This is a genomic window from Alteromonas sp. 5NW40-0090, assembly GCF_057552975.1.
Genome location: NZ_BAAJLT010000007.1, coordinates 230,686 through 279,500, shown reverse-complemented (window position 1 = coordinate 279,500; position 48,815 = coordinate 230,686). Strand labels below are relative to the sequence as shown.

The window sequence follows — 48,815 nt, the reverse complement described above, 5'->3', positions numbered from 1 at the left end:
AATCATCTCTTATAAACAGCGTTTCCAATAAATTGCTTCAAATTACTGTATCTTAAATTTTAATACTAACCATCAATTTTTATAATGTGAGACATTTGTAATCGATTACAATTTTACTTTATTCAAACCTAAGGACTATAATAGCTGCTCAGATAATGGAGAAGTGAAAGCAAGAATGCCCACCATCAAAGATGTCGCCAACATTGCAGGAGTATCCGTTGCAACAGTCTCAAGGTATTTCAGTTCACCTGAAAAAGTGTCTCAGAAAAACACGCAAAAAGTGATGAAAGCGGTTGAGCAACTCAACTACAAGCCAAACCTTCTAGCTCGCAATTTTACTCAATCTCGTTCTTACTCCATATTGGTGTTGGCACCGTTAAGTAATCCTTTTCTCATGGACGTTATTAAAGGTATTCAAGAAGTTGCACGGGTCAAAGGCTACACCGTGTTATTGGTTGATAAACTTGAAGTACCGAGCGACGATGACAAGTATTACAGTATGCTGGAAACCCGCCTGGTTGAAGGTATTATTGATTTTAAAGCGCAAAAGCGCGACAAGAAAAAACAAGGTCAACGTTTAGAAAACATAGTGACGCTTTGTGATTATGTTGAAGATAGTGCCGCACCTGTAATTGCAGTGGATGATGTGGCGTCATCTGAAAAAATAGTAAGCTATTTGACTTCATTAGGTCACCGCCGCATAGCCTGTTTAAGCGGTTTAGACTTCATACAAGCTACAAGTTACCGTAAACAGGGCTATCAACAAGCACTGGAAAAGGCCGGCATTTCATATTGTGACAAGTTAGTTTTAAAGGGCGACTTCTCTTTCACTAGTGGTCAAAACGCGGCAAAGGAGTTGATCGCTATGCAGCCGCGTCCTACCGCTATTTTTTGCATGAGCGACAAGATGGCCATTGGCGTGATACAGGGGCTAAAAGTACAAGGTTTGAACGTGCCAGGCGATATATCGGTGGTAGGTTTTGACGATATTGAATTTGCACAGTATTCCGATCCCCCTCTCACAACTGTGAGACAACCGGCGAAGGAATTAGGCTCTAGTGCAATGCATAAACTATGCGATTTGATAGACAATAAATATGACCCTGACACAGCTTTACGCCCCTACTTTTTGCCCACCGATCTCATCGTAAGAGGCAGTACTGCACCGCTATTAGTCAAAGCAGATAAAGACCTCTAGATTACCTTGCTCTTACGTGTTTTGTGTCACTCCGTAACGCGGTCAGATACTCTCCTAATTACTAGAGTGAGACTTTCTATATTTTCCTGCGCTCATACCGACCATCTGTTTGAAGAAACGGCTAAAATAGCCAGGGTCTTTAAACCCTAGCGTATAGGCAATATCCACCACATTTTGCTTGGTGTATATCAACCGGCGTTTGGCCTCGCTTATCATACGTTCATGAATGATTGTTTTGGGCGAATGATTTAGCCTTGATTGACAAAGGCGGCTCAGTGTCGACACCGAAACATGGAGCATTTGGGCATACTGACTCACCGTTAAATGCTCTATGTAGTGCTGCTCTATCAAATGCTTAAAGCCTAGTAACACTTTTGCCTCTCTTCCTTGCTCAGTATCGTTCAACGCATCTAACTGCTGTTGACGTTTGACAGTAACGAGCAATAGCTGAACGAGCTGCCGCACTACCCAACTTTGTTTGGGTTCTGCGTAACTCAACTCTTCTCGCAGTAGGTCAATATAATTAATGAATCGCTTAATTTGTTGGTGATCTCGAAACGACAGCACTTTTGGTTGCTGCATCACGCCTAACACATCAATGCTATCACCCGAACTTGCCATCGCGTTCAGCAACTCTTCATTTACTGACACAACGTACCCGTTGATATTGGGCTCAAACACAAAACTGTGTACCACGCCTGTAGGAATAATAACCAGATAATCGCCACTAAGCTCGTATTTAGCATCATCTAGTTGAACTGTCACAGAGTCATTAAAAGTACAAATAATTTGAAAAAGCTTATCGTGTCTATGTGATTTTATCTTCCAGCCAAGCCCTTTACTTCTACTGGCAATATCCTCCACATGAACATTGCTATCATGCTTCTCTGAATAACTTTCACCATATAAATGGTAGAACGGGATAATATTAATATTGCACGTACCTGAAACAAGCTTATTCATTCAACATTAAATTAACATGATGAAAAAGTACAATAATTTGACAGATTGCTGCATTACTAGTTTCACTGTTCTAGCTGACTATTGAGCTTAACGTATTTCACATAGATGCAGACGCAATGAACATTAATACACAAGTAGCAATCATCGGCGCTGGTCCCTCAGGGCTTTTATTAGGTCAGCTTTTGGCTAAACACGGTATCGACAATGTGATCGTAGAGCGCGCAGCTCCTGAGTATATTCAAAAACGGATTAGGGCGGGCATACTTGAACAAGGCCTGGTGGATCTTCTGAAAGAAGCAGGCGTTAGTGACAGAATGCAAAAAGAAGGTCATGTGCACAATGGTTTCTGCGTTAGCTTTTACGGCACACGCTATCGACTCGATTTAAGCGCGTTGACGAACGGTAAAACAGTCATGTGCTACGGACAAACAGAGGTTACAAGAGACTTGATGGCTGCGCGTAAGGAAAAGGAGTTAGTGACGTATTACAGTGCTTCGAATGTTTGTTTACACGATATTGAAAGCGATTCCCCATCAGTGACATTTGAGCACGAAGGCAAAAAAGTGACAATTGTAAGTGACTTCATTGCTGGGTGTGATGGATTTCACGGCGTGTCGCGTAAAACGATACCTGAAAACAAACGAGAAGAGTTTGAGCGTATTTATCCCTTTGGTTGGCTCGGAGTATTGAGTAATACGCCACCTGTTAGCGACGAACTCGTTTACTGCAAAACTGAACGAGGGTTCGCGCTAGCCAGTCAGCGTTCAGCCACCCGCTCTCGGTATTATTTGCAAGTCCCTCTTACTGATTCTGTTGAAGAATGGAGCGATGACAAGTTTTGGAACGAGCTTAAAAAACGTTTGCCACAAGATTTAGCTGAACAGCTAGTTACCGGCGACAGCATCGAAAAGAGCATCGCACCACTGCGCAGTTTTGTGTGTGAACCCATGCAGTTGGGTAAATTATTTCTTGTCGGTGACGCAGCGCATATTGTTCCACCTACCGGTGCAAAAGGCCTTAATCTAGCCGCTTCAGACGTATCTATTCTCTCAAAACTACTTTACAAACATTACGTTGAACAAGACGAGAAGGCGACAAGCAGGTATTCAACATTGGCACTTAGTAGAGTGTGGCAAACAGAACGTTTTTCGTGGTGGATGAGCAATATGCTTCACGACTTTAACGATGAAACCAGTAACGGCAATAATTTAGATTCAAAAACATTCGAGCGCTTTATGCAGTCTGAACTAGACTTCTACCTAAATGATCGAGCAGGACAAGAGGTGATTGCGACGCAGTATGTCGGTCTTCCCTACCCTCAAGTATAGCTTTTCTCGTCAAATGATGTGGGGCTGTTATTATAATTAAGCGCTACCCTACCCGCCGGAAGCATATCTCGCACGCTGCCTGCAGCGCAGTACTTTACCGTTGAGCAGTCTGTCGATGTGTATCGGACAAGACTTTGCGACATAAGCTAATTTATGCGCGCCTTAAATGAGTACACCGCCGGTCAGACGAATAAAAGAGACCGGTGCACAGGGCGTTTTGGGAAGGGCGCTTTAAGTCATAGGCGAGCCCGGTTTGCTGCGTCGATAATTTGGCTCACGGTTTAACAGTAAGCAAACTTGAGACGGGGCGGCGGACTGATTAGTAGGTGATAAATAACAAGCGGTGCGCTTTGCCTTATTATTTCTGCAAAAAATTTAGTCCTACTGCAACGTAAAGCCATTTACTGGCTGCGGCGAACCACTTTGGACTGCTCGGGGGAGGCGCTGCGTTTCACGTATTTCAGTGCTGCCTGAGCATGTTCTTTCATCAGATTTTCCGCTCTGGCCCCCTGTCCGGCTAGCATGGCCTCAACAATCGCATGGTGCTGCTGATGCGCATATCCTAAGCGTTGAAATTCTTTGTTGGTATTGGTTGGGTCATAAACCAGAGCGCTTACTGATGCCATAGGTAAATGTGCATTTAATGCCAACGCTGAAGCAATCGAGGTATTGGCACTGATGTGCACAATACATTCGTGAAAGCGGCGGTTCATGTCTACGTACTGTTGAACATCAGACTCACTAAGTGAGCCATCGGCAAAAATTGCGTCACCTTGTGCCAGGCACGCCAGCAATTCAGCTTGATGTTCTTTGCTGATACCGCGCTCTGTAGCCAGCCTGGCAGCCAAACCTTCCAGCACGCCTCGTACTTCTACTGAATCGCTAACAGCATGCTGGGTTACCTTGCGTACCTGATAGCCGCGGCGCGGCAGTCGTTCTAAGAACCCTTCCTGCTCAAGCGCTCGAAACGCGATGCGAATCGGGGTGCGTGATACGCCAAGCGATTCTGCCACCGGAATTTCGGCCAGCCGGGCACCTCCGGCATATTCACCAGAGATAATTTTGTTACGAATAATGCTTGATACCGCGTCTTTGTTTTTCATGTTTTTGATAGCGTTTAAATACTGGTTTTATTCTGGCTGGCAAACAAATGTAATGCAACCCAAATTGCTCGGTTGCTTGCCTGAGCAGATTTAATTATGCACAAAATACTTGCAAAGACATACAAATTGGATCCAATATAATGTTAATAAGCCGTTAAACATCTATTAAAGCCCTTTTTTTGGATTTAATTAAACCAACAGAACATGAGTAATATTTATGTCTACATTTGCTAAAAACCACTGGTATGTGGCGGCGTCCGCCGACGAGATTGGCCCCGCCGCAGTACTGGGCCGGACAATCTGTAACATCGACATCGCATTTTTTCGCGATGACCAGAATGTTGTTCAGGCAGTCGAAGATTTTTGTCCCCATCGCGGTGCGCCCTTATCGCTGGGCTACGTGGAAGATGGCCAACTGGTGTGCGGCTATCATGGGCTGCGCATGGGCGGTGAAGGCAAAACACTGTCGATGCCAAATCAGCGCGTCGGCCATTTTCCGTGCATTCACAGCATTCCTGTTATAGAAAAATATGGCTTTATCTGGATTTGGCCCGGCGATAAGGCACTGGCCGACCCGCAACGATTACCGACCCTGTCATGGGCCGACAACTCGCAGTGGGCATACGGCGGCGGACTGTATGAAATTGAGTGCGATTACCGTCTGATGATTGATAACCTGATGGACCTTACCCACGAGACCTATGTGCATGCCAGCAGCATCGGGCAAAAAGAAATTGACGAAGCCCCGGTTAAAACATCAATGGATGGCGAACAGGTGGTAACCAGCCGGTTTATGGAAGGAATTAAAGCTCCGCCTTTCTGGCAAGCAGCGTTGCAGGCAAACGATTTGGATCCAAACCAGTTAATCGACCGCTGGCAAATTTGCCGTTTCGACCTTCCCAGCCATGTCATGATTGAAGTAGGCGTAGCGGTAGCAGGAAAAGGAGGTTATGAGGCACCACCACAGCAGAGGGCCGGCAGCATTGTAGTTGATTTCATAACGCCACGTACCGATACATCGATTTGGTATTTTTGGGGTATGGCCCGTGATTTTAAAGTTGATGATGAGCAACTTACCGACACTATCCGCCAGGGTCAGGGCGCTATATTTGCAGAAGATCAGGACATTCTGGAACGCCAGCAGCGAAATCTAAGCCACTTTCCTGAGCGAGAGCTGTTGAAACTGGACATTGATTCAGGTGGCGTGCAGGCACGCAGAATGATTGCCCGGGCAATTCAGCGAGAACGCACTCAAAAATTACAACAAGCGGCGGGATAACATTATGATTGACGTGATCATTACAGACAAAAAGCTGCTAACCCCTAAGGTGTGCCAACTTAGGCTGGAGCAACTGACTGGGGACCCGTTGCCCCAGTTTCAGGCCGGTGCACATATCGATATACACCTGCCACAGGGTAAAATTCGACAGTATTCTTTATGCGGTGATAGCAGCGCCAGTTTTTATGAAATAGCTGTGCAAAGAGAATCCTCGGGGCTAGGCGGCTCAACCTATATTCACGATACGCTGGCGGTTGGTCAGGTGCTCAGGATCAGCCAGCCACGCAATTTGTTTGCACTTAATGATGGTCAGGAGCCGTGTTTACTTTTTGCGGCAGGTATCGGGATCACACCAATAGTAAGTATGGCGCAGGCATGTGCTAAGGCAGGACGCCCCTATCAGGTTTTTTATACAAGCGAAAAAGATACCGATTTAATTTTTACCTCTCGGCTCGGCCCGATGAGCAATGTGCATATCCATACCAAAGCAGGGTTTGGAAATCAGCGCCTGGATATTCCTGCTTGCTTCCTAGGCGCTGCGCCTAATGCGCACATCTATGTATGCGGCCCAGCCGGGTTTATGGATGCAGTTACCGCGGCGGCTGACATCGCAGGATTTCCGCCTCAACAACTGCATCAGGAGTATTTTAATGCCGACCACATCAATACAATGTCTGACACCTCGTTTGATATAAAAATCGCCAGCTCAGGACAAATTTTTACCGTGGACGCCCAATCAAGTGCGCTGGCAACCCTGGAAGAAAACGGCGTATTTATACCCGCATCATGCGAAAAAGGTATCTGCGGCACCTGTGTGGTGGGCCTGGTTGAAGGTGAGGCTGAACACCGAGATGTATTTCTAAGCGATACAGAAAAGGCATCAATGACTCTCTTTACGCCTTGTTGCTCCCGCGCCAAAAGCGGCATACTCACGCTGGATATATAAACTTACCTTTTTACCTAGCCAGTACTTGCTCGTTTATATCAGGCAGTGAGTACAGGCCGTGTATCAAAAGGTAAACATTAAAGTTTCCCGTTGGCTAGTTACCTCCTATCCATCAGGTCCTAAGACAAAGAACTCTGAGTTTGTTGCTGTTATCGCGTTAGTCGTACTTGCGAGCAAAGTATCGAGTTGGCTTGAGGTTTCACAACGGCCACCCTAGCCTTTACAGCAGAGTGACCTACAAATTGCGCAGGGTTTGCTAGAAACTCTTCTGGAGTTCTTACCTCATCATTGAAACAACATGCTTTGTCTTCTGGGTTTCTAGTCCGAGAGCCCAACGCTTCGATTCAAACCTGGAGTGGAAAGAGCAGGAAAAGAGATGATTGCGACGCAGTATGTCGGCCTTCCCTACTCTCATGTCTAGCTTTTCTCCTCAAATGATGTGGGGCTGTTGACATAATTAAGCGCTACCCCACCCGCAGGTATCATATGGCCGGTGAATGCGTTAACTAAAACTCTTCGGTATCAATTTCTAGCTGTGTCGCCTGTGGGTATCGAGGCCCGCTGATTTTTTGCGGTGCGAACCTATCGGCTATCACTTGCAGCTGGAAAGCACTTAGTCTTATTTTTTGCGCTGCCACATTATCCTTTAAATGGCTAAGATTTGTCGTGCCGGGAATAGCATGTATGCATTCGTGCTGCTGCAGTACCCATGCAAGCGCCACTTGCGCTTTGGTACATTGAAGCTCATTGGCCATCTCATCTATCACACTCAGTAATTGATAATTAGTCGGCAAATGCTCGGCTTGGAAACGCGGCATCCCCTTTCGAATATCGCCATCGGTAAAGGCACCACTATCAGCAATGTCTCCCGATAGAAAACCGCGCGCAAGGGGTGAAAAGGCAACCAGCGCAATATCAAGCTCACGACACTTGTCTAAAACCGCAATTTCAACATTTCTGCTCCATAACGAGTACTCAGATTGAACAGCCGCTATAGCATGAACCTCGTGGGCTTTTTGAATAGTAGTGGCAGAAACCTCAGACAAACCAATTGCCTTTATTTTACCCTCTTCCACCATACGCGAAAGCGCGCCAACGCTCTCTTCAATAGGCACCGAGCGGTCCCAGCGATGCAGATAATAAAGGTCTAGTACATCGGTCTGTAAATGACGCAGCGACTGCTCAATGGTCGCTCTTAGCGTTTGTGGCCTGCCGTCAATAACGCGTTTACCATCCACGCCTGTCATGCCGCATTTACTGGCTAAAAACACATTCTGACGCTTACCTTTGAGCGCTTTTCCAAGCAACTGCTCATTTTTTCCAAACCCGTATAGCGCTGCGGTATCAAGGTGAGTAACGCCCAAGTCTAATGCACTGTGTAATAGTGCAATAGACTCGGCTTCTGAAGGAGGAGTACCGTAGGCATGGCTTAAGTTCATACAACCTAATCCAATGGCGGGTATCTCACAGCCCGCTAATTTACGGTTTTCCATATTCTCTCCTCTTTTTCAGTGTTTTATTTTTTATGGGTTCTTGTAAGAAAGAACGTGCGAATAAACGTTAGCTTTCCAACTGCTGTTCAAGTTGATGTAAAACCTGATAGCAGTTTAGTACTTGCGCCACACTCGAATTAGGCTCACGGCCATCTTTAATTGCAGAGAAAAACTCGCGATCCTGAAGTTCAATACCATTCATTGATACGTCAACACCCGATACATCAATGGGCTCTTCTTTACCATTAACCAAGTCGTCATAGCGCGCGATATAGGTGCCATTGTCGCATATGTAACGGAAGAATGTGCCTAACGGGCCATCGTTGTTAAAAGACAGAGACAGCGTACAAATAGCACCGTTTTCAGCCTGAAGCTGAATAGACATATCCAGTGCTATACCCAACTCTGGGTGAATAGGCCCTTGGATAGCGTTTGCTTTCACTATCTTGCTACCCGCTTGGTAGGCAAACAGATCTACGGTGTGAGCAGCGTGGTGCCATAGCAGGTGATCGGTCCACGAACGGGCCTCTCCCTTTGCGTTAATGTTCTTGCGGCGAAAGAAATACGTTTGAACGTCCATTTGCTGAATGTTCAATTCACCTTTGTTAATACGTTTATTTATCCACTGATGTGAAGGATTGAAGCGGCGCGTATGGCCTACCATACAAATAAGGCCGGTCTCTTTTTGCACATCAAGCACGGCTTGAGCGTCTTTCCAACTGTCACTTAATGGAATTTCCACCTGCACATGTTTACCCGCTTTCATGCACTGAATCGATTGCTCAGCGTGTTGTTGCGTAGGGGTACACAAAATAACCGCGTCAGCCTCTAGCTTAAGTGCGTCTTCTAAGCTGGTGAACACATTTGGAATGCCGTATTCATTGGCTACCGCTTGGGTGTTTTCAAGTCTACGCCCAACCAGTCCGACAACTTCGACATCATCGATATTTTTAATGCCGTCTAAGTGCTTTATACCAAAGGCACCGGGGCCAGCTACGATAACTTTCATAATTATCCCTCTTCTTCAACATTCTCTAACACAAGATGACCTACTGCCGTATTAGACGCAGGAACGTGATAAAAACGCTTTTTAAGCTCAACGTTTTTATTTAAAGCGCCTCTCATCACTAGCCACATCACCAGTTCAATACCCTCAGAGCCGGCTTGCTCCACATACTTAATATGTTCAAGCTTGGCGAGCTCATCGGCGTCATCAACAATTTTATCTAAAAAGGCATTATCAAATTCTTTATTAATTAAGCCCGCACGCGGCCCTTGCAGCTGATGACTCATGCCGCCCGTGCCCCAAATCTGGACATTTAAGTCTTCATCAAAGCTCTCGACGGCTTTGCGAATCGCTTTTCCTAGCTGGTAACAGCGGTTACCCGATGGCACCGGATAAAGCACCACGTTCACAGCAATAGGAATGACTTTGCAAGGCCAATTCTCTGGCTCACCGAAAACCAATGAAAGCGGCACCGTAAGCCCGTGGTCGACGTCCATGGTGTTTACAACAGTAAGGTCAAAATCATCTTGAATGACAGAGTGCGCAATGTGCGAGGCAAGGGCCGGATGGCCTTTTACGTTCGGCACAGGGCGTGGGCCCCACCCCTCATCCGCGGGCTTAAACTCTTCACCGGTGGCGATAGCAAAGGTGGGCACAAAATTCGCGTCGAATGCACTGGCGTGATCGTTGTATACCAAAACCACCACATCAGGCTTTTGCTCTTTAACCCATTGTTTAACGTATTCATAGCCTTCAAAAACTGGCTGCCAGTAGGCCTCCGTCGTTTTTTTATTATCGATTGCTGCGCCTATCGCGGGTACGTGAGACGTTGCTATTCCTGCACTAATCTTGGCCATTTTCAGCGCCCTCCATATTCAGCGGGCTGTTAACGTTACGCCCACCATCTAGCATCATTTGTGCGTAATCTTGTTGACTCATGCCGGTCATGGTGGCGGCAGCAAACTGAAAACTGAGCCCGTCGCTAGAAAAGATTTTGGCGAGAAAATAAATATTGCCGCCCGTCTTCATCATTGCGTTGTAATCTCTTGCTAGTACCGCTTGCTTTTGCTCTTCCGTCATTGGCCACTCGTCAAGGTAGGCGCTCTCATCGGCCTTAAACTTTTCGCGGTTAGGCGCTTTCATTAACGACATGCAAAATTGATTCAAATGGAAGCCTTTGCTCGCCATATCTGCATCAAAAATGGTGGTGCCGGGTATATTTTTGTAGGGTTTATCTAAAGACATAGTGTTTCCTTAGTCGCTCCAATATAGGCGCATTGGGTTCGCCACCAATAGCTTGTGCTGCAGTTCTTCGGTTACCGCAATATGCGGAATAATATCCACGAGTTGCCCATCATCAGGCATGTGATTCTTCATATTCGGATGCGGCCAGTCAGTACCCCACAACACTCTATCAGGGAAGCTTTCCACAACTTTGCGCGCAAAAGGAACAACATCGCGGTAGTCTTCTGAAGGGCCTAGCAGCGACAGTCGCTCAGGGCAGCTTACCTTAGACCAGAAGTTTTTATTTTCTGAAAGCAACTTTAAAAACAGGCCGAAGTCTTCGCCGTCTACCGGCTTACAGACATCGGGACGCCCCATGTGGTCGACAACGACGGTTGTGGGCAGGCGGGTGAAAAAGTCATACAGTTCAGGCAAATCTTGTGCTTCAAAATAAATAACAATATGCCAACCTAAATCTTTAATACGATTGGCTATGGCTTCCAGAGAATCAAACGGCAATGCATCAACCAGGCGTTTAACGAAGTTGAATCTGACACCGCGCACCCCGGCATTGTGTAATTCACGCAATTCCTCGTCGGTGATATCCTGCGTTATGGTTGCAACGCCTCTTGCCATATCGCCAGAAGCATTGAGTGCATCTACCAAAGCGCGATTATCCGCCCCGTGGCACGTCGCTTGAACAATGACATTGCGACTAAAACCTAAATGGTCTCGCAATGCCCAAAGCTGGTCTTTCGATGCATCACAAGGCGTGTATTTCCGCTGAGGAGCAAAAGGAAATTGGTCGCCCGGCCCAAAAACATGGCAATGAGCATCCACGGCACCGTCGGGTACAGCGAAAGATGGCTTACGTGGCGCAGGATGCCAATCTAGCCAATCGGCGTCTTTTGTAAACTGACTCATAATCCTAAACTCTTTAAGCGTTTGTCTAAACCTGGGTAAACCCGTCGCGCGTTTTCACTGTACACCTTTCTTCTATCAGATTCAGATAAATCAAGGGCATCAACATAGCGCTTGGTATCATCAAAGTAGTTACCTGTTTGTGGGTCGATACCGCGAACGGCGCCGATCATTTCAGAGCCAAACAGAATATTTTTGATATCAATCACATCGAACAACAAATCGATACCGGGCTGGTGATAAACACACGTATCAAAGTAAACATTTTTCATGACATGTTCATTCAGTGGTGGCTGTTTTAACATATCGGCTAAACCGCGATAACGCCCCCAGTGATAAGGCACGGCACCACCGCCATGTGGAATAATAAAACGTAAATCAGGGAAGTCTTTAAATAAGTTGCCCTGCAAAAATTGCATAAACGCAGTGGTGTCGGCATTCATATAGTGCGCGCCCGTTGCGTGAAAATTAGGGTTGCACGAGCCCGACACGTGGATCATTGCCGGCACATCTAGCTCAACCATTTTCTCATAGAAGGGGTACCAGCTTTTGTCAGTCAGTGGCGCAGAATTCCAGTGGCCTCCTGAAGGATCGGGGTTGAGATTACAACCAACGAATCCGAGTTCTTTTACGCAACGCTCAAGTTCCTCAATAGAATTTTCAATAGGAACCCCTACCGATTGAGGTAGCTGGCACACGCCGATGAACTTTTTAGGGTATAACTGTACCACGCGGTGGATTAAGTCGTTACAAGCTCGAGTCCACTGTTTCGACACTGCTTCATCACCAATATGATGGGCCATTGCCGAGGCACGAGGAGAAAAGATGGTCATATCAAGCCCCCTCGCCTCTAACAGCTTTAACTGATTTTTTTCGATGCTCTCTCGAATTTGATCATCGCTTATAAAAGGGACCTCCGGAAGGGTTTTGCCCGCTTTGTAAGCTTCAATCTGCGCTTCCCTAAAAAGTTGAAGCGGCTCAGGAGCTGTAGTGTAGTGGCCGTGACAATCGATAATCATAAAAATTCCTGTTTAACTGAGTAAACGCTTACTCGCAGTCGGCAAATGCTTCACCGCGCATAAGTAAACGAGCGGTTCGCAATAGCGCTGCTCGGTTTACAACAAATTCAGACAAACTCGTGCTATGCGTAATATCCATCTCAACACTGAATTGCCCCGTAGGATGCTCAACGTCAACAACGACAGTTCCGTCGCCAAACGTCTGTTGAAGAAGGGTGTTTGCTACGGTGCCCTGTAACACACACGCCGTTGCTACACTCACCGAGCCTAGCACGCCGATTGCGTCGTGCACTCGATGGGGAATAAAGGTTCGAGTGTTGATTAATCCACCCGCATTGGGGCGAGACACCAGGCTCATTTTAGGAACGGTTTTCTTTGAAACGTCACCTAAATTCATCATTTGCCCAGCGTGTAATCTTATTGACTCTATGCGCTTGCAAAGCGCGGTGTTACTTTCTAGTTCATTGGGTAATTCGTTACCGCTGAGCCCAAAGTCTTGCGCATTGAGCAACACAACGGGCATGCCGTTGTCGATGCAGGTCACTTCCACACCTAATATGGTGTCAACCGCATTGCCCGTTGGGAAGAGCGCACCGCAGCTAGAGCCGGCGATGTCTAAGAAGTTGATAAGCACAGGGGCACTGGCTGAAGGCACGCCGTCAATGGTAGCGTTGCCCTGATAGTTAACTTTTCCTTCGGATAACTGTACTCGCGCAACAGCATCTGAACCGGTGTTAACCATATGGATACGAACATCTGCGTAAGCATCTAATGTCTCAACCTGCACTAGACCTTTTTCTATAGCAAAGGGGCCCACGCCCGCTAGAATGTTGCCGCAATTTTGCGCATCACTAACCTGTGCTTTATCCACCGTGACCTGTAAAAATAAGTAGTCAACATCCGTGTTTTCACGGGAAGAACGACTCACAATTGCCACTTTACTGGTTAATGGATGTGCACCGCCTAAACCATCAATTTGACGCGCATCGGGCGAGCCCATAAGCTTTAGCAATAGTGCATTTCGCGCTTCTACATCGTCAGGCAAGTCATCTTTGAGAAAATATAACCCTTTAGATGTACCGCCTCGCATTAGGTAACAAGGAACTGAGGTCAGCATTTAATTTTGCTCGTCGTATTTTACGTAGCGAAGCCCTTTTGCAGCGAGCCTTTCTCGAAAGTTATAGACATCAAGGCCAAGCTCGCCATTTTCAAAACGAACACGTTTTGCATCTTCATTCGCGATGCGGGCGTTCATTTTTTCTAACACGGTTTCCGTTTCATTTCGTGCAACCACAACAACACCGTCGTCATCAGCAACAATGAGATCGCCTGGGCAGATGTAGGCACCTGCACAGGTTACAGGCACATTGACATTGGCAATCGTTTCTTTCACCGTGCCCTGAGCAAAAACGGCTTTTGACCACACGGGAAACTGCATTTCAGTAAGTGTTGCAATGTCTCTTACACCACCATCAATAATTAGCCCCAATACGCCTCTTGCTTTTAATGAGGTCGCCAACAGATCGCCAAAATAACCATCAATACACGGGCTTGTTGGTTTAACCACTAAAACATCACCTGGCTGACATTGTTCGACAGCAACATGAATCATCCAGTTGTCCCCTGGCGCCACCTCACAGGTAACCGCAGGGCCTGCAATTTTGGCAGGACGATAGATAGGGCGCATATATTCAGCCAACAGCCCTTTCCTTCCCTGTGCCTCGTGGACAGTGGCCACTTCAGCGCCTTGATACTGCTTCACAATGTCTTGTGATGGTCTTGGAATGTCTGTCACACAAATTGGCATAAAAGCTCCTCACGGTTGGTATAAATTCAGTGTGCAACAAATTAGTGAATTAAACCGTTTAGAAAAGTGACATTTGCCATTAGTTTTTTCTATAATGCTAAAAAACAAAGTGCTGGAAAATTTATGCAGCTGAATCTGAGACATCTCCTTAGCGCCATTGAAATTAATGCCCAGGGCACGTTAACAGCCGCTGCTGAGAAAATGCATCTGTCTCAGTCTGCGCTCACGCAGGGCATTAATAAACTCGAAAACGAACTGGGGCAGCAGCTATTCAACCGCTCAAGTACAGGGATGTTTGCCACGCCTGTGGGCACGCGCTTTTTAACACGAGCAAATAGGGCCTTTGACTACTTATTTGAATTTGCATCCACGCTTTATGCAACCGACAAACGCAAGCGTCAATCCTTTGTGAGGTCGATTACCAGTAGACAGTTAAATGCATTTGTTAAAGTAGCAGAGTCCCATAGCTATACCATTGCTGCCGCACGATTAGGGCTGAGCCAGCCTACGCTGCATAAATCGATTAAAAATTTAGAAAACCTGTGTGAACAACCCTTATTCCACCGTTCTCCAGCAGGGGTAGAGCCGACATGGCGAGCTCGCCAGCTAAGACGTTTTGCCAACCTTTTTATTGCCGAAATACATCAAGGGTTAGAAGAGTTGGCAGAAGCCGACGGTCGTATGGATGGGACAATAAAAATAGGCAGCTTGCCACTATCAACCGCCGCTATTGTGCCAAAATCCGTTCTGAAACTTCTTGAAAGATATCCTTTAGCTCGCACGACTATTGTTGATGGGCCTTACGATGAACAACTTAATGCGCTATTAAATGGTCACTTAGATGTCATTGTGGGCGCACTTCGCCATCCTGCCCCTCACGCTGACATCACTCAGCACAAGTTGTTTGACGACCCTTTGAGTCTTGTAGTGAAAGCGGGCCATCCCCTTGCCGATGTAAAACAACTAACCGATAACACCCTTCAACAATTGAAATGGGTGGTGCCGAGCAGAGGGGTCCCATCAAGACAAGTGTTTGACGATATATTCAAAAGCCGAGGACTTAACGCCCCCAAAGACATCATTGAATGCAGCGCTCTTGCTGCTATCAGGGGTATTTTGCTAAACAGTGAACGGGCGTCTTTACTGCCTGCCAAGCAGGTAGAGGTCGAAGTTTCTTGCGGGTTACTCGCCGTTTGCCCAGCAATTATTCACGAAAGCAGACGTGAAATAGGCCTAACGGTTCGCAAAAACTGGCAACCCACTGAGGTTCAAAAAGCGTTTTTGCGAATCATTGAAAAAGACTTCTTGATGTGAAAATACAACGCCATTGTCTTTAACAAAAATTTCGCGCTTTTTGATGACATGTAAAAAATCACATTATTCGGTAATAGTAACCTGTTTAAATCTATAGCCTGCCTCGTATTACCATTTATCAGCTTCACAGATAGCTACCATGAAAATCATCGACTAGTGACACAAGCACAGTTTAGTTATGCTTTTTTTCCCATGTCTTGCATATACAAGATGAAATATGTGTTTAACGGAAAAATATAATGACTGATATCGTTCTCTACATGTCCCCTGGAAGTTGCGCCAAAGTCACCAGTATTGTGCTGGAAGAGTTGGAACTCAGCTTTAAGACTGAAGTGGTTCGCTTTATGAAAGGTGAGCACAAATCTCCAGCATTTAAACAAAAAAATCCAACGGGAAAGGTGCCGGCACTGATTTATGGAGACCAAGCGCTTAGTGAAAATGTAGCTATCATTTCATTCTTAAACCAAGTGCATGGCAAATTACTTCCACAATCACAGAATGCCATGGAACAAGCAAAGCAGCTTGCCGACCTGTGCTTTTGCTCATCAACGCTACACCCACTCGTTACCCGTATCAGAATGCCCAGCTTTTTTGCCGGTGAAGACAATGCTAGAACGGTTCAAGATATTGCCATTAACGCCATGGACGAGTTTTTTGGTCTTATAGATAAACGACTAGATGAAAAGCAGTGGTGGTATGGTGATGAATGGTCGGCTATGGATGCGTATTTATACTGGTGTTTTTGGCGTGTTGAAGGAGCGGGTTATCATGTCGACAAGTTCCCTAATTACTGCGACCACGCCAGACGAATGGAGCAGCGCCCCGCGGTGCAACGAGCAATAGCCAGAGATAACGAAGCCAGCAAAATACTCGAAAGCGAAGGACTGTTATTTAAGCCAAAGAACCTTTCTAAATAAAATAGCGTGTCTCGATAATATAGCCTGTCTAGGTAACATAGCTTGTCTAGATACGATAGCCGTTTTCGACCAGTAGGTGTCGCAGAAAAATAGCTAACGTTGGCTTTTAAGGAATGATGAGACGTTAAAAAAGCCGCCCATATTGTCTTTAATAAGACATGGGCGGCTTTCGCTATGATAAAAAAACCAGCTTATTTACCGATAGGAAATCTGTCTAAGTCTTTAGCCAGTGTTATATCACCGACGTAATGCTCAGCCACTGCACTTGTGTACTTTTGATAATGCTCTGGTTTGAGTAAAGCAGGAGACATATGCGTAACCACCAGCTTTTTAACATTGGCTTGCGTTGCCATTTCGCCCACTTGTAGCGGAGTAACATGATGATTAGATAAGTGTTTACGCATACCCAAGGCTACTTTTTCAGGCATATTGGGGTTAGCTTTAACCACGAGATCAATGGTGTGGTCAATATCCATCATTTCGCTGACCAACAAATCTGCATTTTTTGCCAATGCTATAAGCGCCTTACTTTCACCTGTGTCACCGGTATAAACGACTGAGGTTCCGTCAACATCAAACTTGTAAGAAAGTGCGATGTACTTCTCCCACTCTTCGCTATTTTCTGGCCAGCTATAATGCGTGTTTCGTATGGCAGTGACGGAAAAATCTTCAAGCGTTACTGTGTCGCCATCGCCCAACTCCACCACATTAACATTAGTACTTGCTGGTTTACCCACCTGACCGGGAACACCATAACCACCTTCGGTGCCGATACGCATGAATTGAAAGATACCCTCCACAGTGGCTTTCGTTCCAGGTGGACCGTAAACAGTTAAATCGCTGAACGTATTGGTTTGCCAACGCAGTCCTAATATTGCCGGAAGACCGCCTGTGTGATCAAAATGCAAATGGCTTATGAAAACCGCTTTAACCCCTTTTAGACTTAGACCAGCCTTGGCGAGTTGCCCTGCTGTGCCGTCGCCAGCATCAACAACATAGGTATTACCATTAACAATCATGGCATTAGCGGGTTGTGAATTAACAGCGTTAGGAATAGGGCCAGCCATAGTACCAAGCGTGATCCATTCATTTTTAGGTTCGTTGGCACAACCCTGTGAGGAAATAAAGAGACTTGAAAGAACAACCAAAGCCATGGTTTTGACGCTACGTTTCATCATATGTTACTGCTCCTGTAAATTTACCAAATGTTCATCTTCGACGATAAAAGCAGTAAAGTAATGAGTAGCTGCTTTTTAAGATATAGACCATCTAGTATTCGTTAATTCGTTATGGCGTTTGCTTCTGTAACTTTTTCAACTTAGAAGAGAACGTCTACTAACCGAGAACTCTAGCCTATTATCAGGATAACCATTGAGCAATTCGATTTTTCAGATACATTCCATTAATAATAAAGATACATAAAGTTTACAGGTATTTAGCAAACCACTACCCGCGAGTAGAGAATGGGTGGAGATGAGGTTTGAAGTATGGCGTATTAGAAACCGGTTAATTCATGATTCCATGCCAACCTATCAGTTTGATCGATACATTAAATCAGATAAATCCACTATCGCCTGCATACCAGATGTTAGAATATCTTTAATAAGTATTATTACGGGTGTTAATAGCAAGTAAACGTTAGGCGCTTCGGCATATAAGGTCAATACTTCACTCTGACGTTTCCTAACTTCGCTATTAACACCACCAAATGGAAATCTGCAGAATGAATAGCAACGTAATTCACTCCCCTGTTAATGAGGCACACGCCAGTTTGGCGTCGACCAAACACGGTATCATCCTAATACTAGCGTCAATTATGCCGGCGATGGCTATCATCTCTTTAGTACCAGTATTGCCTCTGTTATTAGAAGAGTTTGGTGAGGTACAGGGTTCACAATTCCTCGTGCCTATCGCTATGACCATCCCCGCGCTTTGTGTGGCTATATTTTCACCTTTTGCAGGATGGATTTCGGATAAATTCGGTAGAAAGCCCGTATTGATATCATCACTTGTGATTTATGCCATTATCGGAGTAGTGCCGTTTTTCTTGCAAAACCTGTTTCAAATCATTGCCGCGAGAGTGGTACTTGGCATTGCTGAAGCAGCCATTATGACTGTCGCAACAGCGCTGATCGCAGATTACTTTACCGGCAAACAAAGACAGCGTTGGGTGTCTATTCAAATCGCTACCGTGAGTTTAAGTGCCATTGCATTAATTGCCGTTGGTGGTCTACTTGGTGAATTCTTAGGTTCACGCGGCCCATTTTTACTGTATTTAGTCGCCTTACCTATCGCGCTTTTTTCCGCAATTTTATTGTTTGAACCGTCTCAACGGGCGCAAGAAGGAAATTCCGCTTTACCATTACCATGGGCGCGTATCTTACCTCTGCTTTTAATCACGCTCTTTGTCGGCATCGTTTTTTACACCGTTATTGTTAAGCTTGGTGAAATACTGGCTTTGACCAGCGCGGTCTCTCCTGCAATTATTGGTGGTATCGGTGCGGCAGTAAATATTGGCGTAGCGGCGGGTTCAATGTCATTTCGCCGCTTTAAAGGGGCGTCAGCACCTAAGCTCATTTCACTTGGATTAGGCTTGTCTACTGTTGGCTATTTGTTGGCATCGCTATCAATCAGTTTATTGGTCACTAGCGCTGGCGCCATTATTACGTGTTTCGGCTCTGGTTTACTCTTACCCACTATGCTCAATTGGGTGTTGAAAGAACTTCCAGAAAATGTAAGAGGGCGAGGCACAGGTCTATGGACAGGTGCATTCTTTTTAGGTCAGTTTTCTGCGCCCATTGCCATTGCAGCATTGCAAGCGAACTTGGGTGGTCTGGAGACTGTGTTAATGCTTATGGCAGGCTTCTGTGCTGCTGGGGTAGTATTTGCGCTAACTAAAGTAAAAGGCGCAAGTAGCTTAGTAAGTGAATAACTGACTATCAAGTTTCCCTGAGCGAAGGGAGGAATAGGGTGACCTTTCCTCCCTTTTCTTTGGCTACTTTTGCCCTGCTCTATCTTCCTACCACCGCTGAATTCGCACCATCGCTTAACAATAACGTTGAGTCATATAAAGCCGGCCTCTTTAAACGCAATTACCATGAAGTAGCTGTTGTAACTGCTTCGGATAACCGCTTCGTGGCGTACCATAAGTTTGTTGGTGATTGTTTGAGTTTGTGTTTGAGTTTGTGTTTGAAGCACGTAAGCATCACCGGGCTATGGCACCTCGAATGGGCATCTCGAATGGATACCTTGAATGGACATCCATAGAAAACGTCTACGCTGGTGTGTCACTGTATATTTCAACTAGCGCTACATTACGTAATTAACTTCAATTTTGAATGAGAAGTAGTGAACGAGTAACGGTGAATGGTGAACGTATATAGAGACCATAAAAAAACGTTCGTAGTACTTAACTACCACGAACGTTTCAAAAGTAATGTTTAGGGAGGAATGTTGTTTATTTAGCGCTAGTAAATAGCAGTTTTATTAAATAGGTTTCGCCAGCGCCATCATGCTTTCTCGCATGATGTTGGTGTGCTCTTCCTTGTCGCCACCCTCAATTTCAATTTGCGCTAAACGGCCAGAGTTTTCTACAACCAGTTTGCAACGTTCCCATCGACGGTTTTGATAAGCCTCAAGCGCGGCAGTCACATCGTCATGCTGAACCAGCTCTTCAGCAAGCACTATAGCATCTTCAATACCAATACATGCTCCTGATGCTAAATGCGGTGTGGTAGCATGAACGGTGTCACCTATCATGACGACACGGTTCTTGAACCATGGCAAAGGAACCAGTAAGTTATCTAACGCGCGAAAATCAATGAGTGAATCTTCGTTTAGCATACCTGCAAGTTGCTGAACGGCAGGTGCACTAAAATTAAGCATAAGATCTTTTAGTCGGGTGACATACTCACTCTTTTCCTCACGCTGTTTAACTTCTTTGTCCTCTGTTAAAAACAGATACATATCGTCTTTAGACATTGGGTTTACGCCCACTTTTAAGCGAGGACCAACCCACATGTGCGTGTTGTTAATTTCAGGCAAACGGGGTAATACCGCACGCCATACTCCCTGCCCTACATATTTAGGCTCAGCAGCTTCCGGGAATACGGCTTTGCGCACTTTCGAATTCACGCCGTCTGCACCAATAACCAAATCGTAGGTTTTAGTGGTACCGTCTGTAAACGTAACGTCTACTGTGTCTTCTTTGTGAACAATGTTTTCGAATGTACAACCTAAGCGAATGTTTACATTAGATTCACGGGTTTTCTTCGCGAGAATTTTCGCGAGCTCTGGTCGCATTATCGCAGCAGACCCTGGGATTTTATCGCTCATCGGAGGCGTAGGTACATGAGCAAGATGTAAACCGTGAGGGGCATGCACATCCAATCCGTTGTGCGCGTTACCTTTCTCCAAAAACTCGTCAAGAATGCCAATAGTTTCAAAAGCCCTTAACGTGGCACCACCAATACTAATTCCGGCACCGTCTGTACGCCAATTAGGGTCAATTTCGACTAAGTCGATATTGTAGTTGAGCTTACTTAACTGGATGGCTGCTGTCATGCCGGAGAAACCGCCACCGATGATTAGAATATTACTTAGATTTGGGCTCATAAGTTGAACTCCTCAATAGTCGTAAGACGTATCCAAATATCGTTGTCTGCCGACACTTCTATTGGCACTTTTCTTAACGTTTGGCCCAAACAAGGACCTTGCAAACAATAACCATCCTCTATGTCAAATAGCGCACCATGCGCTGCACAGACGATGTGTTGAGATTGATTGTCCAAATACATATGGCGCTTCCACGGCAAAGACGTGTCGTTGTAGTGCGGGCAAATATCGACATAAGCAAACATCTCATTGCCTTTTCGTACTACAAAGAAAGTGTCGGCTCCGGCGTTATTTATATCGAAGCCTTTCGCTTCACCGTCATTAAAGTCGCTAACGGCGCCCAAATGTATCTTGTTCATTCTATGCTTTCGGTGGTGGACCACCTGCCGGCGCCCACTTTTCGCGGTATTGCAGTAAGAACGCCTGAGAGTTATCAGGGCCCATCATTGCTTCGCGACCCGTCCAGCTGTCATCATGCTGGTCCATATCAGCATCGAACTCCATGTTGCAGCCAAAAGGGCTTTTGAAATACCAAAACCAATTCGAACCAAAGAGGTGTCTGCCCGGCCCCCAAAAACTTTGGTAACCCTTATTCACCATATTGGTGCCGGCCTGCATCACATCCGTCGGGCCCGACAAATGGAACGTAAAGTGTTCACAACCTTGCATATGTGGTGGCGTGCCGATGAAGAATAGGGTGTGGTGGTCTTGTGTACCCGCCGGACGCATAAAAGGGCCTACACCGGTAAAACGGTCGGTGGTTACAAAGCCTAAACGCTTCTCGTAAAAGGCCTCTGCTTTCACGGGATCTGGCACAAAGTACACAACGTGCGATAAAGTTTGAATGCTCGGCTTATGATCTTTAGATACACCAACGTGGTTAATACCACGGTTACACTGTGCAACCGAGTTAACACGCTCTGCGACTAAATCGACAGGTTGACGCACGGTAACTTGAAAACCTAGCACAAAACCTAGGTCGTCAAGCAGCTCAATACTGCCATCTTCAAGTACCTTTACGTCGCGATCGGTTTCAAGTTCTGCCTTGATTTGGTCAAGCGCAGCCTGATCAGCAACACCGTAAACCGTTTTTCGTAACATAGAGCCTGACGCCAACGCCGCGGGTAACGACTCGTCGTCTCTACTACGCACTTCAATACCTGTGCCGTCTAATGCAACAAAACTGTGCTCGCCTTGCTCAGCTAAACCGTAATCAAGCGCAAACTGACGACACGCTGCGACATCATCAACACCAAAAATTAACTTATCTGGACCAATTATATTCATCTTATTCTCCGATTAAGCAGTACGAGCGTTAAAGGTTTCGGCTACCCAATCCGCAATGTATTGGCCTGCATTGATACTGTTATCGAAACTCGAATGCTGCACGCCGCCTTCTCGCTCGGTAAACACTTTAAGTTCGCGTTTCGGGCTATTTACAAGCTGTTCATAGGTGCGTTCAGCCCATTTAAGCGGGATCTGAGAGTCTTTCGAACCGTGGGTGACGAGGAAAGGCACCTTAATTTTCTTTACCTGTCCATCAAGATGCACGTTTTCTGCAATTTCCATGAACTCATCCATGTCTTTTGCTCCCCATACCCATTGAACGTGTGCCCAGTAGTGTGGAACAGGGAAGTCGCCTTCTTTTTCTAAGCGGCGTTTTTGTACATCGCGCCAATCATGGTTGGCTCCCCAGCACACGCCAAGTGCAAGACGCGGCTCATTTGCAACGGCCCGTGGACAGAAATATCCACCTAGCGATACGCCTTCCATACCAATGCGTTTGCTATCTACATCGTCGCGGCTCTCTAAATAATCAACAATAGGGCTCGCCCAATGCTCGCTGTCATAGCGCGCATGCAGACCTTGTAAGCGAAGCGCTTCTCCGGTTCCTGGCTGATCGACAACTAAGGACGACACACCGCGTTTGGCAAGCCATGCTGGCAGACCAACGCGGTATTTCATTTCTTTGGTAGAGTCTAGGCCGTTGACTTGGATAAGAATGGGTGCCGGGCCATCGACATTTTCAGCCTTTACATAAAGTGCGCTGAGGTGTTTACCCTCATAAGGGATCTCTACTCTTTCGCAGTTCTCTTTACCTAACGTAATCGACTTTTGAAACAAGTCGAGCTCGCGTTTATAGAGCTCTAAGCGACCCGGAGCGTTATGAGCTTGCAAGCGCTCACACGTTATTAAATATGAGGCAGCACGGTTATACTTTTCACCGGCTGATAACAGACGTCCTGCTGCTTCGTCTTCTTCTGCAAGCACACAAAGCTTGTCTGCCATTTTGGCCCAGGTGTCTCTAAACGCCTGAACGCCCTCTTTATCGGGTTGTTTGGCCGCTTCTTTTAGCGGCGCACACATTTCTTCTATTTCGCCAATTCGCGCACCCATCTCAATGGCTAAATCGACGGATAGATTCCAAACGTAATTAGTTGGAAAGTACTTAAACATATTTTTTACCTCTTAAAATCAGAGTGAGTATTAACAAAAAGCGTTAATACAGTGTTATTTTGGTAGCATCGCCACGGCGCGAACGAAGCCTGCGGAAGCGCGCTTTATTTTGTAAGGGAAACACGAGATTAAAAATCCGTTTGCAGGCAGCGCCTCCAAGTTGCTGAGCTTTTCCATTTGGCCGTAGCCAATGTCTCTTCCCGCTTTGTGACCTTCCCAAATAATGGATGGGTCGCCAGATTCAGCAAATCGTTCACGAGTGTATTTAAAAGGCGCGTCCCAACTCCATGCATCGGTACCCACTACCTTTACGCCTTTCTCTAATAAATAAAGCGTTGCCTCTCTTCCTATACCTACACCTGCCTCCAAGTAGCCAGGTTGACCGAAAAGCGCGCCGGCTCGTGTATTCACCACAACAATGTCTAATGGTTCGAGGGTGTGGTTAATACGGGCGAGCTCTTTTTCAACGTCCTCTGCGGTAATAACGTAGCCGTCTGGAAAGTCTCTGAAATCGAGCTTAACGCCGGGTTGAAAACACCATTCGAGGGGCAGCTCGTCGATGCCATAAGCGGGCTTGCCACCGTCAGTAGTCGACGCATAGTGCCAAGGCGCATCCATGTGTGTTCCGCTATGCGTGGTTATATCCAAGCGCTCTGCTGCCCATGCCTCGTCGCCAGGTAACTGGTCTTTTTGTAAACCTGGGAACATTGCGCCCATTTCTGGCCATCCTTCCTGATGGTCCATGTAGTCTATTTTAGGCAGCAATGGCGGAGGGTCAGTGTAGGGGTTGTTATCTAAGGTGACTGACAAATCGATAATGTTGTACTGTCGTGGATTAAACATTCGCTTTACTCACTTTTACGCGCTGGTTAATGGCACCAAATAAACTCTGCCCTTGTTCATCAAAGACATTCATGGTGACAACCTCGTCTTCTGTCATGAAGGGCGTCTGTGGCGCCCCACTTTTAATCATTTCTTTTGCGCGAAGCTCCGAAATACAGGCTTGTCCCCTGCTTGGGTCTGCATTTGAAACCGTGCCAGAACCAAAAACAGTACCGGCAGCAATGGGCCTTGTTTGCGCAACGTGGGCGATGAGCTCGTGAAATCCAAAGTGCATTTCTTCCCCATGAGGTGTCCCAAAAACGTCACCATTTCTGTTTACCTGTAGCGGTAAACAAACCCGGCCATTGCGCCAGTGTTCACCAAGTTCGTCTGGTGTTAATGCTATCGGTGCAAACGCTGTTGCCCCTTTGGCTAGTACAAAGCCAAAGCCCGTTTTCATTTCTCTGGGGCCTAACGCGCGATAGCTAATGTCGTTAAGCAGCACCACCAATCTGATTTTTGATAAACACTGCTCAGGCGTACTTCCCATTGCAATTGCATCGACGATAACGCCAAATTCACCCTCAAAGTCGATACCGTGTTTAAGGTCGGCAACGGTAATGTCGTCACTGCCGCTCAAAAAATGATTGCCTGCGCCTTGGTATACCAACGGGTATTTGTCTGCATCTTCAATGGGGTCTAGGTGAAAAGCCTTTTGCATAAGATGGCCATGATTGAGGAATAAGGAACCATCCAGCCATTGCCACGCTCTAGGTAAAGGTGCATCTGCTTTTTCGCTGTCAAATGGCTCAGTCGCCGTTGCTTTTCCTTCAGCTAAACGTTGATATTTCTCGGCCAGTTCGCTCTCGACACTACCCCAATTTTCCAGGGCATACTGCATGGTCGGCGCGATGTCGGTAACATCAAGGCATTCGCTATTTGTGCTAGACACAAGAACTAACTTGCCATCAGGATGTGTCGTTTTTAACGTCGCTAACTTCATATTTGAGAAACCATAAACTTGTTAATGGCAGATAAACCAAAATAAAATGTAATATTAATGTTAATGTTTTATTTGCAATCCAAAAAATTGAATGTTTAGATAGCAACCATCAGAAAAACAGATAGTAGACACACAATATTCGTAAAAATGACGTTTGCGATGATGTGTGCGCCATAGCGAGAATTGCCATGAGATTTGAACAACTTGATTTGAATTTGTTAGTTGCCTTAGACATCTTGTTGCAGGAAAAAAACATTACGCGCAGTGCGGAAAGGCTGCATTTGTCTCAGTCGGCTACCAGCGGTGTGCTTTCCAGGCTCCGCGCTTACTTCGAAGATGACTTGTTGGTACAAATTGGAAAGAAAATGCACCCAACCCCGTTCGCATTAGAGCTGCAGGGGCCTGTGGCAGGCGTGTTAGCAACGATAAGAGGCTCAATTATTGGCAGAAAAACCAGTAATCCAGAAGAGAGCGAACGTCACTTCAAGATCATCGCATCCGACTACATCATTCAATCATTGCTTAGGCATATGCTGGCTAAACTTGCGGTTATCGCGCCCAATATTACCTTTGAATTTCTTTCGCCATTTGCTCATGACGTCAGTATTTTGACTAAAGGTGGAGCTGATCTAATGGTAGCGCCGGAGTCGGTAATGGTGGACAACTATCCTAATCAGCCATTGATAAAGGATGAAATGGTGTGTGTAGCGGATATCAACAATGAGCATATACACGGCACGCTTACTGAAGAACAGTATGCTTCTTTTGGTCATGTTTCAGTAGGTATAGCGAAAACAAGTATGCTGAGTATCGAAAAGTGGTTATTTGATAAAATGGAAGCCAATAGAAAGGTAGAGATTATCACCAACGACTTTTCTACCATTTTATACAGTCTTATGAACACCAATCGCATTGCAATTTTGCCAAAGCTATTCGTTGAAGCTCACGCGAAAGAAAAATTAGTAAAAATCGTCAAGCTCCCCTTTGACGTTCCACCGCTAAGGGAAAGCATGATGTGGCCTCCAACCCTCGACAACGATCCGGTTCATCGTTGGTTAAGACAGCACATTGTGGATTGTGCCGCGCCTTTTAACCCAAGCTAGCCGCTGAGATAGAGCCGTTTAATCGCTACGCTTTGTTTGACTTTTAGGTCAAGCGCGCTTACCCGCTTAGAAGTGAAAACGCTTCTGATGGACTTCCCACCAGAAGCGTTTATTTTTTAACAACTATCTGTTTGGAAAAACCGACGCCTACTCACATAGCGTTGATATGATACGTCTGGCGTGGTTGGCACCAGCATCAACGTGTATATCAATCATAGGCTGACCTTTAAAGCGCTTCATCGTTTTAAATTGCGCCTCTATTACCACTTTGTCTTCATCAAACGTTAAACGAGTTTGCTCGACAACCTTTTGCTTTACCTCTTCGATATCAGTCACCGGGTTAGTCGCTATTGTCCAGAAGTAGTGGGAAGTATCATCGGTTTCCGGCGTGATACAATGCAAACCTCGCATGTGGAAACCTTCCCTATTAGGGTCAGTTACCGAGCCACTATTTGCATCAATCCCGCCCGTCCAAATTTTTATATGAGATGGACAAAATTCAATCTCTTGCCAACGATCAATTTTTCCCTTAAACGGATAGGCGGCCACATAAGTTGGCGGTGGCGTCGAATTCGGCATATAGCGCTTTATTGTTACTTGGTCGCCCTCTGATTCTACGTCCATTTGAGCGTTCATGTGCGTTTTCGCATCACCGCCAATAGTCCTCAAGTGAACATAGCCTAGATGGCTTAAATCCAGCAAATTGTCATGTATTAGTTGATAAGGTGCGTTGTAGTGATAGACGTCGCCACCATACACGTATTTAGGATCATTGTGGTATTCATAGCGTGGAGGCGCTACATCTGGCTCTGACCCTTCTTCTGCGCCGAACCAAATCCACACTAATTCATCTTGCTCTTTCACGAAATACGGTGTGACTTTCGCTTTCCGCGGTACTTTTGGCTGCCCAGGTACTTCCAGACACTTTCCCTTACCGTCGAAAAGCAAACCATGATATCCACACCGCAAGCCGCCTTCTTCGATCGTTCCCATAGACAACGGCAATTGACGATGGCAACACCTATCTTGAAGCGCGTTAACATCCCCATTCAAATCACGGTATAACACAACAGGTTGGTTCAGCAGTGTTCGTGCTAACGGCTCGTCTTTGAGCTCTTTACTAAAAGCCGCCAAATACCACATATCTAGAGGAAAAGGACTGCGTTGCTTTGGTGTATCAATTGAATTATCAGTAATCATAAATGCTCCGTTCGTAAACGCCTTTCTTAGAGGTCGATTATTAAGGTGTCGCTTTTTGCTCTAGAACAACAAGGCGTAAATACGTCGTTCTGCGCTTTTTGAGCAGCGGTCAACACACTGTCTCTGTGATCTGGTTGCCCCTCTAGCACGCGTGTAATACATGTTCCACATACGCCCATCTCGCAGGACATGTCGATCTCAATCCCGGCATCGTCAATAGCGTCCAGAGCAGTTTGGTCAACAGCAACGTCGAGTTCGATTCCCGTTCGGGAAAGAATGAGTTTAAAAGGTCTATCCTCTGCGCTATCTGCAATAGGTTCCGCTTTAAAGTTCTCTTTGTGCAGGTGCGCTTCGTTCCAGCCATTGGATCTCGCGCTATCAAAAATGTAGTCCATAAAACCCACTGGTCCACACGTATAAAGGTGAGCGTTTTTATCTGCAGGTCCTATGATTTTATCCGCGGCTTTCTCTTCACCATCGAAATGAAAGAACACATTTGACGCAAATTCACATGAACTGAGTTGCTCATAGAAAGCGGTGTCTTCTTTACTGCGAGTGTAGTAATGCAGCTCGAACGCTTTATTATTTCGATACAATTCAACGGCCATCGACATAATTGGCGTAATACCGATTCCACCCGCAAAAAGTAGTGCCCGTTGACAAGTACTGTCCAAAGAAAACAAGTTTCTAGGTTCACTTATAGAAATAGTCTGACCGACATCAACATCGTCATGCATGGCGACAGAACCGCCACGGGAAGCCGCATCTCTCAATACCGCTATTTTGTAAAATTTATCCGATTGCTCATGACTGATTAAAGAATACTGGCGAATGAGCCCTTCACCGACTTTCACATCGATATGACTACCAGCCTCAAACGGAGGAAGCGCCTGCCCACTCGCGTTTTCAAGCTCAAAACTCATTATTTTGTGTGTTTCTTCAATTTTACGTTTTACGATAACTTCAAACATAAATCGCTCATGTAATCGCCAAAAGATGTCCTCATTCTCCATAATATAGTTGACATGTCAACAATGCTTAACGTCAAATTAACAGCGGCATTTCAAGCTTGATAACTTTTCAACATTTGAATACATGCACACTTGAATGTTTATAATCCGTTTAAGATCGCATAGACTCTCAAGCCTTAATTAGCCGACAGCGCTCTCCTCAGCACGTATTAAAGCCAAATGAAAACTGAAAAAAAACAATTAGATCTTCAACGATACATACCCGCGCTAGTGAATTTTTTATCGAATAAATTATCCAGCGGTGCATCTAAGTGTTATCGAAAAAATTTCGCTATTGGCATCATAGAATGGCGTGTACTCGCTATGCTAAAAGTGGAGTCTGATATAACAGCGAACCGAATTTGTCAGGTTATTGGCCTGGATAAAGCGGCAATAAGCCGAGCTGTAAAGCAGCTTGTTGAAGAGGACTATGTGACCTTAAAGCAAGACCCTGAAGATGCCCGTTCCTCGTTGTTGCAATTAACCGCAGAGGGACATCGTTTGCACGACCAAATCATTCCCATCGCGCTTGAGAGAGAACGATTGTTATTAAGTGGGATCAGTAAAAAAGATCTAGATGTTACGATTGATGTTCTGACCAAACTGAATGAGAACGTAAAGCTAGTTGATGCGTTTAATCCGTTTGCAAAAGTCGGAAAAGACGGAAAAGAATGAATGTAACTATACCAACCTCATCTTTATTAAGCTCAGCAGTGAATGCTCTTTGAATCGCCCCTTTTACATTACTTAAGCGCCACTTAATTAGCGTATTATTCATTTGCTATCTGAAATTAGCGACCTTTAACTACTTCTAGTGGTGACAACCAGCTCTACTGCCAAGGCTGATTTGTACTTCTGCGAGTCTGTGGTTGTTCACATGGGGCATTATCAAAATACGTACTCCCTTCTCTATCTAACGAATTTTTATATATAATCCCCCTGAAGTATCTACAAAAGAGATAGTTCATATCTGTAAATTAAATTTTTTCTCTTCGCTGAAGTGGCCTATGTTAAACAAATGTAAGTTAAGTAATGCTTAATGGTTAAAAATGTTAGCGCTATTAACACCGAACCCGCAGTCTTTACTTAACTCCTTTTTCAAAGGTTTGACACAACACATAGTTACTGGAACTTCATATGAAAATAAAAAAGCTGTCCCTCTATTTTCCGCTTCTGGCATTGTCAGCACTTTCACTTCAAGCTGTAGCACAAGAGACTGCAAATCAAGAAGAAAAAGCTGACGAGACCAATGGCATTGAGTTAATTATGGTTACTGCTCAGCGAAAATCTCAGTCTTTACAAGAAGCTGCAGTACCGATGCTGGCTGTTGACCAGAAATCTCTAACTCGTCAAGGACTCGAATCAGGTCAAGACCTAGGCAGACTCTCGCCCGCTTTAGGGATCAGCGCTGGCGGTGGGCCTTTGACAAGCATCTTTGTTCGAGGCGTTGGTGCATTGACAGTAAATCCGTTAACTGACGCTGCTGTCGCTCAAAACGTCGATGGGGTTTATTTAGGTCGCTCAAGCGGGGCAGCGGGTCAAGCGCTATTCGATTTAGAACGCGTAGAAGTACTTAAAGGCCCTCAAGGCACACTCTACGGTCGCAATGCAACAGGTGGCGTAGTCAATTATATCCCTGTAAAACCGCAGCTTCTTGAGACGTCGGGTTATGCTCAAGTAGAAGTGGGCAACTATTCAAGATTAGGTTTCCAAGGCGCGTACAACGCACCAATCGGCGACTATGCCGCATTAAGACTATCGGTTAACTCGCTGCAACGTGATGGCTACTCAGACGATGGTACGAACGATGCCGACAATCTTTCTCTGCGCGCTCAACTTTTATATGAGCCTACCGAAGACTTTAACATTCGATTCGCATTCGACTACTCTGAAAACACGGCGATTGGACCTGGTGGCGATTTAATTGGATCGTTTAGCAACACCCCAGGCAACTTGACCGATTTTGTTCCTTCAGGTATCGGTGCGTTTACCGGACCTACGACTGACGAAGCAAATGCTATTCGAACGAGCGTACTGCATACGCCATCGTTTGCATTCTATAAACCGCTTAATGCAGATGATTTAGGGCAGGATATTTCATTTACCGGTTTCATGGCCGAATTAAATTATACGACAGAGGCAGGAACGCTAACGGTTGTTCCTTCCTATCGAGAATCAGAGCAAGACTATACTTTTGTTGGCCCAGGCTTTGCTCCAGCCAAAACGAGTGAGCAAAATGAACAAACAAGTATTGAAACGCGTTTCGCCACCGACTTTGACGGATCATTCAACGCTATCTTAGGCGCATTCTATTTCGATGAAGAAATTCAAACCAGTGGGGTATTCGCACAAAACTACGCTTCACCCATTCAGAATTATGAAAATGGCGGCGATTCTTGGGCTATTTTTGGTCAAGGAACCTATGACTTTTCAGAGACCTTTAGATTAAACTTGGGTCTGCGCTATACGGAAGACAAAAAGTATGCCGAGGGTATCAGTGATACCTTTGTTACTTTCTGTGGCGGAGCACCGTTTTCAGGAAACTTCCTGACACCGCCTGACAGCTTCGCCAATGGCTGTGCATCAGGTGCTATGCCAGCGCACCCTATCACTTCTGATCGCGACGAATTCATTGCTTACTTCGTAGAGCAAGGGTTAATAGCGCCAGACTCTGTTGCCACAGTACCAGGCAATGGGCGTCCTCCGTTTTATAACCTAACAATTCCAGGTGGAACTACTCCACAAATTGGCGCCATTGTTAATGTGGGTGAAGGTTTTATACAGTCAGAACTTGATTACAGTGAAACGACGTATCGAATCGGCTTAGAGTATGACGTTGCTGAAGACAACCTACTTTATGCTACGTTCGAGACGGGATACCGCGCTGGAGGTGTAGACTTATCCATTGCCGCACCAACGTACGATCCAGAATATATTGATGCATTTACCTTGGGTTCAAAGAACCGCTTCTTCGACAACACGCTACAACTCAATTTAGAAGCGTTTCATTGGAAATATGATGGTCAACAAGTTACTTACTTCACTACATTGGATGGTGCATCATCGTTCCCGATAGCTAATGGTGACGCGACAATTCAAGGTTTAGATGTAGATATGATTTGGAGAGTGGGTCGTGATACTACAATCAGCGGTAATGCTCAATTCTTAGACGCCACTTATGACTCATTGACCCTTGTGTCAGACCCTGGGCGTGGCCGATTCGGCTGTTCATCAAACGGTGTTGCAGATGGCCTTGAAAGCTACGACTGTTCTGGTCAAAGCTTGTTGTATTCTCCTGATTTTGGTGCAGATTTAACAGTAAATCATAATATTGAGATTAACGAATACAATCTATCTTTAACCGCACAAGCATCACATCGCTCAGAGCAGGCAACAAACTTCATGTTTGTAAAAGCAACAGACACTGATTCTTATGTGACACTAGACTTCGACGCCACGCTTACGCCTAGCGAAGCAGATTGGTCGCTCTCGTTCTTTATTCGCAATGTAACAGATGAGCAATTTGTCGCTAATTCAAACGTTAACAACAGAGGTTTAACTTACGCAATCCACAATCCACCGCGAACATTTGGCCTCCGTCTAAGAGCCGAATTCTACTAATAGATAAGTGTTCATACCAACGGCCCTATCACGGATTTAATTGATAGGGTCGTTTTCATCGTTTATAGAAGCATCGCATAAACGCATACCTATTTATAAATATCCCTCATAGTGACCGACATTTTCGCAACAAAGTAGAATAGCGCACAGATATCACGCGAAGTGTTCTGCAGACTCAATGACAATACATGCTGAAACAATACAGAGAATAAAACCCAATGAAAAATACGGGCTTTTTTTATAACAGGCAAACGGAAATTGGGGCTTTATTACGTATTTGCACCGTGATAATTGCTATCGCCGCGCATTAGATTTGGCGTGGACTCTCCGCTTTATCCGCCACAATATTAAGGTTCCGCGCTGGCATACTTCAAAACCACGGCTGTGCGATCGTTGCAGAAGCTTTCACATTTAATTTTTCAGCTAGACCATTGACTACTCGAGAAGGTCCGTATATTCGACCAAAATCCTTCGTCGTCCACACGCAGGTTAAGATACTCGTCCCTTTGCGCAATTCACACTGCCATTTGGCCGTAGATTCGGCGAGTCGTTCATAGTCATCTTCAATTTCCCAACCATTGTCCACATGTTCGACAATAAGTTGTTCAAATTGGTCGAATGGAACAGGCTGAATGATTACCCATTCGTTTTTCTTGAACTTTTTTTCTAACCGCGATTTTTTAAAATTTGTAAATAAACCCACACTTCATCTCCGTATGATCTAACGGCCTTTGAGATTAATCGTGCCTCTAATACTTCGACACTGTTCCCATGATCTGCCCTGAGGGTGTAGGGCAAGAACACGATGTCCCAACCATTTCCCCATTTGACGTTGGGCAAACACCGTATTCGCCGCCGCCACTATAGCGACATTGATTGCCGAACTCAGGTTTAGCCGTCGTGACTCTCTCAACCTTTGTGATATTACTCTCTTCATCGTCAGGTAGATACACAGTGTATGTACAACTGAAAAGTAATGATGTTGCTATTATCAAAATGAAGCGAGTAAGTGCTCTAGAACGCATACCTATTTATGGTGTGTTGATGGAACAGCTTTAAAACTATGCTAATAATGAAGATAAAACAAGAAAAAATAAGCAAAAAAAAGCCAGTCGTCAGACTGGCTTTTACAATCATAACTCGTTGTAGCTATTAGAATTCAGTTGAGAATCTAACACCAAACTCGCTAGCATCGTTGCTTAGAATTTGCAGGATGTAGTCACCCGTGTTCAGGCGCGCATTGTCGTAACGCTCATCAAAGATGTTACGACCATAAAGCGCGACGGTGTAAGCGTCATCTGCTGGCGTATACGCAATATCAAAGTTCACTAGTTCACGGCTATCAAGCTCGGTCATACGCTCTGGCGCAGACGTTGGCTCACCATACATTTCTGAACGATACGAGTAGTCAGCACGCACGCGAATTGAATCACCGCCATCAAGCTCGAAAGTATATTGCGGTCCAATTGCTAGTGTAAGGTCAGGCGTAAGCGGCGCGACTGGGTTAAAACCAGCTTGCTCTTCAACATCTACGTCCATGTAACCGATGCTGGTCATCATGCTGAAGTTTCCGTAGCTGAACGTTGCATCGGCTTCAATACCGCGAGAGGTTTGTTCAACGACAAGGTTTGCGGTGTCAAAACCACCTTCGCTTACACGGCTTACTTGGTAAGGAAGATCTTCAAACTCGGTGTTAAATACAGCAACACTAATGTCAAAGTAATCGTTCACACGACCTTTAATACCGACTTCGTAGTTAGTTGCAGTGATGTTGTCAGATGCGGTGAAACAGTTGTTTGCACGGACTGCTGCTTGCGCTGCATCGATATCATCAAAACCACCTGCTCCAAAGAACTGGCCGATTAGACAGTAAGGGCGGGCTGGGTATTGTCCAGACTGATAACCCGACTGAATAGTCGCATAACCTGTCATGCCATTTTCAAACGTATAGTTTGTCGCAAGTTCCCAAGTTACTTCGTCCCAGTCGTTTGAATCAAAGATAGTGCCTAATGGACCGAATACGTTTGCAGACGCATCTTTTTCATCTTTCGTGTAACGAAGACCACCAGAAACGCTTAATTCATCATTAATGTCATGACGAACGTTCACATAGGCGGCTTTTGACGTGGTTTCTTGATCGAGTGCTAAAAGGTTCGGACCACCGTCGAAGTTAGAGTCGTCACCTTGGCGGTTGCTACCTTCTTCGTTGAAGTAATAAAGACCTGCTACAAAGTCTGTGTATTCGTTAATGTAACCGTTAAGCTGGAATTCAACAGAGGTTTGATCTGCTTCACCGCGCTCTGGGAATTGGTCAAGAGAGAAAACCGTACCGTCATCATCAAGGCCCGCTTTGTACTTAGATGTACGCTGGCTTGCTACCACTTTTGCTGTGTAATCTTCGTTGATGTCCCACTCAGTAGTCAATGAAAGGCCACGCGCTTCGTTTGATACGCTTGTTACTGCTTCTGTGCCCGTTGCGTTGTCGTAACGGTCAAAACCTTCAGGGATAACGTCAGAGTTACGTAGCTCTACACCTAGACCGTTGCCGCCACCGAAGTAACGTGCAGAACCTACTTCGTCAATTAGCACGGTATACGGACGAAGACCGCCATCACCGTTGTTCGCATCTGCAGTTAATACCATACGGAAGTCGTTAGATGGCTCCCATTTTACAGATACACGACCAGAGATGTCTTCAGTCTCGCCCACATCATATTCAGCATTTGGTACGTTGATGAACTCGCCAAGGCCGTCGCGCTTGTTGAAAGATAAGTTCATGTTGAACGCAAGTTCATCAGATAAACCATGGTTCACAAAAAGGTCGGCTTTAACGCGGCCACGCGTACCAAATTCAGTATTTACTTTAGTGACGTCGCCTTGGTCTGGCTCTTTGGTAATGATGTTAATGGCACCACCAATTGAGTTACGACCGTAAAGCGTACCTTGTGGACCGCGAAGTACTTCGATACGCTCGATGTTATTTAGGCTCCAGTTTTGACCAACTTGGCGGCCTAGGTATACACCATCAACGTAAACGCTTACGCCTGGATCAGTCGTGATAAGGTGATCTTGAAGACCGATACCACGAATAAATGGATTTACAGAAGATGTGTGACCGGCAGAGAAACCAGTAACGTTTAGGTTTGGAACGAATTTACCAACGTCTGTTAAGTCTGTAATACCTTGTTCTGCTAGTTTATCGCCATCAAAAGCACTGATCGCGATTGGCACTTCATAAATGACTTGAGGGCGTTTTGTTGCGGTAACGGTAATGGCTTCAAACTTTTGTTCTTCTGTTGCTTCGGCTTCCTGAGCGACAGCTATGTTTGAAAAAACTGGAACGGTCATCGCTACTGCAAGTGCGACAGGTGAAAGCTTACTGGCGAGTGCCTTAGACACGTCAGTATTAGTTTTCATGGTATAACCCCTTTTGCGTGAGTGTTAGGTGTAAATTTGTTGTTTTAGGCGGCTTCAAGTTCTTCTTCGGAACTTTGAAAGACTAAACTCACTGACCTAAGAGGCGCACATTACCTTGTGCTAATACTGGATTGCAGGCAATAAAAAAGTAAGTCGCAATAAAACATTACAAACTTACTTTCAATAAAACGCTGCTTTAAAAGTCGTAAATACTTTTCCAGCCCTCTGAGATTCGCAAGAAGAATTTAGGCTTGAAGACTGGAACGATATGTTACCGTTAGATTAGGATCTTGCAAAGCAAAATATTGCAATTTTATTAAAATAAAACTTCAAAATCAGACTAATTGGTTAAATGAACATTTAAATAAGATGTGTCGACAAAAACCACAAAATAACTTTAATATCATTGTCATATCTGGCCATACCTCTTTACTCGACGCATACAAGGTAACCAATTAAAATCTAGACCAAACGGACAAACTTTAAACAACACATTGTTCTTCAATCCCATACATCTCCGTACAAACACTGATACCGTTCCGCTAGCGATGAATCATATTTCTGCTTCGATCAGCACCGATAAAAATAACCACACTATTTTGACCTTCAAGACTTAACACAAGTTTATACGGGTGAATATTTAGATATTAAATCCATTCCAATGCCGGCCATCTATGCTTTTACATCTGGCTATACGACTAACATCTCACCCTTTTTGTCGACAATATCTCCACACCAAGGTTGAAAAAACGACGAAATAGCCATATATTGTCGACATTAAATAAGTAAAGACCACATACAGTGTTAGTAAAAAGCGAACATGCCATAACCAACGCCGACCGCACTTTCTTTAAGTTGAGGAAGGACATTGTTGAAGGCGTCATTCCCGCCGGCAGCAAGCTTAGCGAAATGGAATTGTCGACAAAATATGAGGTAAGTCGCGCCGTCATTCGAGAAGCCATTAACCGCCTAGCTACCTGTCACTTGGTAGAGCGCAAGGCCAACGTGGGTGCGCGCGTGGTTGCGCTCTCACCAGAAGGCTTAATCCAACTCTATCAAGTCCGTGAGGCGCTAGAAGGCATGGCTGCGCGACTCGCCGCCCGCTACATGAGCGATGATGAGATTGCCGATATGCAGGCGTTGCTAGACAGCCATTTCGACAAAGTAAAAGACGGCCACAGCTATTACCAAGAAGCAGGCGATGTAGACTTTCACTACCGAATTGTAACTGGCAGTAAAAATGATCATTTAATAAGTGTTTTAATAGATGGACTTTACCATCTTGTGCGCATGTACCGCGTGCAATTAGGTATGGCAGGCCCGCGCGTAAGTACTGCGTTTGACGAACACCGGCACATAGTAAATGCCATTGCTAATCGTGACGAAGAACTGGCGGAAATGCTCATGCGTCGTCATATCCTTTATTCAAAAAATAATATCGAGAAGAAGCTTAACCATGGTTAACCCCTTACAGCCTTCTTCAACCCTAATTCACCTCTACCCTACTTTCAAATAAGCGAGTGATTATCATGAGTGCAGGAAAGAAATTCAGAACCGCGCTAGAGAATAATAAACCTCTACAAGTTGTAGGCACTATTAACGCCTATAGCGCCATGATGGCAAAGGCCATTGGCCACCAAGCCATTTATCTTTCAGGTGGCGGCGTTGCCAACGCATCTTATGGCTTACCTGACTTAGGCATGACATCACTAAATGATGTAATTGCAGATGTGCAGCGAATCACCAGCGCGTGTGATCTACCGCTAATGGTAGACATCGACACAGGTTGGGGCGGTGCGTTCAACATTGCCAAAACCATTCGCGATATGGAAAAAGCCGGTGCTGCAGCGGTGCATATGGAAGACCAGGTTGCGCAAAAGCGCTGTGGTCACCGTCCTAACAAAGAAATCGTAAGCACTGAAGAAATGGTAGACCGTATTAAAGCCGCGGTTGATGCCAGAACTGACCCCGACTTTTTTATTATGGCGCGCACCGACGCGTTCGCACAAGAAGGTTTAGACAAAGCCATTGAACGTGCGAAAGCCTATGTTGCAGCAGGTGCTGACGGCATATTTGCAGAAGCAGTTCAAACTGAAGAGCACTATCGCGCATTCTCAGACGCATTAGACGTGCCTATCCTTGCCAACATTACTGAGTTCGGCAAAACCGAACTGTGGAACAAAGAAGAGCTTGGTGAATGGGGTGCAGACATGGTGCTTTACCCACTAAGTGCATTCCGCGCCATGAATAAAGCAGCAGAAATGGTGTACAAATCTATACTTGAAAACGGTGACCAAAAAGCCGTTGTCGACAGCATGCAAACACGTATGGAATTGTACGATTATCTTGGCTACCACGAATACGAGCAAAAGCTAGATGCCCTATTCGCCCAAGGCAAAAATTAGAATTAATACGACACAGCTGTGAGCGAGTGGGGTGCGAGGCACCATTGGATCGGGAGCGATAAGCAGGGCGTTACCACGCCGTGAACCCATCCATGGGGGCTCCGCCTCGGCATCCATGCCTCGGAGGGGTAACACCCTGCGCACCGCCCCCGTTTTATCGGTGCCTCGAGCCGACTCTAAGCTGTACCTTACACAGTTTATTTTTAAACAGACTTTTAAGTACCTTACAAATTACACAAGACCGGAGACAACAAGATGGCTAAACAGTTAAGTGGCGCGGGTTTACGCGGCCAAGTTGCAGGTAAAACAGCATTATCAACCGTAGGTAAATCAGGTTCTGGTTTAACGTATCGTGGTTACGACGTAAAAGACTTAGCGCAAAACTGTCAATTTGAAGAAGTAGCGTACCTTATCCTTAAGGGCAAGCTACCTAACCAGTCTGAGCTAGACGCTTATAAAACTAAGCTTCGCGGCATGCGCGGCCTTCCAACAGCACTAAAAGAAGTGCTAGAGCGCATTCCAAAAAATGCCCACCCAATGGACGTGCTTCGCACAGGCTGCTCGATGCTAGGTAACCTTGAAATGGAAACCAGCTTCGATGAGCAGCAAGACGTGACAGACCGTATGCTAGCGTGTTTCCCAAGCATCATTTGTTACTGGTATCGCTTCTCGCACGATGGCGTGCGCGTAGATGTTGAAACCGATGACGACTCAATTGGAGGTCACTTCCTTCACATGCTTCACGGCGAAAAGCCACGTGAACTGCACGAACAAGTCATGCATGTATCACTCATTCTTTATGCAGAGCATGAATTTAATGCGTCTACCTTCACTGCCCGTGTTTGTGCATCAACCTTATCTGATATGCATTCTTGCGTAACCGGTGCGATCGGATCACTTCGCGGCCCGCTTCACGGTGGTGCTAACGAAGCTGCTATGGAAATGATTGAAGGCTTCACGTCTGCCGACGACGCGGAAGAGAAAATGATGGGCATGCTTGAGCGTAAAGAGAAAATCATGGGCTTTGGTCACGCTATCTACTCTGAGTCTGACCCGCGCAATGAGATCATTAAGCAATGGTCTGAAAAACTGGCTGCTGATGTAGGCGACGACGTGCTTTACCCTGTGTCTGTTCGCTGTGAAGAAGTCATGTGGCGCGAGAAGAAGCTTTTCTGTAACGCCGATTTCTTCCATGCCTCTGCGTACAACTTTATGGGCATTCCTACACCGCTATTCACGCCAATTTTCGTAATGTCTCGTCTAACAGGTTGGGCGGCACACGTTATGGAACAGCGTGCTGACAACCGTATTATTCGTCCATCAGCAGAATACACAGGCGAAGAATTACGTCCGGTGCCAGCTATTAGCGAACGCGCTTAAGATTAAGGTTGGGGTTTTATGAATATTGATTACCGTAAACCGCTTCCAAACGCGGATATCGATTTTTTCGATACCCGTGAAGCGGTAGATGCTATTGAGCCTGGCGCCTACGCCAAGCTGCCTTATACGTCGCGTGTATTAGCTGAAAACTTGGTGCGCAAATGCGCCCCTGAAATGCTCACCGACTCACTTAAACAGCTTATTTATCGCAAGCGCGACTTGGACTTTCCGTGGTTCCCTGCTCGCGTGGTGTGTCATGATATCTTGGGCCAAACGGCACTGGTAGACTTAGCGGGGCTTCGCGATGCTATTGCAGCAAAAGGCGGCGATCCGGCGAAGGTGAACCCAGTTGTGCCAACGCAGCTGATTGTTGATCACTCCTTAGCTGTTGAACATGCAGGTTTTGAAAAAGACGCATTTGAGAAAAACCGTGCGATTGAAGACAGACGCAACGACGACCGTTTCCACTTCATTAACTGGACAAAAACCGCGTTTAAAAACGTGGATGTTATCCCTCCGGGTAACGGTATTATGCACCAAATTAACCTGGAGCGTATGTCACCGGTTATTCAAGCTCGTGACGGCGTTGCCTTCCCTGATACGCTAGTGGGTACAGACAGCCATACGCCGCATGTTGATGCACTTGGCGTTATTGCCGTAGGTGTGGGCGGTCTTGAAGCGGAAAGCGTAATGCTGGGCCGCGCGTCTTACATGCGTTTGCCCGACATTGTAGGTGTTGAACTTACCGGCAAACCACAGCCAGGTATTACGGCTACCGACATTGTATTAGCGCTTACTGAATTCTTGCGTAAAGAGCGCGTAGTCTCTGCTTACCTTGAATTCTATGGTGAAGGTGCATCGCACCTGACGCTGGGCGACCGTGCTACTATTTCAAACATGACACCGGAGTATGGCGCCACTGCAGCCATGTTCTACATTGACCAGCAAACCATCGATTACTTACGCCTAACAGGGCGTGAGGAAAAGCAAATTGCATTGGTTGAGCAATATGCCAAGCATACTGGCTTATGGGCTGATGACTTAGAAACCGCCGAGTACGAGCGGGTGCTTACATTCGACCTGTCTTCTGTTGGCCGTAACATGGCTGGCCCTTCTAACCCACACGCACGTTTACCTACCAGCGATTTAGAAAGTCGCGGTATAGCAGCGAAGTGGACCGAGGAGGAAGGCAAAATGCCTGATGGCGCGGTTATTATCGCGGCAATTACAAGCTGTACCAATACCTCGAACCCGCGTAACGTCATTGCGGCAGGCTTATTGGCACGCAACGCCAACGCGCGCGGTTTAACTCGTAAACCATGGGTAAAAAGCTCGCTAGCACCAGGCTCTAAGGCCGTTAAGCTGTATCTTGAAGAAGCCAACTTAATGAGCGAGTTGGAAGATTTAGGCTTTGGCGTGGTTGCCTTTGCGTGTACTACCTGTAACGGTATGAGCGGCGCGCTAGACCCTAAAATCCAGCAAGAAATTATCGACCGCGACCTTTATGCGACAGCGGTACTATCTGGTAACCGTAACTTCGACGGCCGTATTCACCCCTACGCGAAGCAAGCCTTTTTGGCATCGCCACCGCTAGTTGTTGCATATGCTATTGCCGGTACCATTCGCTTTGATATTGAAAAGGACGTATTGGGCACCGACAAAGACGGCAACCCGGTAACGCTTAAAGATATTTGGCCAAGCGATGAAGAAATTGACGCTATTGTAGCGAAGTCGGTGAAGCCAGAGCACTTCAGAAAAGTGTACGAGCCAATGTTCGATTTAAGCGTGGACTACGGCAAAGACATTAACCCGCTTTATGACTGGCGTGAAATGAGTACCTATATTCGCCGCCCACCCTATTGGGAAGGCGCAATGGATGCCGAGCGCACCATGAAAGGTATGCGTCCGCTAGCCATTTTGGGAGATAACATCACCACCGATCACCTGTCTCCTTCTAATGCTATTTTGGCAAGCAGTGCAGCAGGTGAATACTTGGCGAAAATGGGTCTACCTGAAGAAGACTTTAACTCGTATGCCACACATCGTGGTGATCACTTAACCGCACAGCGCGCTACCCTAGCGAACCCGAAAGTGTTCAACGAGATGGTGCTTGAAAACGGTGAAGTAAAACAAGGTTCTCTAGCGCGCGTTGAGCCCGAAGGCAAAGTTATGCGCATGTGGGAAGCCATTGAAACTTACATGAACCGCAGACAACCATTGATCATTGTTGCAGGTGCCGACTACGGTCAGGGATCATCGCGCGACTGGGCAGCTAAGGGCGTTCGCCTTGCCGGTGTAGAGGTGATTGTAGCGGAAGGCTTTGAGCGTATTCACCGCACCAACCTTATTGGTATGGGCGTGCTGCCGCTTGAGTTTAAGCCAGGTACAACGCGCAAAACCCTAGAGCTAGATGGCACAGAAACTTACGATGTAAGTGGAGAGCCGTCACCAGGTGCAACGCTTACGCTAGTAGTAAACCGCCAAAACGGTGAGCACTTAGAGGTGCCAGTAACCTGCCGTCTAGACACTGCAGAAGAAGTCTCGATTTACAGCGCTGGCGGCGTATTACAACGCTTCGCCAAAGACTTCTTGGAAGCTGAAGCTAGCTGATTCAGCTGGGAAGAACTGAGCCGGTTGCAGGACACGCCGTGAATACATCCATGTAGGCTCCCAATTCGCATCCATGCGAATTGAGGGTCCCGCACCCAACTCAGTACTTCCTAAATCAGCTAACTTCTGTTAGCAGTGTTTACTATTTTTTGGGAAGGAAAAAACATGACAAAGTATGCGCCACAACTTCGAGTACCGGCTACCTACATGCGTGGCGGTACCAGTAAGGGTGTGTTTTTCAATTTAACCGATTTACCAGAGGCCGCGCAAAAGCCGGGACCGGCGCGTGATGCATTACTGCTGCGTGTGATTGGCAGTCCCGACCCATACGGTAAACAAACCGACGGCATGGGCGGTGCTACATCAAGTACTAGCAAAACCGTTATCTTAAGCAAAAGTGAACGTGAAGGTTACGACGTCGACTATCTGTTTGGGCAAGTTGCCATAGACAAGCCATTTGTCGACTGGAGCGGTAACTGCGGTAACCTAACCGCAGCGGTAGGCGCGTTCGCAATCAGCAACGGCCTTGTCGACAAGGATAAAATACCCGAAAACGGCATTGCCACCGTCAATATTTGGCAAGCCAATATCAACAAAGCCATAATCGCTAAGGTGCCAATGACCAGTGGCGAAGTACAGGAAACAGGCGACTTTGAGCTAGACGGCGTTACCTTTCCTGCAGCGGAAGTAGAAGTGGCATTTGTTGACCCAGCGGACGGTGAAGGGGCTATCTTCCCCACAGGGCGCTTAGTCGACACGCTGGAAGTCCCGAGCGTAGGCTCTCTTCAGGCGACCATGATAAACGCGGGTATTCCAACTATTTTCATCAACGCCGAAGATATTGGTTACACGGGTACTGAGCTGCAAGACGACATTAACAGCGATGCAGAAGCCCTGTCTAAATTCGAAGCCATTCGTGCACACGGCGCTGTTCAAATGGGCCTGATTAAAGATGTGGGCGAAGCCGCAAACAGACAGCACACTCCAAAAGTTGCGTTTGTCGCCCCTCCGAGAGGTTATAAAGCGTCAAGCGGCAAAGACATTTTGGGCTCAGACATTGATGTTTTGGTTCGCGCGCTGTCTATGGGTAAACTTCACCATGCAATGATGGGCACGGCAGCGGTAGCTATCGCAGCCGCTGCGGCTATACCAGGCACACTGGTCAATATTGCAGCTGGTGGAAGTGACAGAGACTCAGTTACCTTCGGGCATCCATCAGGGACGTTAAGGGTAGGTGCAAAAGCGACGTTTGAAGATAACAAATGGCAAATTAAGCAAGCTGTGATGAGCCGCAGTGCACGTATTTTGATGGAAGGTGCAGTGCGCGTTCCCGTCGAGCAAAGTTAGCAGCTCCTGTCTGAACAACACAATATTAGACAATACTTATTTAGACATAAGTATGAAACGCCCTCTCATTGAGGGCTTTTTTATATTTTATTGGTTATTATCAAGAGTCAAATGCCTTGAGTAAATCACATGTATAAAGTTCTTGTAGTAGAAGACAGTTTAACTGTCCGAAAGATAGTAAATAAACTCATTGAGGATAACCCTCACTTTACTTGTGATCTTTGTGAAGACCTCGCTGAAGCCCGAAGTGCACTTGAGAGCGATACCGAATACTTGGCAGCTATCGTCGACTTGAATCTTCCCGATGCTCCGAATGGCGAGAGCGTTGAACTCGCGCTTTCCTACAATGTTCCTACAATCGTACTGACTGGTAATTTTGACGAATTTACTCGGGCACAACTGCTCGACCAAGGTGTACTAGATTATATTACAAAAGAATCTCGTTACTCATACCTTCAAGTATCTAAATTAGTTGATCGCCTACGGAAAAATCTAACTACTAAAGTACTTGTTGTAGAGGATTCAAAAACGAGCCGCAATCACATTTGTTCATTACTCCGCAAATTCCAGTTTCAAGTACATGAAGCCACTGACGGCTTAGAAGCCCTAGATGTGCTTGAAAATCATCGCGATATCAAAATGGTGATTGCGGATCATAGAATGCCCAATATGGATGGCTATGAGCTTGTTAAAACCATTCGCCACGAACGGCGGATGCAAGATTTGGTTTTTATTGGCCTTTCTGCCACTGGCGACAGCGTGCTGACGTCTAAATTTATAAAAAGTGGAGCCAATGATTTCCTATCTAAGCCGTTTTATCACGAAGAATTTTACTGCCGCGTAATGCAGAACCTTGAATCCCAAGAAATGATTCAAACCATTCGTGACTCCGCCAATCTAGATGCGCTAACAAAGGTTTACAACCGACGCTTTCTACACGAAAAAGCTGAAGAGCTTTTTGCCAACAAAACGTCTAGAAAAAACGTCATTGTATCTATGATAGATGCCGACAATTTCAAAATTGTAAACGATACCTACGGCCACAAAACCGGCGATATGTTATTGCAAGAGTTCGCGGCGCTGCTTAAAGATTACTTCCCAGACGACCTTATTGTTCGCTACGGTGGCGAAGAGTTTACCGTGGTTTCAGTTAGGCCGCCAAAAGTGTACTTATCGGCGCTTTCAGCGTTTATGGACGCAGTACGCTCTACTATTTTTACCAACCACAAATTCAACATTACGTGCAGCATTGGAGTATGTGCTGAAGAACACAAATGTTTGGAGTCGCAATTAGAAGTGGCCGACGCCCGCTTGTACGAAGCTAAGCACGCGGGTAAAGATCAGATTATTCTAAGAGATTCAATCACTAAAACTGCTCACGCTTGATATGCCGCTTCTATAGAAGCCAAGTTGGTAACATATAGCTAATAAAAACCAGCAAGCCGAAGTAGCCTACCAACACAGTGGCAATTGACCTATCAATAAATAAATTGCCTTCATTCGACTTTGGAACCGAACACAAGTTGTCCTTATCACTAGGCGACAAGGTAGAGAGAATGACAGCTGGTACTACTGCGTTAGTGAATCCCGTAACATTCCACCAAAACCAAAACACGTCCTCGACAAAAAATGCGAACGAAAAATTAGTCAGCACACCACACATAAGGCCGATATTGACCTGTGTGGCATTTACCTTCTTCGTAAGTATGCCAAGTAGAAACACAGCCAAGACAGGGCCAAAAAAGACAGAGCCCACTTTGTTCACCGCTTCTATTACGGTAGGCGCTATATCGCCAGCATTGAGTGAAAGCAGCAAAATAATCACACCCCATATCAGCCCCGCTAATTTCGCGTTGCGAAGATAGCGTTCAGATTTGGCTTGTTTTCCCTTCAATTTGAAATAATCTTCCAGTGAAACAGCTGCGAGGGAATTGATGGCAGAACTCAGTGATGACATAGCTGCAGCAAGAATAGCGACCACAAGCAAGCCGATAAGCCCATGAGGTAAATAGTTAAGAATAAATACCGGCATAAGCCAGTCTGGATTATCTTTAGGAATTTGAGATGACAGGTTAGCGTCGTTGAACGCTAACGTACCTATCACCAAGCCTGCTAGACAATATAGAAGTGTTATTGGAAACCTGAAAATGCCGTTGGCGAGCATTATCTTTTTTAGATCGCTTTCTGATCTAGCTGACAGTGCTCGTTGCGCTTCAGATTGATCGCACCCATAGTAAGAGGCATAAAGGATAACGCCCCCTAATACCATAGGTAAAAAGCCGAAGCCGTCTCCATTAAACCCTAGAGAGGAAAAATTAAGGGTAGAAACTCGTTCGCTAGGAAGTAATTGTAGAAAAGGTTCCCAACCGCCCAATGCGCTAAGACCAAACGCAATACAAATTGCAGTGCCCAATACAATAATCACCATTTGAACGGCATCACCGTATACAACGGCTCTCATGCCGCCCTGCAAGGAATATAAAATGGTAATAACACCAATGAGTAATATTGCCTGCGTGGATGAAATCTGCATGGTTCCTTGCAATATAATGGATAGCGCGTAAACCATTATGCCGGTAGCAAAGGCTCTGCTAAATTGGAATACAACACTGATACAAATACGGGTAGAGATAGAAAAACGACGTTCAAGGTAGTCGTATATACTCACTACACCACTTCGGTACAGAGTTGGTAATACAAAGGTAGCGAGTAACAACATGGCTAAAGGCACCGCAAGTTCATAAGAGAGCCAAATCAAGCCTCCTCCTTCACGAAAACCGACAAATGCGGGAGCGGAAATAAAACTGACCGCAGAAAGTTGCGTCGCCATAACCGATAGTAACAGCGGTTTCCAACCTAAGCTTCTACCTGCTAGAAAGTAATCTTTCTTCGACTGCTGTCCGCGCAAGCTGAAGCCTATGGCGAGTAGCGCAATGAGGTAAAACGCGATGACACTGTAATCTAGAATATCCATATAGACGTACGGTTGAGTAACTAAATACCTACCATTACATAAACTCGGTCTATTTGCATAAAAAAGCGTATAAAAACTGCTCACAAAGAAACGGTGTGCGTTACATCCAAGACTTTCTGGTTGACTCCACCTCGAATATCACACGATCTGCTAGTTTGTTAACATAATCTTCTGGTAAAAACGGTACCGTCACCGCGCCTGAAGCCAGCACGAATTTTATCGTAGCAAGCTTGTTACGCTTCATAAACACGCTCTGCTTAACAATAACTTGCTGCGCTTTGTAGGGCTCGAAGTACTGATAGTCTACGCCTACTCGTCCCCGTCTTATGTAAACGTACTCGTTATCGTAGGCTATTCCCCAGCGCCACCATCTAAGGGTTAGTAAAAGGGCCACTATGATAAAAGTTGAGACTGCCCCAACGATAATGTCTAGATGAGATGTTACTGCGCCAACGACGAAAATGCCGAGAAGTGGAGTAGTCCAAGCGGCTAGCAGCCAAAACCGAATGAATCGCCGACTTATCGTTTGATAATGCTGCCCACGCAAATCACAGCCAGGCATCACTTCTTGACTAAGTGCAAAAGCTTCGTCTTCCGTTACTGATGGCACAATTAGCTTGTTTGGCGACATGAGTTCTTGCATTTGCTGCCCAGCCGTAGAGTTCTGCTCAAAATACAAATTGACCCGCTTTAGTATTTTATCCAGCCAGTCTTGCTTCGCCGTAATCATTTGGATGCGTGATGCTCGCATGCTAACTTCCAGCTTATTAAGCAAGCCGCTTCGGCGGATATAGCGGTCTCCTGCCCTGGAAAGCGTATAACCATAAAACGTGAATAGCGCACCACCAACACTGAGCAGTGCCACCAACGCCATAAGCATCATGAGAATGACGAATGCATAAAGTCCAAATTGCCACCAAGCAACCGTCTGTTCACCAACCAGCTGATTTAGCTGTAAGCCCTTATCGGCTAGCCACTCTGACACTACGCCAAATACGTCGTCATAAAAAGGCGCAGCAGCACCCAGTATGATCCACACGCGATTATTGGTAATACCATGAATAATAATATCTTTCACAGAGCGTCGATTTAACACTTCTTCATTTATATTGGAGTTAGCTATCGCTCTTTGTCCCACGCTTTGTGTTCGCGAAGGCGGACTCATTTCATCGGTCGATTCACCGTCAGAGAAATCAGTACCAGATAGTTCATTGCTCTCACCCACTTCGTGATGCGCTTTTTCATACAACACCTGCTTCTTCAGCGCTTCGGCATAGTCTTCTGGCACCGCCACTATTTTTGCTTCTTCTTTACTGCTTCCTGCGGTATCAAGAACCACTAACGCGTACCCAAAAGGACGATAATAAAAAGGGCGCTCTATCTTAACGTTTTGAATACGCCACAGAGGCAGGTTGGTATAGCGGCGCTGGAACACACCATGGTGAATCTCAACGTGCTGGTTGTGCACTCGAAACTTGTACATTAAAAAGCTTATTACGCCGCTACTACTGGTAGTCAAAAACAAGATCCCGGCACCGATTAGAACTTCAGGCGACAGCAGGTTATCCCAAATATTAAACGATATTGCTAAGGCCGGAATGGTGTAGATAAGCACTTGTGCCGAGGCGGAAAAATTACGAATGGTAAAGTATAAAATAGAAATAAGAGAAAGACGCTGCCACTCGTCACCCGTTTCTACTTTAAGCGTCGGTTCTATCACAGCTGCATCTGTTTTTTGCTGTTTTGATAGATTATGTTCAGGAGCTTCGCTTGAAGACGTTTCTGATACCGTCATTAGCGTGCACTAACGTCTTTGTGAGCAAGTATGAACTCACGTAGCTGCTCTGCCCTTTTAATACTTAACCCTGGTATTTCAAAAGTATGCATTTCTCCACCAGCAGAAAATACCTGAAGTGAAGCAAGACCCGCCCATCTGTCCAAAGGACCACGATTAACTTCAACGTGCTGAACACGCAAAATAGGTTGGCACGAGAGTTTTCTGAAAATTAGCCCTGACTGTTTGCTAATATCTTGCTCTCGAATCGCATAAAATATGCGTACATCAGCAAAAACGTGATACGACGCCCACATGCTGCCTAAAGCGACGATACCTGTAATAACATATGGATAAGCCTGTAGTAATCCTTCGGGTAATGACCAAAAGCTTTGGAATCTAACCGCGGAGGCAATACCTATTAGCACTAAGGCTATCAATCCAATTGAGAAAATATTGAGTGCCCGGTACTTCTTAGAAATAGGCAGTAACGCGAGTGTTTGAAGAGAGGGGATTTCATCCACGCTTAGTTGATTGTTTGAAAATACGATCTCTTGTTG

Annotated in this window: 41 protein-coding genes (1 of these 41 running past the window's edge); 17 read left to right on the top strand and 24 right to left on the bottom strand. The window is 45.8% G+C overall.

The window, feature by feature from the left end; genetic code table 11:
- Positions 1-175: 175 nt before the first annotated feature.
- On the top strand, positions 176-1,198 hold the full coding sequence (locus tag AC27KT_RS10995; RefSeq protein ID WP_487129896.1) for a LacI family DNA-binding transcriptional regulator: 1,023 nt from the start codon (positions 176-178) through the stop codon (positions 1,196-1,198).
- Between the two features lie 54 nt (positions 1,199-1,252).
- On the opposite strand, the gene AC27KT_RS10990 is transcribed toward AC27KT_RS10995, so the two are convergent.
- On the bottom strand, positions 1,253-2,161 hold the full coding sequence (locus tag AC27KT_RS10990) for a helix-turn-helix domain-containing protein (RefSeq protein ID WP_487129894.1): 909 nt from the start codon (positions 2,159-2,161) through the stop codon (positions 1,253-1,255).
- Positions 2,162-2,277: 116 nt separating this feature from the next.
- Between AC27KT_RS10990 and pobA the strand changes: the two genes are divergently transcribed.
- Positions 2,278-3,489 carry a 4-hydroxybenzoate 3-monooxygenase gene (pobA, locus tag AC27KT_RS10985; RefSeq protein WP_487129892.1) on the top strand — a complete coding sequence of 404 codons (1,212 nt, stop codon included), beginning with the start codon at positions 2,278-2,280 and terminating at the stop codon, positions 3,487-3,489.
- A 401-nt stretch (positions 3,490-3,890) separates the two neighbouring features.
- On the opposite strand, the gene AC27KT_RS10980 is transcribed toward pobA, so the two are convergent.
- A complete protein-coding gene (locus AC27KT_RS10980; RefSeq protein WP_487129890.1) occupies positions 3,891-4,592 on the bottom strand; it encodes a GntR family transcriptional regulator in 702 nt (233 codons plus the stop codon).
- A 217-nt stretch (positions 4,593-4,809) separates the two neighbouring features.
- Here AC27KT_RS10980 and AC27KT_RS10975 point away from each other — a divergent pair, with 217 nt between their 5' ends.
- Both AC27KT_RS10975 and AC27KT_RS10970 read left to right on the top strand, forming a co-directional pair.
- Positions 4,810-5,871 (top strand): Rieske 2Fe-2S domain-containing protein, encoded by a 1,062-nt coding sequence (locus AC27KT_RS10975; protein ID WP_487129888.1) that lies wholly within the window; start codon positions 4,810-4,812, stop codon positions 5,869-5,871.
- A gap of 4 nt (positions 5,872-5,875) precedes the next feature.
- Positions 5,876-6,817 (top strand): PDR/VanB family oxidoreductase, encoded by a 942-nt coding sequence (locus tag AC27KT_RS10970; RefSeq protein ID WP_487129886.1) that lies wholly within the window; start codon positions 5,876-5,878, stop codon positions 6,815-6,817.
- A 506-nt stretch (positions 6,818-7,323) separates the two neighbouring features.
- On the opposite strand, the gene AC27KT_RS10965 is transcribed toward AC27KT_RS10970, so the two are convergent.
- The 8 genes from AC27KT_RS10965 to AC27KT_RS10930 form a co-directional block, all read right to left on the bottom strand.
- Positions 7,324-8,310: an aldo/keto reductase gene (locus tag AC27KT_RS10965; RefSeq protein WP_487129884.1), complete on the bottom strand. Its 987-nt coding sequence runs from the start codon at positions 8,308-8,310 to the stop codon at positions 7,324-7,326.
- 67 nt (positions 8,311-8,377) lie between these two features.
- Positions 8,378-9,319: a Gfo/Idh/MocA family oxidoreductase gene (locus AC27KT_RS10960; RefSeq protein ID WP_487129882.1), complete on the bottom strand. Its 942-nt coding sequence runs from the start codon at positions 9,317-9,319 to the stop codon at positions 8,378-8,380.
- A gap of 2 nt (positions 9,320-9,321) precedes the next feature.
- Entirely contained in the window at positions 9,322-10,173 is an 852-nt protein-coding gene (locus AC27KT_RS10955; RefSeq protein ID WP_487129880.1) for a class III extradiol dioxygenase subunit beta, read from the bottom strand.
- Positions 10,160-10,561, bottom strand: a complete 402-nt coding sequence (gene ligA / locus AC27KT_RS10950) for a protocatechuate 4,5-dioxygenase subunit alpha (protein WP_487129878.1) — start codon at positions 10,559-10,561, stop codon at positions 10,160-10,162. Before ligA ends, AC27KT_RS10955 begins: the two co-directional genes overlap by 14 nt.
- A 9-nt stretch (positions 10,562-10,570) precedes the next feature.
- The gene (locus AC27KT_RS10945; RefSeq protein ID WP_487129876.1) at positions 10,571-11,464 is read right to left on the bottom strand and encodes an amidohydrolase family protein; all 894 of its coding nucleotides are present in this window, start codon (positions 11,462-11,464) and stop codon (positions 10,571-10,573) included.
- A complete protein-coding gene (locus AC27KT_RS10940; protein ID WP_487129874.1) occupies positions 11,461-12,480 on the bottom strand; it encodes an amidohydrolase family protein in 1,020 nt (339 codons plus the stop codon). The genes AC27KT_RS10945 and AC27KT_RS10940 overlap by 4 nt, the downstream gene beginning before the upstream one ends.
- A 28-nt stretch (positions 12,481-12,508) precedes the next feature.
- Positions 12,509-13,597: a 4-oxalomesaconate tautomerase gene (locus AC27KT_RS10935; protein WP_487129872.1), complete on the bottom strand. Its 1,089-nt coding sequence runs from the start codon at positions 13,595-13,597 to the stop codon at positions 12,509-12,511.
- Entirely contained in the window at positions 13,598-14,287 is a 690-nt protein-coding gene (locus AC27KT_RS10930; protein WP_159577925.1) for a 4-carboxy-4-hydroxy-2-oxoadipate aldolase/oxaloacetate decarboxylase, read from the bottom strand.
- Between the two features lie 123 nt (positions 14,288-14,410).
- Here AC27KT_RS10930 and AC27KT_RS10925 point away from each other — a divergent pair, with 123 nt between their 5' ends.
- Entirely contained in the window at positions 14,411-15,601 is a 1,191-nt protein-coding gene (locus AC27KT_RS10925; RefSeq protein WP_487129869.1) for a LysR family transcriptional regulator, read from the top strand.
- A 239-nt stretch (positions 15,602-15,840) separates the two neighbouring features.
- The gene (locus AC27KT_RS10920) at positions 15,841-16,518 is read left to right on the top strand and encodes a glutathione S-transferase family protein (protein ID WP_487129867.1); all 678 of its coding nucleotides are present in this window, start codon (positions 15,841-15,843) and stop codon (positions 16,516-16,518) included.
- A gap of 191 nt (positions 16,519-16,709) precedes the next feature.
- On the opposite strand, the gene AC27KT_RS10915 is transcribed toward AC27KT_RS10920, so the two are convergent.
- A complete protein-coding gene (locus AC27KT_RS10915; protein WP_487129865.1) occupies positions 16,710-17,696 on the bottom strand; it encodes an MBL fold metallo-hydrolase in 987 nt (328 codons plus the stop codon).
- Between the two features lie 545 nt (positions 17,697-18,241).
- On the opposite strand from AC27KT_RS10915, the gene AC27KT_RS10910 reads away from it, so the two are divergent.
- Together AC27KT_RS10910 and AC27KT_RS10905 are read left to right on the top strand one after the other, a co-directional pair.
- Complete coding sequence (locus AC27KT_RS10910) at positions 18,242-19,450, top strand: MFS transporter (RefSeq protein WP_487129863.1); 1,209 nt, start codon at positions 18,242-18,244, stop codon at positions 19,448-19,450.
- A gap of 38 nt (positions 19,451-19,488) precedes the next feature.
- A complete protein-coding gene (locus AC27KT_RS10905) occupies positions 19,489-19,785 on the top strand; it encodes a hypothetical protein (RefSeq protein WP_487129861.1) in 297 nt (98 codons plus the stop codon).
- A 219-nt stretch (positions 19,786-20,004) separates the two neighbouring features.
- On the opposite strand, the gene AC27KT_RS10900 is transcribed toward AC27KT_RS10905, so the two are convergent.
- Genes AC27KT_RS10900 through AC27KT_RS10875 form a run of 6 tightly spaced genes read right to left on the bottom strand, consistent with a single transcriptional unit; the run spans position 20,005 to position 25,414 of the window.
- Positions 20,005-21,132: an FAD-dependent oxidoreductase gene (locus AC27KT_RS10900; RefSeq protein ID WP_487129859.1), complete on the bottom strand. Its 1,128-nt coding sequence runs from the start codon at positions 21,130-21,132 to the stop codon at positions 20,005-20,007.
- Entirely contained in the window at positions 21,129-21,491 is a 363-nt protein-coding gene (locus AC27KT_RS10895) for a Rieske (2Fe-2S) protein (RefSeq protein WP_487129857.1), read from the bottom strand. Before AC27KT_RS10895 ends, AC27KT_RS10900 begins: the two co-directional genes overlap by 4 nt.
- 1 nt (position 21,492) lies before the next feature.
- Positions 21,493-22,419: a VOC family protein gene (locus AC27KT_RS10890; protein WP_487129855.1), complete on the bottom strand. Its 927-nt coding sequence runs from the start codon at positions 22,417-22,419 to the stop codon at positions 21,493-21,495.
- A 12-nt stretch (positions 22,420-22,431) separates the two neighbouring features.
- Positions 22,432-23,589 carry an alpha/beta hydrolase family protein gene (locus AC27KT_RS10885; protein ID WP_487129853.1) on the bottom strand — a complete coding sequence of 386 codons (1,158 nt, stop codon included), beginning with the start codon at positions 23,587-23,589 and terminating at the stop codon, positions 22,432-22,434.
- A gap of 54 nt (positions 23,590-23,643) precedes the next feature.
- A complete protein-coding gene (locus tag AC27KT_RS10880; protein ID WP_487129851.1) occupies positions 23,644-24,432 on the bottom strand; it encodes a cyclase family protein in 789 nt (262 codons plus the stop codon).
- Positions 24,425-25,414: a fumarylacetoacetate hydrolase family protein gene (locus AC27KT_RS10875; RefSeq protein WP_487129849.1), complete on the bottom strand. Its 990-nt coding sequence runs from the start codon at positions 25,412-25,414 to the stop codon at positions 24,425-24,427. The genes AC27KT_RS10880 and AC27KT_RS10875 overlap by 8 nt, the downstream gene beginning before the upstream one ends.
- Before the next feature lie 188 nt (positions 25,415-25,602).
- Between AC27KT_RS10875 and AC27KT_RS10870 the strand changes: the two genes are divergently transcribed.
- Positions 25,603-26,517, top strand: coding sequence for a LysR substrate-binding domain-containing protein (locus AC27KT_RS10870; protein WP_487129847.1), 915 nt, complete (start codon positions 25,603-25,605; stop codon positions 26,515-26,517).
- Between the two features lie 147 nt (positions 26,518-26,664).
- On the opposite strand, the gene AC27KT_RS10865 is transcribed toward AC27KT_RS10870, so the two are convergent.
- Complete coding sequence (locus AC27KT_RS10865; RefSeq protein WP_487129845.1) at positions 26,665-27,717, bottom strand: Rieske 2Fe-2S domain-containing protein; 1,053 nt, start codon at positions 27,715-27,717, stop codon at positions 26,665-26,667.
- A gap of 26 nt (positions 27,718-27,743) precedes the next feature.
- On the bottom strand, positions 27,744-28,688 hold the full coding sequence (locus AC27KT_RS10860; RefSeq protein WP_487129843.1) for a PDR/VanB family oxidoreductase: 945 nt from the start codon (positions 28,686-28,688) through the stop codon (positions 27,744-27,746).
- A 219-nt stretch (positions 28,689-28,907) separates the two neighbouring features.
- Here AC27KT_RS10860 and AC27KT_RS10855 point away from each other — a divergent pair, with 219 nt between their 5' ends.
- Together AC27KT_RS10855 and AC27KT_RS10850 are read left to right on the top strand one after the other, a co-directional pair.
- Positions 28,908-29,402 carry a MarR family winged helix-turn-helix transcriptional regulator gene (locus AC27KT_RS10855; RefSeq protein WP_487129841.1) on the top strand — a complete coding sequence of 165 codons (495 nt, stop codon included), beginning with the start codon at positions 28,908-28,910 and terminating at the stop codon, positions 29,400-29,402.
- A 462-nt stretch (positions 29,403-29,864) separates the two neighbouring features.
- Entirely contained in the window at positions 29,865-32,348 is a 2,484-nt protein-coding gene (locus tag AC27KT_RS10850) for a TonB-dependent receptor (protein ID WP_487129839.1), read from the top strand.
- A 370-nt stretch (positions 32,349-32,718) separates the two neighbouring features.
- Here AC27KT_RS10850 and AC27KT_RS10845 read toward each other — a convergent pair whose 3' ends face one another.
- Positions 32,719-33,051: a hypothetical protein gene (locus tag AC27KT_RS10845; protein ID WP_487129837.1), complete on the bottom strand. Its 333-nt coding sequence runs from the start codon at positions 33,049-33,051 to the stop codon at positions 32,719-32,721.
- Between the two features lie 449 nt (positions 33,052-33,500).
- Positions 33,501-35,765, bottom strand: coding sequence for a TonB-dependent receptor (locus AC27KT_RS10840; protein WP_159577942.1), 2,265 nt, complete (start codon positions 35,763-35,765; stop codon positions 33,501-33,503).
- 801 nt (positions 35,766-36,566) lie between these two features.
- Here AC27KT_RS10840 and AC27KT_RS10835 point away from each other — a divergent pair.
- The 6 genes from AC27KT_RS10835 (at position 36,567) to AC27KT_RS10810 (ending at position 44,893) form a co-directional block, all read left to right on the top strand.
- Positions 36,567-37,229: a GntR family transcriptional regulator gene (locus tag AC27KT_RS10835; RefSeq protein ID WP_159494177.1), complete on the top strand. Its 663-nt coding sequence runs from the start codon at positions 36,567-36,569 to the stop codon at positions 37,227-37,229.
- A 65-nt stretch (positions 37,230-37,294) separates the two neighbouring features.
- Entirely contained in the window at positions 37,295-38,170 is an 876-nt protein-coding gene (gene prpB / locus AC27KT_RS10830) for a methylisocitrate lyase (RefSeq protein WP_487129834.1), read from the top strand.
- A gap of 255 nt (positions 38,171-38,425) precedes the next feature.
- Positions 38,426-39,550: a bifunctional 2-methylcitrate synthase/citrate synthase gene (gene prpC / locus AC27KT_RS10825; protein WP_338518594.1), complete on the top strand. Its 1,125-nt coding sequence runs from the start codon at positions 38,426-38,428 to the stop codon at positions 39,548-39,550.
- An 18-nt stretch (positions 39,551-39,568) separates the two neighbouring features.
- Positions 39,569-42,160 (top strand): Fe/S-dependent 2-methylisocitrate dehydratase AcnD, encoded by a 2,592-nt coding sequence (acnD, locus tag AC27KT_RS10820; RefSeq protein ID WP_487129832.1) that lies wholly within the window; start codon positions 39,569-39,571, stop codon positions 42,158-42,160.
- Between the two features lie 165 nt (positions 42,161-42,325).
- On the top strand, positions 42,326-43,507 hold the full coding sequence (gene prpF, locus AC27KT_RS10815; protein ID WP_487129830.1) for a 2-methylaconitate cis-trans isomerase PrpF: 1,182 nt from the start codon (positions 42,326-42,328) through the stop codon (positions 43,505-43,507).
- 129 nt (positions 43,508-43,636) lie between these two features.
- On the top strand, positions 43,637-44,893 hold the full coding sequence (locus AC27KT_RS10810; RefSeq protein WP_487129828.1) for a response regulator: 1,257 nt from the start codon (positions 43,637-43,639) through the stop codon (positions 44,891-44,893).
- A gap of 10 nt (positions 44,894-44,903) precedes the next feature.
- On the opposite strand, the gene AC27KT_RS10805 is transcribed toward AC27KT_RS10810, so the two are convergent.
- The 3 genes from AC27KT_RS10805 to AC27KT_RS10795 form a co-directional block, all read right to left on the bottom strand.
- Positions 44,904-46,481, bottom strand: coding sequence for a sodium:solute symporter family transporter (locus tag AC27KT_RS10805; RefSeq protein ID WP_487129826.1), 1,578 nt, complete (start codon positions 46,479-46,481; stop codon positions 44,904-44,906).
- 100 nt (positions 46,482-46,581) lie between these two features.
- On the bottom strand, positions 46,582-48,276 hold the full coding sequence (locus AC27KT_RS10800; RefSeq protein ID WP_487129824.1) for a PH domain-containing protein: 1,695 nt from the start codon (positions 48,274-48,276) through the stop codon (positions 46,582-46,584).
- A protein-coding gene (locus AC27KT_RS10795; protein ID WP_487129907.1) for a PH domain-containing protein crosses the window boundary here: on the bottom strand, positions 48,276-48,815 show its 3' portion. Its footprint extends 24 nt past the window's final position; the window shows 540 of its 564 coding nt (coding positions 25-564); the start codon falls outside the window, past its right edge — the gene reads right to left on this strand; its stop codon occupies positions 48,276-48,278. The genes AC27KT_RS10800 and AC27KT_RS10795 overlap by 1 nt, the downstream gene beginning before the upstream one ends.

Bases quoted from the DNA above. Each gene is read 5' to 3' on its own strand.
- AC27KT_RS10995 (WP_487129896.1), top strand. From the start codon at position 176: ATGCCCACCATCAAAGATGTCGCCAACATTGCAGGAGTATCCGTTGCA.
- AC27KT_RS10990 (WP_487129894.1), bottom strand. From the start codon at position 2,161: ATGAATAAGCTTGTTTCAGGTACGTGCAATATTAATATTATCCCGTTC.
- pobA (WP_487129892.1), top strand. From the start codon at position 2,278: ATGAACATTAATACACAAGTAGCAATCATCGGCGCTGGTCCCTCAGGG.
- AC27KT_RS10980 (WP_487129890.1), bottom strand. From the start codon at position 4,592: ATGAAAAACAAAGACGCGGTATCAAGCATTATTCGTAACAAAATTATC.
- AC27KT_RS10975 (WP_487129888.1), top strand. From the start codon at position 4,810: ATGTCTACATTTGCTAAAAACCACTGGTATGTGGCGGCGTCCGCCGAC.
- AC27KT_RS10970 (WP_487129886.1), top strand. From the start codon at position 5,876: ATGATTGACGTGATCATTACAGACAAAAAGCTGCTAACCCCTAAGGTG.
- AC27KT_RS10965 (WP_487129884.1), bottom strand. From the start codon at position 8,310: ATGGAAAACCGTAAATTAGCGGGCTGTGAGATACCCGCCATTGGATTA.
- AC27KT_RS10960 (WP_487129882.1), bottom strand. From the start codon at position 9,319: ATGAAAGTTATCGTAGCTGGCCCCGGTGCCTTTGGTATAAAGCACTTA.
- AC27KT_RS10955 (WP_487129880.1), bottom strand. From the start codon at position 10,173: ATGGCCAAGATTAGTGCAGGAATAGCAACGTCTCACGTACCCGCGATA.
- ligA (WP_487129878.1), bottom strand. From the start codon at position 10,561: ATGTCTTTAGATAAACCCTACAAAAATATACCCGGCACCACCATTTTT.
- AC27KT_RS10945 (WP_487129876.1), bottom strand. From the start codon at position 11,464: ATGAGTCAGTTTACAAAAGACGCCGATTGGCTAGATTGGCATCCTGCG.
- AC27KT_RS10940 (WP_487129874.1), bottom strand. From the start codon at position 12,480: ATGATTATCGATTGTCACGGCCACTACACTACAGCTCCTGAGCCGCTT.
- AC27KT_RS10935 (WP_487129872.1), bottom strand. From the start codon at position 13,597: ATGCTGACCTCAGTTCCTTGTTACCTAATGCGAGGCGGTACATCTAAA.
- AC27KT_RS10930 (WP_159577925.1), bottom strand. From the start codon at position 14,287: ATGCCAATTTGTGTGACAGACATTCCAAGACCATCACAAGACATTGTG.
- AC27KT_RS10925 (WP_487129869.1), top strand. From the start codon at position 14,411: ATGCAGCTGAATCTGAGACATCTCCTTAGCGCCATTGAAATTAATGCC.
- AC27KT_RS10920 (WP_487129867.1), top strand. From the start codon at position 15,841: ATGACTGATATCGTTCTCTACATGTCCCCTGGAAGTTGCGCCAAAGTC.
- AC27KT_RS10915 (WP_487129865.1), bottom strand. From the start codon at position 17,696: ATGATGAAACGTAGCGTCAAAACCATGGCTTTGGTTGTTCTTTCAAGT.
- AC27KT_RS10910 (WP_487129863.1), top strand. From the start codon at position 18,242: ATGAATAGCAACGTAATTCACTCCCCTGTTAATGAGGCACACGCCAGT.
- AC27KT_RS10900 (WP_487129859.1), bottom strand. From the start codon at position 21,132: ATGAGCCCAAATCTAAGTAATATTCTAATCATCGGTGGCGGTTTCTCC.
- AC27KT_RS10895 (WP_487129857.1), bottom strand. From the start codon at position 21,491: ATGAACAAGATACATTTGGGCGCCGTTAGCGACTTTAATGACGGTGAA.
- AC27KT_RS10890 (WP_487129855.1), bottom strand. From the start codon at position 22,419: ATGAATATAATTGGTCCAGATAAGTTAATTTTTGGTGTTGATGATGTC.
- AC27KT_RS10885 (WP_487129853.1), bottom strand. From the start codon at position 23,589: ATGTTTAAGTACTTTCCAACTAATTACGTTTGGAATCTATCCGTCGAT.
- AC27KT_RS10880 (WP_487129851.1), bottom strand. From the start codon at position 24,432: ATGTTTAATCCACGACAGTACAACATTATCGATTTGTCAGTCACCTTA.
- AC27KT_RS10875 (WP_487129849.1), bottom strand. From the start codon at position 25,414: ATGAAGTTAGCGACGTTAAAAACGACACATCCTGATGGCAAGTTAGTT.
- AC27KT_RS10870 (WP_487129847.1), top strand. From the start codon at position 25,603: ATGAGATTTGAACAACTTGATTTGAATTTGTTAGTTGCCTTAGACATC.
- AC27KT_RS10865 (WP_487129845.1), bottom strand. From the start codon at position 27,717: ATGATTACTGATAATTCAATTGATACACCAAAGCAACGCAGTCCTTTT.
- AC27KT_RS10860 (WP_487129843.1), bottom strand. From the start codon at position 28,688: ATGTTTGAAGTTATCGTAAAACGTAAAATTGAAGAAACACACAAAATA.
- AC27KT_RS10855 (WP_487129841.1), top strand. From the start codon at position 28,908: ATGAAAACTGAAAAAAAACAATTAGATCTTCAACGATACATACCCGCG.
- AC27KT_RS10850 (WP_487129839.1), top strand. From the start codon at position 29,865: ATGAAAATAAAAAAGCTGTCCCTCTATTTTCCGCTTCTGGCATTGTCA.
- AC27KT_RS10840 (WP_159577942.1), bottom strand. From the start codon at position 35,765: ATGAAAACTAATACTGACGTGTCTAAGGCACTCGCCAGTAAGCTTTCA.
- prpB (WP_487129834.1), top strand. From the start codon at position 37,295: ATGAGTGCAGGAAAGAAATTCAGAACCGCGCTAGAGAATAATAAACCT.
- prpC (WP_338518594.1), top strand. From the start codon at position 38,426: ATGGCTAAACAGTTAAGTGGCGCGGGTTTACGCGGCCAAGTTGCAGGT.
- acnD (WP_487129832.1), top strand. From the start codon at position 39,569: ATGAATATTGATTACCGTAAACCGCTTCCAAACGCGGATATCGATTTT.
- prpF (WP_487129830.1), top strand. From the start codon at position 42,326: ATGACAAAGTATGCGCCACAACTTCGAGTACCGGCTACCTACATGCGT.
- AC27KT_RS10810 (WP_487129828.1), top strand. From the start codon at position 43,637: ATGTATAAAGTTCTTGTAGTAGAAGACAGTTTAACTGTCCGAAAGATA.
- AC27KT_RS10805 (WP_487129826.1), bottom strand. From the start codon at position 46,481: ATGGATATTCTAGATTACAGTGTCATCGCGTTTTACCTCATTGCGCTA.
- AC27KT_RS10800 (WP_487129824.1), bottom strand. From the start codon at position 48,276: ATGACGGTATCAGAAACGTCTTCAAGCGAAGCTCCTGAACATAATCTA.